General features: G+C 71.6%; 58 protein-coding genes and 1 pseudogene (2 of these 59 cut by a window edge). 24 read left to right on the plus strand and 35 right to left on the minus strand.

The window, feature by feature from the left end:
• Positions 1–140 carry the beginning of a response regulator transcription factor gene (locus AB0E90_RS31170; RefSeq protein ID WP_360413774.1) on the minus strand. Its footprint begins 529 nt before the window's first position, so only the first 140 of its 669 coding nucleotides appear in the window; the start codon lies at positions 138–140; its stop codon lies off the left edge, out of view.
• An 83-nt stretch (positions 141–223) separates the two neighbouring features.
• Between AB0E90_RS31170 and AB0E90_RS31175 the strand changes: the two genes are divergently transcribed.
• From AB0E90_RS31175 to AB0E90_RS31185, 3 genes and pseudogenes are all read left to right on the plus strand, one after another.
• Complete coding sequence (locus tag AB0E90_RS31175) at positions 224–1,264, plus strand: peptidoglycan-binding protein (RefSeq protein WP_360413777.1); 1,041 nt, start codon at positions 224–226, stop codon at positions 1,262–1,264.
• Positions 1,261–1,914: pseudogene (locus AB0E90_RS31180) on the plus strand (ABC transporter ATP-binding protein); the annotation flags it as partial. The gene AB0E90_RS31175 and the pseudogene AB0E90_RS31180, both read left to right, overlap by 4 nt.
• 233 nt (positions 1,915–2,147) lie before the next feature.
• The gene (locus tag AB0E90_RS31185; RefSeq protein ID WP_360413780.1) at positions 2,148–3,329 is read left to right on the plus strand and encodes an ABC transporter permease; all 1,182 of its coding nucleotides are present in this window, start codon (positions 2,148–2,150) and stop codon (positions 3,327–3,329) included.
• On the opposite strand, the gene AB0E90_RS31190 is transcribed toward AB0E90_RS31185, so the two are convergent.
• Both AB0E90_RS31190 and AB0E90_RS31195 read right to left on the minus strand, forming a co-directional pair.
• Positions 3,322–3,885: a hypothetical protein gene (locus AB0E90_RS31190; protein ID WP_360413782.1), complete on the minus strand. Its 564-nt coding sequence runs from the start codon at positions 3,883–3,885 to the stop codon at positions 3,322–3,324. The two genes, AB0E90_RS31185 and AB0E90_RS31190, sit on opposite strands and share 8 nt — an antisense overlap.
• Positions 3,886–3,931: 46 nt before the next feature.
• Positions 3,932–4,216, minus strand: a complete 285-nt coding sequence (locus tag AB0E90_RS31195) for a hypothetical protein (protein WP_360413785.1) — start codon at positions 4,214–4,216, stop codon at positions 3,932–3,934.
• A 196-nt stretch (positions 4,217–4,412) separates the two neighbouring features.
• Here AB0E90_RS31195 and AB0E90_RS31200 point away from each other — a divergent pair, with 196 nt between their 5' ends.
• From AB0E90_RS31200 to AB0E90_RS31210, 3 genes are read left to right on the plus strand one after another with little or no spacing between them, the layout of a single operon-like run.
• Positions 4,413–4,565 (plus strand): hypothetical protein, encoded by a 153-nt coding sequence (locus tag AB0E90_RS31200; protein ID WP_360413788.1) that lies wholly within the window; start codon positions 4,413–4,415, stop codon positions 4,563–4,565.
• On the plus strand, positions 4,565–5,227 hold the full coding sequence (locus tag AB0E90_RS31205) for a hypothetical protein (RefSeq protein WP_360413791.1): 663 nt from the start codon (positions 4,565–4,567) through the stop codon (positions 5,225–5,227). Before AB0E90_RS31200 ends, AB0E90_RS31205 begins: the two co-directional genes overlap by 1 nt.
• Entirely contained in the window at positions 5,220–5,666 is a 447-nt protein-coding gene (locus tag AB0E90_RS31210) for a protease inhibitor I42 family protein (RefSeq protein WP_360413794.1), read from the plus strand. The genes AB0E90_RS31205 and AB0E90_RS31210 overlap by 8 nt, the downstream gene beginning before the upstream one ends.
• On the opposite strand, the gene AB0E90_RS31215 is transcribed toward AB0E90_RS31210, so the two are convergent.
• The 4 genes from AB0E90_RS31215 to AB0E90_RS31230 form a co-directional block, all read right to left on the minus strand.
• A complete protein-coding gene (locus AB0E90_RS31215; protein WP_360413797.1) occupies positions 5,653–5,976 on the minus strand; it encodes a hypothetical protein in 324 nt (107 codons plus the stop codon). The genes AB0E90_RS31210 and AB0E90_RS31215 overlap by 14 nt on opposite strands.
• Positions 5,976–7,553 carry a hypothetical protein gene (locus AB0E90_RS31220; protein WP_360413800.1) on the minus strand — a complete coding sequence of 526 codons (1,578 nt, stop codon included), beginning with the start codon at positions 7,551–7,553 and terminating at the stop codon, positions 5,976–5,978. The genes AB0E90_RS31215 and AB0E90_RS31220 overlap by 1 nt, the downstream gene beginning before the upstream one ends.
• Positions 7,550–7,873: a type VII secretion target gene (locus AB0E90_RS31225; protein WP_360413803.1), complete on the minus strand. Its 324-nt coding sequence runs from the start codon at positions 7,871–7,873 to the stop codon at positions 7,550–7,552. Before AB0E90_RS31225 ends, AB0E90_RS31220 begins: the two co-directional genes overlap by 4 nt.
• A gap of 141 nt (positions 7,874–8,014) precedes the next feature.
• Positions 8,015–9,040 (minus strand): hypothetical protein, encoded by a 1,026-nt coding sequence (locus tag AB0E90_RS31230; protein ID WP_360413806.1) that lies wholly within the window; start codon positions 9,038–9,040, stop codon positions 8,015–8,017.
• Here AB0E90_RS31230 and AB0E90_RS31235 point away from each other — a divergent pair.
• The 3 genes from AB0E90_RS31235 to AB0E90_RS31245 all read left to right on the plus strand — a co-directional run bounded on the left by AB0E90_RS31235 (position 9,027) and on the right by AB0E90_RS31245 (position 12,452).
• On the plus strand, positions 9,027–9,257 hold the full coding sequence (locus AB0E90_RS31235; RefSeq protein ID WP_360413809.1) for a hypothetical protein: 231 nt from the start codon (positions 9,027–9,029) through the stop codon (positions 9,255–9,257). The genes AB0E90_RS31230 and AB0E90_RS31235 overlap by 14 nt on opposite strands.
• 285 nt (positions 9,258–9,542) lie before the next feature.
• Entirely contained in the window at positions 9,543–11,666 is a 2,124-nt protein-coding gene (locus AB0E90_RS31240) for an acyltransferase family protein (RefSeq protein ID WP_360413812.1), read from the plus strand.
• A 132-nt stretch (positions 11,667–11,798) separates the two neighbouring features.
• Entirely contained in the window at positions 11,799–12,452 is a 654-nt protein-coding gene (locus AB0E90_RS31245; protein ID WP_360413815.1) for a PilZ domain-containing protein, read from the plus strand.
• Between the two features lie 22 nt (positions 12,453–12,474).
• Here AB0E90_RS31245 and AB0E90_RS31250 read toward each other — a convergent pair whose 3' ends face one another.
• The 3 genes from AB0E90_RS31250 to AB0E90_RS31260 are packed head-to-tail and all read right to left on the minus strand — an operon-like array spanning position 12,475 to position 14,241.
• Positions 12,475–12,774, minus strand: coding sequence for a hypothetical protein (locus tag AB0E90_RS31250; protein ID WP_360413818.1), 300 nt, complete (start codon positions 12,772–12,774; stop codon positions 12,475–12,477).
• A gap of 7 nt (positions 12,775–12,781) precedes the next feature.
• The gene (locus tag AB0E90_RS31255) at positions 12,782–13,939 is read right to left on the minus strand and encodes a hypothetical protein (protein ID WP_360413821.1); all 1,158 of its coding nucleotides are present in this window, start codon (positions 13,937–13,939) and stop codon (positions 12,782–12,784) included.
• Positions 13,936–14,241: a type VII secretion target gene (locus AB0E90_RS31260; RefSeq protein ID WP_360413824.1), complete on the minus strand. Its 306-nt coding sequence runs from the start codon at positions 14,239–14,241 to the stop codon at positions 13,936–13,938. The genes AB0E90_RS31255 and AB0E90_RS31260 overlap by 4 nt, the downstream gene beginning before the upstream one ends.
• Positions 14,242–14,356: 115 nt before the next feature.
• On the opposite strand from AB0E90_RS31260, the gene AB0E90_RS31265 reads away from it, so the two are divergent.
• Complete coding sequence (locus AB0E90_RS31265; protein WP_360413827.1) at positions 14,357–15,406, plus strand: methyltransferase domain-containing protein; 1,050 nt, start codon at positions 14,357–14,359, stop codon at positions 15,404–15,406.
• Position 15,407: 1 nt separating this feature from the next.
• On the opposite strand, the gene AB0E90_RS31270 is transcribed toward AB0E90_RS31265, so the two are convergent.
• Together AB0E90_RS31270 and AB0E90_RS31275 are read right to left on the minus strand one after the other, a co-directional pair.
• The gene (locus AB0E90_RS31270; RefSeq protein ID WP_360413830.1) at positions 15,408–16,115 is read right to left on the minus strand and encodes an alpha/beta hydrolase; all 708 of its coding nucleotides are present in this window, start codon (positions 16,113–16,115) and stop codon (positions 15,408–15,410) included.
• A complete protein-coding gene (locus AB0E90_RS31275) occupies positions 16,112–16,576 on the minus strand; it encodes a GNAT family N-acetyltransferase (protein WP_360413833.1) in 465 nt (154 codons plus the stop codon). Before AB0E90_RS31275 ends, AB0E90_RS31270 begins: the two co-directional genes overlap by 4 nt.
• Before the next feature lie 154 nt (positions 16,577–16,730).
• Here AB0E90_RS31275 and AB0E90_RS31280 point away from each other — a divergent pair, with 154 nt between their 5' ends.
• Both AB0E90_RS31280 and AB0E90_RS31285 read left to right on the plus strand, forming a co-directional pair.
• Positions 16,731–17,225: a sigma-70 family RNA polymerase sigma factor gene (locus AB0E90_RS31280; protein WP_360413836.1), complete on the plus strand. Its 495-nt coding sequence runs from the start codon at positions 16,731–16,733 to the stop codon at positions 17,223–17,225.
• Entirely contained in the window at positions 17,222–18,031 is an 810-nt protein-coding gene (locus tag AB0E90_RS31285) for a hypothetical protein (RefSeq protein ID WP_360413839.1), read from the plus strand. Before AB0E90_RS31280 ends, AB0E90_RS31285 begins: the two co-directional genes overlap by 4 nt.
• 94 nt (positions 18,032–18,125) lie before the next feature.
• On the opposite strand, the gene AB0E90_RS31290 is transcribed toward AB0E90_RS31285, so the two are convergent.
• From AB0E90_RS31290 to AB0E90_RS31310, 5 genes are all read right to left on the minus strand, one after another.
• Positions 18,126–18,497 carry a VOC family protein gene (locus AB0E90_RS31290; protein ID WP_360413842.1) on the minus strand — a complete coding sequence of 124 codons (372 nt, stop codon included), beginning with the start codon at positions 18,495–18,497 and terminating at the stop codon, positions 18,126–18,128.
• Positions 18,498–18,707: 210 nt separating this feature from the next.
• Positions 18,708–19,433: a phosphatase PAP2 family protein gene (locus AB0E90_RS31295; protein ID WP_360413845.1), complete on the minus strand. Its 726-nt coding sequence runs from the start codon at positions 19,431–19,433 to the stop codon at positions 18,708–18,710.
• A gap of 32 nt (positions 19,434–19,465) precedes the next feature.
• Entirely contained in the window at positions 19,466–20,167 is a 702-nt protein-coding gene (locus AB0E90_RS31300; RefSeq protein ID WP_360413848.1) for a hypothetical protein, read from the minus strand.
• Positions 20,164–20,955 carry an ABC transporter permease gene (locus AB0E90_RS31305; protein WP_360413851.1) on the minus strand — a complete coding sequence of 264 codons (792 nt, stop codon included), beginning with the start codon at positions 20,953–20,955 and terminating at the stop codon, positions 20,164–20,166. The genes AB0E90_RS31300 and AB0E90_RS31305 overlap by 4 nt, the downstream gene beginning before the upstream one ends.
• A complete protein-coding gene (locus tag AB0E90_RS31310; protein ID WP_360413855.1) occupies positions 20,952–21,668 on the minus strand; it encodes an ATP-binding cassette domain-containing protein in 717 nt (238 codons plus the stop codon). The genes AB0E90_RS31305 and AB0E90_RS31310 overlap by 4 nt, the downstream gene beginning before the upstream one ends.
• 99 nt (positions 21,669–21,767) lie before the next feature.
• Between AB0E90_RS31310 and AB0E90_RS31315 the strand changes: the two genes are divergently transcribed.
• The 4 genes from AB0E90_RS31315 (at position 21,768) to AB0E90_RS31330 (ending at position 26,089) form a co-directional block, all read left to right on the plus strand.
• Complete coding sequence (locus AB0E90_RS31315; RefSeq protein WP_360413858.1) at positions 21,768–22,622, plus strand: histidine kinase; 855 nt, start codon at positions 21,768–21,770, stop codon at positions 22,620–22,622.
• A complete protein-coding gene (locus AB0E90_RS31320) occupies positions 22,619–23,314 on the plus strand; it encodes a response regulator transcription factor (RefSeq protein WP_360413861.1) in 696 nt (231 codons plus the stop codon). Before AB0E90_RS31315 ends, AB0E90_RS31320 begins: the two co-directional genes overlap by 4 nt.
• A 166-nt stretch (positions 23,315–23,480) precedes the next feature.
• Positions 23,481–25,649, plus strand: coding sequence for a TerD family protein (locus AB0E90_RS31325; RefSeq protein ID WP_360413864.1), 2,169 nt, complete (start codon positions 23,481–23,483; stop codon positions 25,647–25,649).
• 80 nt (positions 25,650–25,729) lie between these two features.
• Positions 25,730–26,089 (plus strand): VOC family protein, encoded by a 360-nt coding sequence (locus AB0E90_RS31330; RefSeq protein WP_360413867.1) that lies wholly within the window; start codon positions 25,730–25,732, stop codon positions 26,087–26,089.
• Positions 26,090–26,150: 61 nt separating this feature from the next.
• Here the strand turns inward: AB0E90_RS31330 and AB0E90_RS31335 are convergent, their stop codons facing one another.
• Both AB0E90_RS31335 and AB0E90_RS31340 read right to left on the minus strand, forming a co-directional pair.
• Positions 26,151–27,980, minus strand: coding sequence for a cellulose-binding protein (locus tag AB0E90_RS31335; RefSeq protein ID WP_360413870.1), 1,830 nt, complete (start codon positions 27,978–27,980; stop codon positions 26,151–26,153).
• A 187-nt stretch (positions 27,981–28,167) separates the two neighbouring features.
• Complete coding sequence (locus AB0E90_RS31340) at positions 28,168–29,346, minus strand: MFS transporter (RefSeq protein ID WP_360413873.1); 1,179 nt, start codon at positions 29,344–29,346, stop codon at positions 28,168–28,170.
• Positions 29,347–29,406: 60 nt separating this feature from the next.
• Here AB0E90_RS31340 and AB0E90_RS31345 point away from each other — a divergent pair, with 60 nt between their 5' ends.
• From AB0E90_RS31345 to AB0E90_RS31355, 3 genes are all read left to right on the plus strand, one after another.
• Positions 29,407–30,150, plus strand: coding sequence for a hypothetical protein (locus AB0E90_RS31345; protein WP_360413876.1), 744 nt, complete (start codon positions 29,407–29,409; stop codon positions 30,148–30,150).
• Positions 30,151–30,257: 107 nt separating this feature from the next.
• Positions 30,258–30,452, plus strand: a complete 195-nt coding sequence (locus tag AB0E90_RS31350) for a hypothetical protein (RefSeq protein ID WP_360413879.1) — start codon at positions 30,258–30,260, stop codon at positions 30,450–30,452.
• Positions 30,419–33,157 (plus strand): AAA family ATPase, encoded by a 2,739-nt coding sequence (locus AB0E90_RS31355; protein WP_360413882.1) that lies wholly within the window; start codon positions 30,419–30,421, stop codon positions 33,155–33,157. The genes AB0E90_RS31350 and AB0E90_RS31355 overlap by 34 nt, the downstream gene beginning before the upstream one ends.
• Here the strand turns inward: AB0E90_RS31355 and AB0E90_RS31360 are convergent.
• The 4 genes from AB0E90_RS31360 to AB0E90_RS31375 all read right to left on the minus strand — a co-directional run bounded on the left by AB0E90_RS31360 (position 33,154) and on the right by AB0E90_RS31375 (position 35,775).
• Positions 33,154–33,939 (minus strand): maleylpyruvate isomerase family mycothiol-dependent enzyme, encoded by a 786-nt coding sequence (locus tag AB0E90_RS31360; protein ID WP_360413885.1) that lies wholly within the window; start codon positions 33,937–33,939, stop codon positions 33,154–33,156. The two genes, AB0E90_RS31355 and AB0E90_RS31360, sit on opposite strands and share 4 nt — an antisense overlap.
• Before the next feature lie 2 nt (positions 33,940–33,941).
• Complete coding sequence (locus tag AB0E90_RS31365) at positions 33,942–34,352, minus strand: protealysin inhibitor emfourin (RefSeq protein ID WP_360413888.1); 411 nt, start codon at positions 34,350–34,352, stop codon at positions 33,942–33,944.
• 58 nt (positions 34,353–34,410) lie between these two features.
• A complete protein-coding gene (locus AB0E90_RS31370; RefSeq protein ID WP_360413891.1) occupies positions 34,411–34,785 on the minus strand; it encodes a DUF732 domain-containing protein in 375 nt (124 codons plus the stop codon).
• Between the two features lie 90 nt (positions 34,786–34,875).
• The gene (locus tag AB0E90_RS31375; protein WP_360413894.1) at positions 34,876–35,775 is read right to left on the minus strand and encodes a LysR substrate-binding domain-containing protein; all 900 of its coding nucleotides are present in this window, start codon (positions 35,773–35,775) and stop codon (positions 34,876–34,878) included.
• Positions 35,776–35,872: 97 nt separating this feature from the next.
• Here AB0E90_RS31375 and AB0E90_RS31380 point away from each other — a divergent pair, with 97 nt between their 5' ends.
• A complete protein-coding gene (locus AB0E90_RS31380) occupies positions 35,873–39,262 on the plus strand; it encodes a bifunctional proline dehydrogenase/L-glutamate gamma-semialdehyde dehydrogenase (protein WP_360413897.1) in 3,390 nt (1,129 codons plus the stop codon).
• Between the two features lie 49 nt (positions 39,263–39,311).
• On the opposite strand, the gene AB0E90_RS31385 is transcribed toward AB0E90_RS31380, so the two are convergent.
• The 7 genes from AB0E90_RS31385 to AB0E90_RS31415 form a co-directional block, all read right to left on the minus strand.
• Positions 39,312–39,917 carry a DUF3618 domain-containing protein gene (locus tag AB0E90_RS31385; RefSeq protein WP_360413900.1) on the minus strand — a complete coding sequence of 202 codons (606 nt, stop codon included), beginning with the start codon at positions 39,915–39,917 and terminating at the stop codon, positions 39,312–39,314.
• Positions 39,893–40,309 carry a phage holin family protein gene (locus AB0E90_RS31390; RefSeq protein WP_360413903.1) on the minus strand — a complete coding sequence of 139 codons (417 nt, stop codon included), beginning with the start codon at positions 40,307–40,309 and terminating at the stop codon, positions 39,893–39,895. Before AB0E90_RS31390 ends, AB0E90_RS31385 begins: the two co-directional genes overlap by 25 nt.
• Positions 40,310–40,394: 85 nt before the next feature.
• Positions 40,395–41,126, minus strand: coding sequence for a hypothetical protein (locus AB0E90_RS31395; RefSeq protein ID WP_360413906.1), 732 nt, complete (start codon positions 41,124–41,126; stop codon positions 40,395–40,397).
• Positions 41,127–41,283: 157 nt separating this feature from the next.
• Complete coding sequence (locus AB0E90_RS31400; RefSeq protein ID WP_360413908.1) at positions 41,284–42,228, minus strand: NAD(P)-dependent oxidoreductase; 945 nt, start codon at positions 42,226–42,228, stop codon at positions 41,284–41,286.
• A gap of 9 nt (positions 42,229–42,237) precedes the next feature.
• Positions 42,238–42,831, minus strand: a complete 594-nt coding sequence (locus AB0E90_RS31405) for a TetR/AcrR family transcriptional regulator (RefSeq protein ID WP_360413911.1) — start codon at positions 42,829–42,831, stop codon at positions 42,238–42,240.
• A 110-nt stretch (positions 42,832–42,941) separates the two neighbouring features.
• A complete protein-coding gene (locus AB0E90_RS31410; protein ID WP_360413914.1) occupies positions 42,942–43,448 on the minus strand; it encodes an LURP-one-related family protein in 507 nt (168 codons plus the stop codon).
• Between the two features lie 8 nt (positions 43,449–43,456).
• The gene (locus AB0E90_RS31415) at positions 43,457–44,044 is read right to left on the minus strand and encodes an RraA family protein (protein ID WP_360413917.1); all 588 of its coding nucleotides are present in this window, start codon (positions 44,042–44,044) and stop codon (positions 43,457–43,459) included.
• Between the two features lie 24 nt (positions 44,045–44,068).
• On the opposite strand from AB0E90_RS31415, the gene AB0E90_RS31420 reads away from it, so the two are divergent.
• Genes AB0E90_RS31420 through AB0E90_RS31435 form a run of 4 tightly spaced genes read left to right on the plus strand, consistent with a single transcriptional unit; the run spans position 44,069 to position 47,441 of the window.
• On the plus strand, positions 44,069–45,151 hold the full coding sequence (locus tag AB0E90_RS31420; protein WP_360413920.1) for a PLP-dependent aminotransferase family protein: 1,083 nt from the start codon (positions 44,069–44,071) through the stop codon (positions 45,149–45,151).
• 4 nt (positions 45,152–45,155) lie between these two features.
• Positions 45,156–46,169 carry an alpha/beta fold hydrolase gene (locus AB0E90_RS31425; protein WP_360413923.1) on the plus strand — a complete coding sequence of 338 codons (1,014 nt, stop codon included), beginning with the start codon at positions 45,156–45,158 and terminating at the stop codon, positions 46,167–46,169.
• Between the two features lie 48 nt (positions 46,170–46,217).
• The gene (locus AB0E90_RS31430; RefSeq protein WP_360413926.1) at positions 46,218–46,940 is read left to right on the plus strand and encodes an isoprenylcysteine carboxylmethyltransferase family protein; all 723 of its coding nucleotides are present in this window, start codon (positions 46,218–46,220) and stop codon (positions 46,938–46,940) included.
• Between the two features lie 57 nt (positions 46,941–46,997).
• The gene (locus AB0E90_RS31435; protein ID WP_360413929.1) at positions 46,998–47,441 is read left to right on the plus strand and encodes a GNAT family N-acetyltransferase; all 444 of its coding nucleotides are present in this window, start codon (positions 46,998–47,000) and stop codon (positions 47,439–47,441) included.
• Here AB0E90_RS31435 and AB0E90_RS31440 read toward each other — a convergent pair.
• The 5 genes from AB0E90_RS31440 to AB0E90_RS31460 form a co-directional block, all read right to left on the minus strand.
• Positions 47,438–48,559 carry a 5-methyltetrahydropteroyltriglutamate--homocysteine S-methyltransferase gene (locus AB0E90_RS31440; protein WP_360413932.1) on the minus strand — a complete coding sequence of 374 codons (1,122 nt, stop codon included), beginning with the start codon at positions 48,557–48,559 and terminating at the stop codon, positions 47,438–47,440. The two genes, AB0E90_RS31435 and AB0E90_RS31440, sit on opposite strands and share 4 nt — an antisense overlap.
• A 106-nt stretch (positions 48,560–48,665) precedes the next feature.
• Positions 48,666–49,619: a hypothetical protein gene (locus AB0E90_RS31445; RefSeq protein WP_360413935.1), complete on the minus strand. Its 954-nt coding sequence runs from the start codon at positions 49,617–49,619 to the stop codon at positions 48,666–48,668.
• A 62-nt stretch (positions 49,620–49,681) separates the two neighbouring features.
• On the minus strand, positions 49,682–50,284 hold the full coding sequence (locus AB0E90_RS31450; protein ID WP_360413938.1) for a hypothetical protein: 603 nt from the start codon (positions 50,282–50,284) through the stop codon (positions 49,682–49,684).
• Positions 50,285–50,387: 103 nt separating this feature from the next.
• Complete coding sequence (locus AB0E90_RS31455; protein WP_360413941.1) at positions 50,388–51,245, minus strand: PIN domain-containing protein; 858 nt, start codon at positions 51,243–51,245, stop codon at positions 50,388–50,390.
• Positions 51,245–54,376, minus strand: partial view of a HEAT repeat domain-containing protein gene (locus AB0E90_RS31460; protein WP_360413944.1) — the 3' portion only. The gene runs 651 nt beyond the window's last position; only the last 3,132 of its 3,783 coding nucleotides appear in the window; the start codon falls outside the window, past its right edge — the gene reads right to left on this strand; it ends in the stop codon at positions 51,245–51,247. The genes AB0E90_RS31455 and AB0E90_RS31460 overlap by 1 nt, the downstream gene beginning before the upstream one ends.

A 54,376-nucleotide genomic window follows, 5' to 3' on the forward strand; every position in this document is an offset into this window, starting at 1 on the left:
GGCCGCCGACGGCGGGCCTCAGCGAGCGCCTGCTGCCCGTCGTGCACGACGAGCAGGCGATGGCCTTCGGCACGCAGATACTCCCCGACGATCTCGGCCTGCCGATGGTTGTCCTCCGCGACGAGGATGTGGGCGCACACCAGCCGGACTATAGGTCGCCACCAGCACTTGCCGGCAAGTGTCCTCGACAGTTCGCCGACAATCTCCCGGCAGCCTTCCCGGCATGCGCCGAACCATCATCTGCGTCGCGGCGGCCCTGATCGTCCTGGCCGCGGCCGTCGGACTGACCCGATGGCCCGGCCGAGCCGCAGCCCCCGCCGCTGCCACCTCCCCGCCGGTGGCAACCGTCAAGATCATTAAAGCCGACATCTCGACGGTACGGATGTTGCCCGGCACCCTCGGCTACGGGCCGGCCCGCACCGTCACCGGCACCCGCACCGGCGTGGTCACCTGGTTGCCGGCCGCCGGCACAAAGATCAAACGCGGACAACGGGTGTACGCCGTGAACGACGCCGCCGTGCCGTTGTTCTACGGCACGATCCCGCTCTACCGCGACCTGGCGACACCGGGCACGACGGGCCGGGACGTCCGGATGGTGTCCGACAACCTGCGCGCCCTCGGCTACTCCGTCGGCTCGCAGAAGATCCGCGACGGGGAGGCCACCCTGACCGCGGCCCTGCTCGCGGCGATCGCCGCCTGGCAGGAGGATCTGGGCCTCCCGGCCGGCCCGTTGCCGGCGGGCGCCGTGCTGGTCCGGGCCGCGGCCGTCCGGATCAGCGCGCTGACCGCCCAGGTCGGCGACCCGGCCACCGGCGAACTGCTGTCCACCACGTCGACCAGCAAGGTGCTCACGGTGCAGGCCGACCAGAGCGAGGCCGCCGCGATCGACAACGGCGACCGCGCCACCGTCGCCCTGTCCGACGGGAGCACCACCCCGGCCAGGGTGACCGCGGTGAGCACGGCGCTGCAGACCCCGGAGGGCGGCGACACCCCGAAACTGGCCCTGACGCTCACTCTCGACCAGCCGGCGAAGCTGAAGAGCATCGACTCGGCCGACCTGCAGGTCTCCTTCGCGGCCCAGACGCACAAACAGGTCCTGACCGTGCCGACCGGCGCGCTGCTTGCCCTGCGCGAGGGCGGCTACGCGCTGCAGACCCCGGCCGGTGCCCTGATTGCGGTCAAGACCGGGATCTTCGTCAAGAGCCGGGTCGAGGTCAGCGGCGCCGGTGTCACCGACGGCCTGACCGTGGTGACGACCGGATGAGCGTCGTGCTGGCGGTCCGCCACGCCACCATGCGGTACGCCGGGCCGGTCACCGCGCTCGACGACGTGTCCCTCGACATCGAACAGGGCGAGATGCTGGCCATCGTCGGCCCGTCCGGCTCCGGCAAGTCGACCCTGCTCAACATCATGGGCACTCTCGACCGGCCCACCTCGGGCACGGTCGAGATCCTCGGCCAGGACGTCACCCGGTTGTCCGACCGGAGGCTGTCCGACCTGCGCGGCCGGTGGCTCGGCTTCGTCTTCCAGCAGTTCCACCTCACCGCCGGGCTGAGCGCGGCCGAGAACGTCAGCACCGGCCTGCTCTACGCCGGGGTGCCGCGCCGCCACCGCCGCCGGCTCGCCGAACAGGCCCTCGACCGGGTCGGGCTCGGCCACCGCATCACCCACCGCCCGCACGAGCTCTCCGGCGGCGAACGGCAGCGGGTGGCCATCGCCCGCGCCCTGGTGAACGGCCCGGCCGTGGTGCTGGCGGACGAGCCGACCGGCGCCCTGGACACCGCCAACGGCCAGGCCGTCCTCGACTTGCTGACCCAGCTGAATGCGGAGGGAACCACCATCGCGATCATCACCCACGACCGCGACATCGCGGCCCGCGCCCCGCGGCAGCTGCACATGCGCGACGGCCGCCTGACCGGCGACCTGCGACCCGCGAGCGCGGGCGGCGCCGGGCGGCCCGCGGACGCGTCCGGCTCTGTGCAGCGGGTGGCCGGCTCTGTGCAGCGGGTGGCCGGCTCTGTGCAGCGGGTGGCCGGCTCTGTGCAGCGGGTGGCCGGCTCTGTGCAGCGGGTGGCCGGCTCTGCGCAGCGGGTGGCCGGCTCCGCGCAGCAGGTGGCCGGCTCCGCGCAGCCCGCGGGCGGTTCGTGGTGAGCCGGCTCGGCCCGCGCGACCTGCTCGATGTCGGACTGGTCGGCATCCGCACGCGGAAGCTGCGCGCCGCGCTGTCGGCGCTCGGCATCTCGATCGGCATCGCCACCATGCTCGTGGTGACCGGGATTCCCGCCTCCAGCCAGGCCGACCTGCTGCGGACCCTGTCCGCGCTGGGCACCAACACGCTGCAGGCGATACCGGTCCCGGACCGTAATCCGCCGGTGACGCTGCCGGAGGACGCGCCGGCCATGGTGGCCCGGATCGGGCCGGTGCTGACCGCCAGCGCCGTGGCCAACACGCACAGCGTGATCCGCCGCAACGACCGGACCGATCCGGCCGACGGGCTCGGCCTGACCGTCCTGGCCGGAAAGGCGAACCTGCTCACGACGGTCAACGGCCGGGTGCGGACCGGCCGGTTCCTCGACGCCACCAGCGAGACCCTGCCGATGGTGGTGCTCGGTTCGGTGGCCGCGGCCCGGCTCGGCCTCGCCGGTCTGCCGGTCGGTGGCGCCGGGCCGCAGGTCCGGATCGGCGACCAGTGGTTCACGGTGATCGGCATCCTGGACAGCGTGCCGCTCTCGCCCGACCTCGACCGGGCCGCGCTGATCGGCTGGGACGCCGCCCGCCGGCTGGTGCGCTTCGACGGCCATCCCACGGTGATCTACCTGCAGGCGCGGGAGGACCAGATCGAGGCGGTCAGCGCGGTGCTGCCGGCGACTATCGATCCGCAGAAGCCGTCGAACGTGCAGGTCACCCGCCCGTCCGACGCGCTGGCCGCGAAGCGGGCCACCCAGACCAGCTTTTCCGCGCTGTTCCTCGCCCTGGCCGCGATGGCCCTGCTGGTCGGCGGCATCGGGGTGGCCAACACGATGGTGATCGCGGTCCTGGAGCGGCGATCCGAGATCGGGCTGCGCCGCGCGCTGGGCGCCCACCGCGGCCAGATCCGGGCCCAGTTCATCACCGAGTCGGTCGCCCTGTCCGCGATGGGCGGCATCGCCGGGACCCTGCTCGGCGTCGCCGCGACCACCGCGTACGCCTGGTGGCGGGCCTGGCCGTTGGTGATCCCGGTCGACGCGGCGCTGGCCGGCCTGGCCGGGGCGCTGCTGACCGGCGCGGTCGCCGGCGCCTACCCGGCGATGCGCGCCGCCCGGCTGATGCCGACCGAGGCCCTCAGTTGAGCGTCGAGTAGTAGCCGGCGAACGCCTGCTGCTCGCAGTCGTCCAGCCAGTGCCCGTCGCTCTGGCTGGGCAGACCGTTCACCAGCGCCGGCCCGTCGTTCTCGATGACCGCCTTGAGTCCGTGCTCGTTGAGGCACTTGACGTTGGCTTCGAGGTGATCGGCGTACTTCGGATCGAGCCGTTTCGCCCGCTGCAGCGGCAGCTCGGGCTCCTTGGGCCCGCACGCCGTCTTGATCTTGTCGAGCACCGCCGGAGCGAGGTCGAAGTCCTCGAGATCGCCGGGATAGCCGCCGTTGCGGCCCTTGAGCGCGCCCTGCTTGGGAAAGCCGTTCGCCCACAGGCAGTCGATGTAGACATCCTGCAGCCGCGTCTTCTCCTCCTCGGAGGCATCCAGCCGGATGAGCGGCCGTTCCGACGGCGCCGCGGCCGCCGAGGGCGCGGCCGCTGAGGGCCTGGCGATGCTGGCGACGCCGGGCGAGGCGTCCTGGTGGTCGCCGCAGCCTGCGAGGAAGCTCAGACCGGCCACGGTGGTGAGGACTGCTGCTCTGTTGAACATGGCCGGAATCCTCGCCAGTCAATGTCGGCAAACTGTCGAGCCGGTTTCAGCAGCGGACCGCCGGCATCCCGCTCGTGCCGCCCTCGGTGCGTCGCACGGCGAGGATCTGGTCGACGCCCATCCGGCCCTCCTCGAAGGTCAGCCCGCCGCCGGCCAGGTAGAGCCGCCAAACCCGGGCGGTCGGCTCACCGACCAGGGCGCCCCGCGACATCTGCTGGACGAGCAGCCGGCCCTCGGGCGCGAGCAGCCGGTGCAGAGTGGCCGCGAAGACCGGATAGTTGCCGGCGCCGGGCGTGCCGCCAGACCTGCCGGAGCCCGGCCGCGATGTCACCCTCGACGTCGATCTCCCCACTGATGTACGCCTGGGCCAGCCCAAGTTCGTTCGGGCTCCACAGCAGCCGGCGCAGCGCGACCCGGTCCCGGATCACGAGAACGGGTCCGCCCTCCGGGCCGCTCTCACTCCCGTCCCAGGCCCGGATCCGGACCGGCAGCGCCCGGCGATCCCGGCCGCGATCCCGGACAGCTCAGTGGCGATCATCCGGCGCTCGATGACGGCAGTTGATCTCATCGTCCGCGCTCCCCAAGGTCATGTGATCTTCGGGAGTGATTCGGAGCCGTCCGCCGGCCGGATCGGTGGCGATGTGCTGGCAATCCGGGCCGGGCTCGGCTACGAATCTTGATGGTGACGTCTTCGCAAGCCACGATCTCCGAGTTCGGCCGGCGCCGGAGCGCCCGTGCGGTGGTCCTGGTGCTGCACGGCGGCCAGGTGACCAGCACCGCCCGGGCCCGGCGCGGCCTCGCCTGGGCGCGGATGCTCCCGTTCGCCCGCGGTGTCGCCCGGGCCACCCGAGGCGACGCCGTGGCGGTCTGGCTGTTGCGCTACCGGGTGCGTGGATGGAACGGGCCGGCCGAGGACCCGCTGCCGGACGTCCGCTGGGCCCTGGACGAGGCCCGCCGCCGGCATCCCGGCGCGGCGATCGTGCTGGTCGGGCACTCGCTGGGCGGCCGCGCGGCGTTGCGCTTCGCCGCCGAGCCGGGGGTGGCCGGGATCTGCGCGCTGGCGCCGTGGCTGGAGCGCGACGACCCGCTCGTGCACGGGCGGGCGCCGGTGCTGATTGCGCACGGCGACCGCGACCGGGTGACCGACCCGGCGGCCTCGGCGGCCTACGCCGCCCGGATCGGGGCGACGTTCGTCCCGGTGGCCGGCGACATGCACGCCATGCTGCGCCGGCCGCTGTTCTGGCAGCGCCTGGTGACCGGCTTCGCCCGGCAATGCATCGGTCCGGACCCGGGCGGGCGGCGCGACCGGGACGGAACGGATATCGTGCCGAGCCGTGAGTAGATTCGCGCGCATCGTTCTGTGGGTCATCGTGATCGTGATCGTGCTGGCGGGGGCCGGCTGGGGCGGTGTTTCCCTTTACCGGCACCAGGTGTACGGCACGGTCTACAGCGAGTCGGAGCTGAGCGTCACCGTCGACAAGGGTGGCCGGTTCTCGCTGGCGGTGCCCGACCGCGGCGGCTCGGTGGGCGACGCGTGGACCGCGCAGGCCGACGCCGGCGGCCTGCTCAGCGCGCAGGGGCGGCGCACCCGGCCCGACGCGCTGGTCGAGCGGGTGCGCGACCCGCTGCTCGGCGGCGGCCAGGGCACGACGTTCTTCACCTACGAGGCGCCGAAGGCCGGCGCCACCTCGGTCGCGTTGTCCTACTGCTTCCAGAGCTGCGACAACCCGGCGACGCAGGACCAGCGGCGCACCGTGACCTGGCAGGTCACCGTCCGCTGAGCTGACGCGCCTCGATCAGCGCGGCGACCCCGTCGAGCCAGCGGGCGAGCCGCTCGCTGTCGGCCTCGAGCTGAAGCCAGGGCTGCACGAGCGCGGTCTGCTCGGGGGTGGGCAGCGGCTCGGGCAGCTGCGCCGCGTAGGCGACGCCGCCGCGGCGCACGATCTCGGCGAGGAAGGTGAGCGACCGCGGGTCGACGCCGCGCTGGTCGGCCTGCAGGGCGGCCGGCACCAGCGCGTCGGCGAACTGGCCCGCGGCCAGCAGCGCGGCCACGTCGTCGCGGACGGCTTCGAGGTCGGTACGGATACGCATCACTTCGCTCCCTGGGGCAGTCGCACCGAAACCGGCTCGCCGGGCAGGCCATTTTCGCCGTTGCTGATGTCGCCGCTGGTGAAGGCGTCCTCGCTGACCCAGTAGGTGTAACCCCACGGGTTGTAGATCTGCAGCTGGTCGCCCTGGTGCCCGACGATCATCATCTGGTGGCCGCCCGCGTCGCCGGTGGTGGAGATCGGCACCGGGTAGCCCTCGTCGACCGCCTGCTCGATCTGCGGCAGCTTGTCGTAGCGGCCGTCCGAGCCCTTCATGTCGACATTCTCGTACGTCGAGCCGGTGTGCGGGGCGATCTGTTCGTTGGCGATCGAGGCCGACTCGTCGTTGGTCATGCCGTCGGAGCCGATGACCGGCAACTTCTGCAGGAAGCCACGCCCGTCGTCGTAGACCTGGGACTGCTGGTCACGCAGCCGGTCGGCGAAGGCCTGGGGGTTGTCGAAGGCCGGGTCGCCCGGATGCCCGCCGGTGGTCAGCTGCAGCGCGTAGAGCGGGTCGACCGCGGCCCGCGCGGCCACCGTCGACGAGGCCACGCAGGTCGGGTACTGGCCCTGGGTCCACTGCGCCCCGTCGAACGTGTTCCACACCTTGCCGTCCATGCCGGGATGCGCGTCGGCGTCCATCGTGAACGGGGTCAGGTGCTCGGCCAGCCACTGCGGGTCGTTGCCGTGCGCGGCGATCAGGCCGTTGAACGTGGACACGTCGTCGATCGAGTAACCGGCCGCCAGCATCTTCATCAGGTAGGCGCGCTGCTCCGGCGACTGTGACGAGCCCAGCAGCTCCATCATCTTCTGCCGGTCGGCGTCGTTCATCGCGTTCATCGCCGCGGCCGCCCGGTCCTCCTGGGAGAGGGTGAGGATGCCGTTGCCCTGGAAGAGCAGGTTGTTGCCGGCCTCGGCCAGGACGATCTCGTCGAGCGCGCTCATCGGCGAACCCTTCAGGCGCCGCCCGCGGGCCTGGCCGGCCGCATCGCGCAGCGTCGAGGAGAGGTCGCGCCCGGTGTCGCGCACGTCCTCGTGCGTGGTGACCCGCGCGTCGGCGGCCTGGGCGCCGCGGAAGTGCAGCATCTCCATCTTCTCGCCGTCGTAGTCCGACAGGTCGGGCAGGAACCCCAGCGCGGTCATCTTCGAGGCCTGGTCGGCGACGTCGATCAGCTCGTCGACGGCGTGGTTGTCGGCGGGGGTCTGCTGCTCCAGCGTCAAGGCGTACTGCCGGACGCGGTCGGGCAGGTTGCGCATCGCGTCGACGAGGCTGTCGATGTCGGCCATCAGGGCATCCGCCGCCTGCTGCGCGGCGACGTGGGCGTCGCCGACCCAGCTGTCGCCGATGCCGCCGCTGCTGTAGCGGACGGCGCGCATGCTCTCCCACGCCTTGCCGGCGATCTCGTGCGTCTTGGCGATGTTCGCGGCGATGTCGTAGACGGTGCCCGAGTCGCCGCCGAAACCGGGGATCGACGCCGCCGCCGCGCAGCCGTTGGCCAGCTCGTCGGTGCCCCACACGCCGGTCGCGTCGCGGATGTTGCCCTGCTCGTGCTTGAGCTTGCCGATGTTCTCCTCGTTCACTTCACACCGCCGACCCGCTGCGCCGACTCGACCCGCACCGACGACTGCTGATCGGCGCGGTCATAGTCGGCGGCGGTCTGCTCGAGCGCGTCGGCCAGCTGCCGGCACGCCTCCTCGATCATGCGGAACTCTTCCTCCATCGCGGTCGCGTACTCGCGGTAGGCGGCGGCGGTCGTATAGGTGTCGAAGGCGGCCTCGACCCCGTACGACTTCTCGGGCACCTCGAGCTGCGCCGCGGCCTTGCGCAGCTGCTCGGCGGTCTCCTCGCGCAGCTTGCGGGCGGCGACCCGCAGATGGTCAGAACTGACTTGCACCGTCATCGATGTCCCCCGAGTCGACGTAGTGACAGGCATCGTAGCGTCGCCCTACCGGCCCACGGGGCCCGCCATCGGCGTACACAATCCGGGGGAAAGCGATCGGCCCGGCCCGCGTAGGTCGCGGGCCGGGCCGATGCCGAACGCTCAGCGGGTGATCTTGAAGGTCTTCCAGGCGCCGTCGGCGGCCGCGTTCGTGGCGTCGGCGATGAACGACGCACGCATCCGGTAGGGCCGCTTCTTGACGATCGGGCCGATCGGGGTGCCGGTGGCCCGGCTGTTGCCGTCGAGCTTGACGGTGCGCGTGCCGACCGTGCGCCACGCGCCGTGGACCAGGGCCTGCTCGGTGAAGCGCACCTTCGCGCCGGGCCGGTACGGCTGGACGACCACCTCGAGCCGCCCGTGACCGGTCATCCGCTCCTGGACCTGCGCGGACGTGCGGACCTTGATCGTCATCGAGGCCGGCGCGTAGGTGGCGTTGCCGGCGAACGACGCGGTCAGGGTGGTGTTCTGCACCAGGTCGTAGGTCAGGTGCGCGACGCCGCTCTGGTCGGTCTCGGTGCAGATGGACTGGCCGAGGTTGCTGGCCAGGCACACCGTGCCGGAGGTGTGGCCGACCCAGATCGTCACCTTCGCGGTGGCGCCGTAGGCGTAGTGCGGCCGGTCGGTCTCCACCCACACCCCGCTGTTCCGGCGGTCGACCGTGACGGTGGCGTTCGCCCGGGCCGGGCCCCACGTGCCGTCGCCGGCGAAGGACACCGCGTAGACGTTGTCGCCGCCGGTCGGCTGATCGGTGACGGTGAACGCGCCGCCGGCGCCGGTGGTGACCGCCGCGAGGTCGTGCGTGCCGGTGACGTCGGTGCGGGTGACCGCGAGCTGCTTGCCGGCGCCGCCGCCGAACGTGCCGGTCAGCGTGACCGGCTTGCCGGGCGCAGCGGTCGCCGGGCCGGTCAGCGTCAGCGCCGGGGTCTGTGCCTCACTGGTGAAGACGTGCAGCTTGTAGGCGTGCGAGAGATGAGAGACGGCGTACGCGGTGGCGCCGTCGGCGCTCAGCGCCACGCCCCGGTAGTCGATCGTCTCGCCGGCCGCCAGCGGGTAGTTGCGCAACGCGGAGCCGTCGGCCGCGTCGACCCAGACGGTCGGCGCGTAGTTCGTGGTGGTGGCCACAGCCACGGTCGAGCCGTCGGCGCTGCCCGCGATCCCGACCGGCGGCTGGCTGTTCGAGCCGAACGTGCCGGTCACGCTCAGGTCGACCGGGGAGAGCGCGACGCCTGCGTTCGGCGACTGGCAGGCGGCGAGGATGCGGCCCGCGTCGAACGCCAGGGTGCCGGGCGAGGTGCACGGCGCGGCCGAGGTGAGCAGGGCCGGCGTGGCGCCGCTGACGTCGTAGAGGCCGATGCCGTCGTTGGTCGCGGTGACCAGCTTGCCGCCGGCGGCCGAGACCGGCCGGGCGCCTGCCGTCGCCGCACTGAATTTGCCTCCCCCGTGGCCGGGCCCGCGCCCGGCGGCCTCCGATGCTCATCCGCTGTGATCACCGCGTCTATGGGCCGTCCGGGTGGTCGGCGGGGGCCGTCAGTCGGAGTCGAGACCGTGGCAGGCGGGCGGGGTCGACCTGTGGCCGGCCCATGTATATCTTGTGCGGCGACTGTGAATCGTGACTTGGAGTTGCCACCCCATGGTGTCCACCACCATCGAAGCCCGGGAAGCCCCGGCCGCCCCACCGGCCGGCGCCGGGGGAGCGCACCTCGGCTTCCGGCCGGACATCGAGGGCCTGCGCGCCATCGCTGTGACGCTCGTCGTGCTCAGCCACGCCGGCCTCAGCACGTTCGCCGGCGGGTACGTCGGGGTGGACGTCTTCTTCGTCATCTCCGGCTTCCTCATCACCACGCTGCTGGTGAAGGAGTTGTCCCGGAACGGGACGATCTCGCTGCCCGGCTTCTACGCCCGCCGGGCGATCCGCCTGCTGCCGGTCTCCACCGTCGTCGTGGTCGCCACGATCGCCGCTGCCTGGCTGTTCGTGCCGGTCACCCGGTTCAAGTCGATCACGCTGGACGCGCTGTTCAGCACGTTCTACGGGATCAACTGGCGGCTGGCGTTCGAGGGGACCGACTACCTCAACGCCACCGCCGCGCCCTCGCCGCTGCAGCATCTGTGGTCGCTCGCCGTCGAGGAGCAGTTCTACCTGGTCTGGCCGTTGCTGCTGCTCGCCGTCTGGGCCGGGCGCCGGGCCCGCCGCCGGGCCGCGATCGCGCTGAGCGTCGTCGTCGCGGCGTCGCTGCTGGTCAGCGTGCAGCAGACGGCGAATGCCGCGCCGTGGGCCTATTTCGGCTCGCACACCCGGGCGTGGGAGCTCGGCATCGGCGCGCTGGTCGCGGTGGCGGCCGGCCGGCTGCGCCGTACTCCGCAGGCTCTTGCCGCCGTGCTCACCTGGGGTGGCCTCGCCGCCGTCCTGGTCGCCGCCGTGCGCTTCGACGAGTCGACCGCCTTCCCCGGATACGTCGCCCTGCTCCCGGTGCTCGGCACCGCCGCGGTGATCGCCGGCGGCGTCTCCGCCGAGGGCTGGGGCGCCGGCCGGCTGATCGGCACCGCGCCGTTCCGGTTCGTCGGCAAGCTGTCCTACGGCTGGTACCTGTGGCACTGGCCGGTCCTGATGATCTGGCCGGCGGTGCTCCTGCGCGACCCGAGCATCAAGGCGAACCTGGTGTTCGCGGCGGGCGCGCTCGGCCTCGCGTTCCTCACGTACCACCTGGTCGAGAACCCGGTCCGGATGCGGCCGTGGCTGCGCGCGCGGGCCCGCCGCGGCCTGGCGCTCGGCCTGATCCTCTCGGCCTCGACGGCCGCGCTCGCGCTGATCGCCGGCCAGTTCACCCCGCCGATCCCGACCGGCCCGGCCACCGTCGACACCGCGGCGGAGATCCAGGCGGCGGCCGACCCGCAGGCTCGCCTCACCGAGCTGATCAGCGCCTCGTCGCACGGCTCCCGGCTGCCGGCCAACCTCACCCCGGCTCTCACCGACGCCCGCAAGATCAACCCGCGGACGTACGCCGACGGCTGCACGCTCAGCTACTGGGTCGACAAGACCGACAACCCTTGTGTGTACGGCGATCCGACCGGAACCCGCACCATGTTCCTGATCGGCGACTCGCACGCCGCCGCCTGGTTCCCGGCGATCGACGAGGTCGCGCGCAACCACGGCTGGAAGCTGGTCGCGCTCACCAAGGTGGCCTGCCAGGTGCCGTCGGTGCTGACCTTCAACACCGTCCTGAACAAGCCGGACACCGGCTGCGTCCAGTTCCGCGAGCAGGTCCTCGCCCGGATCGCCGCGGCGAAGCCGGACATGGTCGTGATGTCGTCCAACGACACCGACAACGGCGGCATGTACGACGCGCACAACCAGCTCGTCGAGCGGGCCGGCCAGCAGGACAACCAGGCCTGGATCGACGCCTGGCAGAAGACCTGGACCCGCCTGAAGCCGGTGCCCCGCCGGGTGCTGATCCAGGACATCCCGTACCCCCTGGGCGTCGCGCCGGAATGCGCGGCGACGAACGCGCGGCAGCTCCAGAAGTGCCGCCGCCCGCTGGACCGCGCGGTGATGGAGCCCCGGCGGCGCGCGATGATCGCCGACGGCGCGGTCAGGAACGGCATCCGGGTGGTCGACCCGACGCCGTGGTTCTGCGCGGACAACAGGTGCCCGATCGTGGTCGGCAACACCCTGGTCTACAAGGACAACCACCACCTGACGCCGGCCTACTCGCTGGCGCTGGTCCCGCTGCTGGACCGGGCGCTGTTCGCCTCCTGACGCCTCGCGTCCCGTTTTCCGTTCCGTTGCGACCCGGATCACCACCGATCGGGACCACAACGCTCACGTGGCGGCGCCACCGGCCGAATAAAGCACTCGACCGGATCCCCTCATTCGCGAGGTGTCTTACCCATGATCGTCGCGGCCCCCGCCACCACCGAGCTGCCCGCCCTCGGCACGTCGATGTTCCTCGTCCTCGGCGAGGGAGTGAACTTCCGGTCCCGCCTGGAGTCGATCGACGGCGACACGTTCACGGTCGCCGCCCCGCTCGAGACGGCCAACCCCGCGGTGCTCGTGCCCGGCCACCAGTTCGACGTCTTCTGGGCCCCGCCGCGTACCCGCATCGTGCTCCCCACCCGTCTGGTCGCCATCTCCGACGAGGCCCCGTTCCGCTGGACCCTGGCCCCGACCGAGGCCCCGCGCCAGAGCAACCGCCGCGAGTTCGTCCGAGGCGGCGGCGGCGCCGCCGTCCGCATGACAACCGAGGACGACCGCCGGCTCGACGGCGCGCTGCTGGACATCAGCGAGGGCGGCCTGCGCTGCTGGATCGACGAGCCGGTGAAGCTGACCCCCGGCGACCACCTGCGCGCCACCGTCCAGCTGGGCGACTCGGGCGAGGCCGAGATGAGCGGCACCATCCTGACCGTCCGCGAGGCCCCGCACGGCGACCCGGGCCAGCACATCGTGCTCACCTTCAACACCGAGGAGAGCCTGGCCCAGATGATCCGCCTCTACGTGATGACCTGGGAGATCAACGAACGCCGCATGAGCCAGGACGCCGCCTGACGGAGTCGTCGTCCGGCGTGTGCTACGCCTCCGGGATCAGCTCGATCTCCGGCATTCCGTCGGGACTGCTGTCGAACGGATGCACCTGAGCACCCGCCGGAATGCCGACCCGGCCCAGCCAGATGCCGTGATGGCACCGGTCGCACCACACGGTGACCGACCCCGTACGGCTGCCGGGGTAGCCGTAGTAGGTGAGGTGGATGCGACCGTCGTCCGCCTCGGGGCAGGGCACGTCGGCCGGCTGGGGAAAGGTCTCGAGCACCTTGAGGAAGGCCTGATACCACGACTCCCAGCGACGTTCCGCCTCCGTCATCTCCGGCATCGCGCTATCATTCCCCCTCGAGCAGGTGCCTGTGTTCCTGCCACCAGCGTTCCTCATAGGCGTACGCCCTCGCCTCGTAGGCCTTGCGGGCCTCCTCGGTCCAGGGGAACGGCAGGCCGTTACGGAGTTCGTCGAGGTGGAACCGCTCGTGCGCCAGCGTACGGGCCAGCTGCTCCTCGTCCATGAAGGCATCCCGAGCCAGCTTGATCTCGCCGTCCGGCATCGTCACGCCGTAGAACTCCTTGCCCGGCCCGCCGCCGCGCCGGAGTTTGTCGATGGTGAGGTTCACGCCCTCCATGTCGATCCCGTATCTCTTTGCCAGCGCCAGCACATTGTCGCGGCCCATCAGGATCTTCTTGCCGTTGCGGGCGATGCCGTCGCCCTCGCGGAAGAGACCCTTCTCCAGCCCGCGCGACCCGCGCAGTTTGGCGATCAGGTCCTGGATGATCTCGCTGAGCTTGCGCATCGCCGAGCCGAGGTTGCGCAGGCTGGAGATCAGGTCCTTCAACCAGTGGGCGATCTTGGCGGCCCACGAGGCGCACAACGTGGACACCTGCTCGACCACCAACGGCGTCGCCGTGCCCAGCGAGGCGATCAGCTCTCCCGCGTACACGATCAGTCGCGAGACAACCGTCGCGACCGCGTCCCGCACCATCAGTCGCACGGTGGCGATCAACAAACCGGCGCCCTCGGTGATCAACGCCATCGTGTCGGATGCCTTCGCCAGTGCCTGCAGCGATTGGTCGCGCTGTTCGGCCCATGCCCGGTACGCATCGGACGCCGCGCCCTGCCACTCGGTCAGGTCGAACCGCACCGCCCGGACCAACTCGTCCGACTCGACCTGGACCTTCTCGGCCACGTTGCGCCACGTCTGCGCGTGGCCGGCGATCGCGCCCGGGTCGCCGGCCAGCCAGTCCAGAGCTTCGGACAGCGGTTTCACGTGTTCGATGAGCCACGCGATGCCGTACTGCAAGAGCGCGCCGACCGGATCGGACACCAGAGCCAGCGCGTCGAGGCCGGCGCCGACTGCCCCAAGCGTGCCTTCCACCCAGCTCTTGTTCTGCACACCCTGGGCGATGAGTTCGATGTCCTCGGCCAGCCAGACCCCGGCCCAGGCCGATTTCGGCTGCGCGACGGGCCCGGCGACCAGCGGGTTGTCGGTCATGAGGTGTTCCTGAACGAATCCGCGCTGAATGTGTCGGAGGCGTCGTACTCGCCGGCCGTGGTGCGCAGCTTGGCACCGGTGTCGCGCAGCGCTTCGGCACACTCCTCCAGACCATCCACCAGGATGTCGTGCAGGAGGTTCAGCATCGGCGGGACCATCACGCAGAGCTGCCCGTACGCCCCGTTGTCGGCGCGCACCGCACGACCCGCCCCGGCCGCGGTCGCTATCTGGTCGCCGATCGCCTCGACGTGGCCGGCGTGCGTGACCAGGTCGGCTTGCCTCACGCTCAGCCGATCAGACATAGCGACACCTCCCGCCTAACGCACGCTAGCGATGCTCGTCAATGTCGCGGACGGATCGAGAGCCCGCCTGACCTAGGGTGCTTGCGTGGAGAGCGCGAGCGTACGTCTGTTCAAAGTGAAGCGTCCCAGTGGAGTCTTCACGTTCGATCTCCGATTGCTCGCCGAGGACCGGGACGGAACGTGGCTGTGGGGGCCGGTGGGATCGCCGTGGCATGCCCCGCATGACAGCGGCAGCCTGCCGGTTCCCGTGGTGATCTGGCTCGCGGCGGGCCGGCCGTGGGCGGCCTGGTGGGTCGGCGATCCGGCCGACCGGCGGCTGGAGATCGACATCTGCCTTCCGCCGGAGCCGGTCGAGGGCGGCTGGCGCTACGTCGATCTGGAGCTGGACCCGGTGCTGCACGTGGATGACGGCCGGGTCGAGATCGAGGACTGGGACGAGTGGGAGGAATCGCGCCGCGACGGCTGGATGAGCGCGGCCGACGCCGAGCTTGCCCGGGTCACGGCCGAACGTTGTGCGGAGGTGCTCCGGCGTCGCGACGAGCCCTGGCTGGAGCGCGGCTGGCAGCTGCTGCGCGCCGCCTACTGGGATACGGCCGGCGCGACGAAGACCTTCACCCACCCGCTCGATCCCGCCTGGCTGGCCGGCGTCGACCGGAGCGCGCGCATCCTCGACTACGGCTGCGGTTACGGCCGGCTGATGGCGCAGCTCAGCGATCTGGGCTTCACCGACATCGTGGGCGTCGACGTCTCACCGGCGCTGATCGCACGCGGCCGCCAGGCCCGGCCCGACCTCGACTTCGCCGTCCTCGAGTCACCGCCCGTCTTGAACCGGCCGGCGGCGAGCTTCGACGTCATCCTCCTGTTCGCCGTGCTGACCTGCGTCCCCGACGACGACGCCCAGCGCGCGCTCGTCGCCGAACTCCACCGCCTGCTGGCCCCCGGCGGCCTGGTCTACGTCAGCGACCTCGTTCTGCAGCCGGACAAGCGTTACTCCGAGGCCGGCGTCTTCACCACGACCGACGGCGCGGTCTGCCGGCATCACGAGCCGGGATATCTGCGCAGCCTCTTCGCGGACTTCGAACTGGCCGGCGAACGCCACATCGAGGTGGAGACGATGAACGGAAACCGGGCGGCCGGCCTGCAGATGCTGGTGCGACGCCGCTGAATCAGAGCCATCCCCGGGTCATGGCGCTGATGCGGTCGGTCACCGATCCGGGGTCGACGAGCTGGTGCAGATGGCCACCAGGACACCGGCTGACGTGCCAACCCCGGTCCCGCGCCTCCCGCGCCATCGCCTCGTACGGCCCACCGAACAGCAGGTATCCGCACGACCGGTCGTCCCATCCCGCAGGCACCGGAATGCGCTGTTCGTAGTAACTCAACGGCACCCGGGGCTGCTCGGCCGAGACCGCCGCTCTCGTCAGTGAATCGGGAAACAACGAGGCCACCTCGGCCTCGTCCCACCAGGACGTCCATTCCGGCAAACGACCTTCAATGACTTGTGTACGCAAGTGAGCGAACCGCTCGGGCGAAGCAGCCGGCGTCGAACCGTCACGGGCGGGCAGGCTGGCATCGACGAACAGACACCCGGCGACCGTACGCCCGGCCGCGTCCACGATGACCGGAACCAGCAGACCGGCATTGCTGTGCGCCACCACCACGACGGATCGATCCGTCGGCAGGCGCCGGATGGCATCCCCGACCCGGTCGGCAACACGTGGCCAGAACGGCGGATCGTCGGCGCCGGTCACGTCGACCAGTGACGGAACCACGGTCGTCACGCCGAGGCCGGTCAGCCTGGCAGCCACCGGCGCCCAGCTCAGCGGCCCCAGCAACAGGCTGTGCACCAGCACGAACGCAGGGCCCGCCGTCATCGGCCGCGTTCGATGGTCCACCGGAACGCCGAAGCCGCTTGCGTCGCTCCCGCACGCAGGTAGAAGCGGTGTGCCGCGGTCCGGGCCACGCCGGACTCCAGGAAGACGTAGTCAGCGCCGTGGTCGTGCGCCCAGGCCCGGGCGGCGGCCAGCAGACTCGCGCCGACACCCCGGGAACGCCACTCGGGATGCACGGCAAGATCTTCGATCGAAGCCCGGCGACCGAAGCGTACTGAGAGGATGTCCAGATAAACGCTGGCCACCCCGACCAGTTGGTCATGATCCGAGCGGGCTTCGAACAGCGCGGCGTTCCCGCCGGCGAGCACCCGCGCGGTCCGTTCGGCGGCGCGCCCGCGATCCCAGTCCGGCGGCCGACTGCCCGGCGGTTCGAAGAGCCACTCCAGCCCGGTGACGAACGCCGCCTCGGCACCCGGCTGGAACTGGCGAACGTGGATGCTCACCGTCGCATTCTCCCTCAAAGCTCCGGACCCGATCTTCTAGCGGGTCCAGTTGATCAGCCCAGCTTGCTGAAACCCTGAGCTAACGACGGCTGGAGTGCAGCGCGGGGCGGCGGCCGATGCGTCGTTCTGGTGAGGAGCACTGACGGGAGCGGGCGTGTCGTTCGAGGATTTCGTGGCGGGGTACGGCCGGTCGCTGGTGCGCCTGGCGTTGGTCCTGAGCGGCGACCGGCAGGTCGCGGAGGACCTGGCCCAGACCGTCCTGGCCGACGTTTACCGGCACTGGAGGCGGGTGCGCGCAGCGGCAAACCCCGAGGCTTATGTACGCCGCATGCTGGTGAACGCCCACCTGAGCTGGCGTCGCCGCCGCTGGACGACGGAGCGGCCCGCCGACCTGCGCCAGGAGTCCGGCGCCACGGTGGCCGACCCGGCCGACGCGGTCGCCGCCCGGGACCAGATGCGGGTGATGTTGAGCAGCCTCGCCCCGCGCGCCCGCACCGTGCTGGTCCTGCGGTACTACGCCGACCTGGAGGACGCCGCGATCGCCGCGGCCATGGGGGTCAGCGAGAGCTCGGTGCGGGCCACCGCCTCGCGTGCCCTGGCGAGCCTGCGCGGGCCCGCGGCCGTCGACGCAGAGAGGGAGACCCGATGAACCAGTCGACCGAGCGAGAGCTGCGCGAGCTGTTCGCCGCCGACGCCGCCGAAGCCCCCGACGAGCTGGTCATGGCCGCCGCGGCGGTGCGCCGTGTCCACCGCAGGCGCCGCACCCTGACGGTGGCGGTGGCCACGACCACGCTGCTCATCGCGGCGGGCGTGTACGGCGTCCACCGGCCGGCCGCGACCCCGCAGGCACAGCCACCGGCAACCTCCTCGTCCGCACCGGTCTCGTCGGCACCGGTCTCGTCCGCACCGGTCTCGTCGGCACCGGTCTCGTCGGCACCGGTCTCGTCGGCACCGGTCTCGTCGGCACCGGTCTCGTCGGCACCGGTCTCGTCGGCACCGGTCTCGTCGACGCCGGCGGCCGATCTGCCGGCCGGGGTCAAGCCGGGCGATCCGCTCGCCTTCGGCGCGGCGCAGTGCGTCAAGGAGTATTCACCGGAGACGCTCGCCGAGAACGCCTTCGCCTTCGACGGCACCGTGACCCGCATCGGCCCGGCACGAACCGAGCGCAGCCCGCGTCCCGACCCCCTGGACCTGCGATCGGTCACCTTCCAGGTGCACACCTGGTTCAAGGGCGGCGCCGCGGGCACCGCCGTGGTGGACATGGATTCGCCCGCCGCGGGGGGCACGACGGGCGAGGAGGGTGTTCCTGCCTATCAGATCGGCACCCGGTTGCTCGTGTCCGGCATGCCCCGCTGGGGTGGCGCGCCGCTCACCGACGCGATCGCGTGGGGCTGCGGTTTTACCCGGTACTACAGCCCCTCGACGGCGGCCACATGGGCCACCGCGACGAATTGAACGCCCTGCGGGAGAAGGCGCGGGGCGCAGATAACCGATGCCGCTAATCGGGCGGCACCTGATCATCCTCGACTCAGAGGTCGTGTTAGGAGCTTTAGGCGGTCAGGGTCGATTTCGGGCGCAGGACGCAGAACTCGTTGCCCTCCGGGTCGGCGAGCACGGTCCAGGTCTCGGTGCCGGTCTGACCGATGTCGACGCGTCGCCCGCCGAGCGCGAGGATCCGGTCGATCTCGGCCTGCCGGTCGTCGGCGCCGGGGTTGAGGTCGAGGTGCAGCCGGTTCTTGACGACCTTACGATCGGTCACCGGCATGAAGCAGATCCCCACCGGCGCGTTCTCGTCGGGCCCGATGACGACTTCGCGCTCCCGCTCGGACAGGACTCGCCACTGCAGAACCCCGGCCCAGAACCGAGCCAATGCCGGCAGATCGTGCGCGTCGATGACGATGTGATGCAAGGACACGGTCATTCCCGCAGTCTGCTACCACGCGAGCCGACGCGGGCGGTCGTACGACACCGGCGCACAGGTAGGCGAAGCCGGCGAGAGCGCCGCCGGTCGGGGAATAGCCGGTCTCAGCCGATTCGCGTTGCCACTGTTCACGGCTTGCTCGCCCGAAGCCAGGACTGGGTGCCGCGGGTCGTGAAAGTGCCGGTCTCAGCCGTTTCGCGTTGCCGCCGTTCAGGGGCTGTCCGCTCGAAGGCGGCGCTGGGCGGCGAGCCGGCCGGTGAGGGCCGCGACGGCGATGGCGGTCGCCAGCAGCGCGGCGCTGCCGGCGACGTCGAGCACGTAGTGGTTGCCGGTGGTGAGCACGACGGCCGTCATGACGAGCGGGAATCCCCCTGCCAGTAACGCCAGGCGGGGATGTGTGGCGCGCAGCGCGGCCCACACCGCGTAGGCGCACCAGGCCGACCAGGCCACGTGCATGCTCGGCATGGCCGTGAAGTTCTGCCCGGCGCCGATGTCCCGCGAGGCGGTGCTGCCGAAGAGGTCGTGCTCGGCGATGACGTCGACGATGCCGGGCAGAGCGAACCGCGGCGGCGACATCGGCCACGCCCACCAGACCGGCAGGACCAGTAACGCCAGCCCGAGCAGGGTTCGGCGGACCTGCCGGTAGACCTCGGGATGCCGGACGTACACCCAGATCAGCACGCCGAACAGCACCGCGTAGTAGAGGCGGTAGCAGTACACCGCCGGTGGGATCAGCACCGGATGCTCGACGAGCCACCGGTTCGCGGCCAGCTCGACGTTCAGGTGCAGGGTCCGCTCCACCGACTGCAGGTGCCGCGCGTTGCCGGTAGCGGCGGATCGGTTCGTGCCGACGACCGCGTGCAGGCGCGAGAAGAGCAGGAATCCGAGCGCCAGCATGGCCACTTCGGCAAATATGGCGGGCCGCCGTCGGCTCATCGCGACACCGTAGCGCGCATGCGGTGGGTCTCTCACGCGTCACGTCGCAGAAAGGTGGCGATCGCTGCCGATGCCGTCAGGGCGATCCAGGCGACCAGGACGACGGTGCCGAGCGTCGGGTCGGCGTCCGGACGGTACAGCAGACTCCCGGCCCGATCGGGGAGCCATCGGGCGTGCTCGGTGTAGCCGGACAGCAGCGGCGAGACGATCAGCACGAGAGCCAGCATGATCACCAGCGGTGGGACCAGCGATCGGAGAACGGTGGCCAGCCCGAGCGAGAGCAACCCGATGAGAATGAGGTAGACCGCGGCACCGGCGATCGGCCGCACCGCTACTGCCCGGACCGGGATGGTGAGCGACGCGGCCGCGAGCCCGGCGCCGAGCGTGGCGACGTTGATGATAGTGGCCGCGACCAGGTAGGCGACTGACTTGCCAGCCAGGAGCCGGAGCCGGTCCGGTGTCGCGGCCAGCGTGGTGGCGATCTGGCGGCCGGCGTACTCGCTGGCGACGATGAGGACGCCGAGGAGAATGGGACCGATTTGGAGGAACGGGACCGCCCGGATCACGGCGTCCGTGGCGGTCGACGTGGGCGCAGCGCTCGGGGCGGATGACGCGAGAGCGGCTGTCAGGACCACGCCGATGACGACTGTGCCGAGCGCGGTGGCGACTGCGGCGGGAAGGCTGCGGAGTTTGATCAGCTCGGCGGCGGCTGTGCGGGTGAGGATCGCGGTCATGCGTCACGCCGGATGAAGACGACGGCGGAGAACGCGAGGAACCCGAGCGCCCAGGCGGCCATGACGAGTGCGCCGGTGAGTGGGTCCAATGCCTCCTCGAACATGCCCAGCTGGTCGTCGGCGATCAGGCGCATGCCGGCGAGGTCGGGCAGGTAGTAGGCCAGCGAGGTCACGTGCGTCAGCAGGACCGAAGCGGAGACCAGCGAGCTGTTCACGATGCCGACGATCAGCGGGATGATGCCGCTGCGGGTCAGGACCGTGATCGCCAGGGCGACGAGGCCGGTCAGCGTCCAGTAGAGGGCCGCGCCCGCGGCGCGGGCGACCGTGCTTCCGAGGGCGTCGGCGGCGAACGGAGTGCCGATGACGAGGTGCGCCACGGTGAGGCAGGCCGGGATGGTGATCGCGGCCGTGACGAGAATGTGGACGGTGAGGGCGGCAACCTTCGCGGCGATCACGGTGAGCCGGTGCGGTGTCGCCGCCAGGGTCGTGGTGATCTGCCGGCTGCCTCCGGCGTCCGGGCTGTTCGCGGTGTATTCGCTGCTGATCACGATGACGCCGAGGATGACCGCGCCGACGGTGATGAGGGGGACGGCGGAGAACACCGCCTCGGCCGGCGAGGTGTAGGCGACGCGGTCCGGTTGCCCGGCCCGGAGCGCGCCGCGGACGCTGAGCGCGTTGATGATCGTGATGCCGAGCGTGCCGAGCACCGCGACCGCGGCTGCGCCGAAGCTCCCCGGCAGGGTGGCGGTCTTACGCAGCTCGGCGGCGACCGTGCGCCGGAGGGTCATCGCCGCTGCTCCGCCCCGGCCGCGCCGGTGAGGGCGAAGAAGGCCTCCTCGAGACTGGCGTGCCCGGCGATCACCTGGTCGAGCGGGCCGGTGGCCACGATGCGCCCGCCGGCGATGATCACGAGGTCGTCGGTGATCTCCGCGACCTCGGTCATCAGGTGACTGGACAGCAGGACGGTGCCGCCCGCGTCGGCGTGCCCGCGCAACAGGCCACGTATCCATCGGATGCCTTCGGGGTCGAGACCGTTGACCGGCTCGTCCAGCACCAGCGCCGCCGGCTCGCCCAGCAGCGCGGCGGCGAGACCGAGTCGCTGCCCCATGCCGAGCGAGAAGCGGCCGACCCGGGTGCGCCCGGCGCCGGCGAGGCCCACCTGGTCGAGCACCTCGTTGACCCGGCGCCGGGGGATGCCGCCCGCCCGGGCGATCCAGGCGAGGTGGTTGCGGGCGGTGCGGGAGCGGTGTGCGCCGGAGCCCTCCACCATGGACCCGACCGTGCGCAGCGGATCGCGCAGCTCCCGGTATGGCCGGCCGTCGACGAGCGCCGTGCCCGACGTCGGCCGGTCCATCCCCAGCAGGATGCGCAGCGTCGAGGACTTGCCCGCCCCGTTAGGCCCGAGGAACCCGGTCACGCGACCGGGCAGCGCCTGAAACGTCACGTCGGTGAGCACGGTGCGAGAACCGTGCCGCTTGCTGAGGCCGCTGATCGAGAACATGCCGCTATGCCACCAGGCGGCCGCGGAAAGGTCATCGGTCCCGGGTCCCTCCGACCCAGGGCGGATCCCGCACCGACGCGCGAAACCTAAACTCGGGCCATGGAAACCGACCGGCCGGCCTGGCGATCACGAGCGTGGCTCGTCGCTGTTGCCGTGCTGGTCGTTCTGGCGTTCGTGCTCACCACGGCCGGGTTCGCCAGTCCGGTCTCGGCGTGGGCGACACTCGTGGCCGCCGCCGGGTTCACCGTCGCGATGATCGGCTGGGCGCTCATCCGCACCAACGCGCAGCGCCGCCATTATGAGGATGAGCTCGCGGCCTGGGCGGCGGAGCGGGCAACGCAGGGCGAGCGGCTGCGCATCGCCCGCGAGCTGCACGACCTCGCCTCGCACGGCCTCGGCCTGATCACCGTCCGCGCCGGCGCCGCCCGCAGCGTGACCGGGCCGTCGGGCGAGGCCGAGCGGGCCGACGCGCTGGCCGACATCGAGCGCATCAGCCGGCAAGCCACCACCGAGCTGCGGCGCATGCTCGCCGTCCTGCGCACCCCCGGCCCCGCGCCGTTGCGGCCCGGCGACACGCTGGCGGATCTTCCCGTGATCGTCAGCACCGCGATCGACGCCGGGATGACCGCCGCGCTCGGCATCGGCGAGTTGGGCGACGTGTCGCCCGGCGTGCAACTCACCGCCTGCGCTGTGGTGCGCGAAGCCCTCAACAACACCCTGCGGCACGCCGGCCCCGCCCACGCGCGCGTCGAGGTCCACCGCGACCAGGACACCATCGTGGTGACCGTGCAGGACGACGGCCCCCACCCCGGCTGGCAGCCACAACCCGGCGCCGGCCACGGCTTGCGCGGCGTGCGCGAGCGCGTGACGACCCTAGCCGGCACCCTGGAGGCCGGCGCCAAAGCAGACGGCTGGCTGCTGACCGCCCGCATCCCCGACCGAGCAAAGACATGACCCCCGACAACGCGCCTCCCGCGGCTGACAACGCGCCGGTCGTGATCCGGGTGCTCATCGTGGATGACCTGCCGCTCCTGCGGCATAGCCTGGCCATCCTGGTGAAGGGGGCGGCCGATCTCGCCGCGGTCGGCGAGGCTGCCACCGGGGGCGAGGCGGTGGAGCTCGCCCGTGCGCTGGTGCCGGACGTGATTCTGATGGACATCCGCATGCCCGGCGGGGACGGGATCGACGCGACGCGCACCATCACCGCCGACCCCGCGCTGGGCGGCTGCCGGGTTCTGGTGCTGAGCATGTTCGAGCTGGACGAATACGTTTATGGCGCGCTGCGTGCGGGCGCCTCCGGCTTCCTTCTCAAGGATGCCCGCCCCGATCAGCTTCTCGACGCGATCCGGCGGACGCATGCCGGTGAATCCCTGTTCGCGCCGGTGATCCTGACGCGGCTCGTCGAGCACTACGTGAAGCGCCCCGCCGTCGCACCCACCCGCGGGCCGGAGGTCCTCACCGAGCGGGAGACCGAGGTGCTCACGCTCGTCGGGCGAGGTATGTCGAACGAGGAGATCGCCACCGCGCTGCTCATCTCGATTCGGACCGTCAAGACGTATATCGGCAATCTCCTGGCCAAGTTGCATGCCCGTGATCGGGTCCAGCTGGTGATCGCGGCATACGAGTACGGGCTGGCCCAGACATGAGCACAGTAATTGGTGTGCCCCATCGGGATGGGGGCCGTAGGCTCCTTTTCAGAGGCCTAGCCCGGGCATACTTCGACAACTTTCTTCAGGTGAACTCGCCCGGGCACTTTCCTCGTTTCGGCGCCGCTCAGCGGCGCCGATCCCATTTGTCGAGCGGGGGGTGCATGTGGACACGCTGGAGCGCATCGGATTCGATCGGCTGGGGCTGGTGATGGCGCCGGGGAGTTATGCCACTCCCGCCGTGTCCGCGCCGCTGATCGCCGAGTTCGCGCATGTCGGTGTGCGGTTCGTCAACCCGGGGGAGATCACCGACGGGCTGGCGGGGCCGCACCGTGACCTGATCGCGCACGTGCGGGCCAAGCGGGGCGAGACGGGGACGTATGCGCCGCTGTTCCGCGATTTTCCGAACAAGCTGCCGCGGTTCGACGACGCCCTGTTCCGGTTCGTCATCGCGCGCGTGCGGATGGTCGGCTGCGCGCACACCCCGGAGGCCTGGCAGGAGGCGCTCGACTTCAGCCGGATCGGCTGGTGGCCGGCGTCGTCGATCCCGCAGGACGCGGCGCGGGCGGAGGCCGACCGGCGTGCGCAGGAGATGCTGCCGGGCGACAGCCGGGTCGAGTGGATCACCGTGCGGCTGGTCGATCGCGACGGGCTGGAGCTGCGGCTGCGGGAGTGGCTGCGGGACTGCTTCGCGAGCGCCGCGTCGCTGCGTGAGGACGTGCAGAGTGACCTCGGTGTGCTGGTGGAGCGTCTCGGTGTGGACGGCATCGAGATCGCCGAGGTTCGTTTCCGGGAGAACCGCACGCTGCTGTTCGAGCTGATCTGGGCGCTGGACCGGCAGCGCCTGCCGTTCACCGGGGCCACCCCCGACGACCTGCTGCGCCTGTTCGCCAAGCTGACCGGCGGCGACATCAGCCTCGCCGCGCCGGTCGGCTATCCGCGGCTGTCGCGTGCCGACCGGCGCATCGTGGTCGACACCCTCGAGGTGAGCGACCGCCTCGGCGACGTCTTCCGTCGTCGTGGGCTGTGGCTGGCGATCGACCGCGGCCTGCACTCCGGTGAGTTCCGCGCGCCCGCGGTGCACAAGACGTTCGCGCGGCTGCGTAACAGCCGCCACGACCGGGCCTCGTTCCCGTCGCGGTTCGAGCGGCTGCTCGCCGACGGCAAGACCGCTGGTGCCGCGCGGGTGGCGGCGGCCGAGGCGCCCGGGGTGCTGGCGCGGAGCCTGCGCCGGCTTGCTGCGCTGGCCACCGGGCCGACGGAGCGGGCCGCGCTGGTCGGCGCGCTCACCGGCACGGCGGAGCGGATCCCGCTGCGGGTGCTGCTCGCCGCCGGGGCGCAGATCGCCGACAACGGTCACACGTACCCTCGCGTGGTTTTCGGGAAGGACGGCTCGTCGCTGCCGATCGTGCGCCGGCCCGGCCACCTCGCCGTGCCGGCGGATTTCCGCGCGGAGCTGCTCGGCGCGATCGACGCGGCGGTGGACGAGAAGATCAAGACCAAGGGGGAGTGGTACGGCGAGACCGTGCACGTCGAGCCCGGCCTGGACCGGATGCTGCTGCCCGACCAGCTCCGGGCCACCGCTCAGGGCCTGGTGCAGGTGGAGCGGGGCAGCCGGCTGCCGCTCGGCGAGGCCGAGGTGGTGCGCCTGTTCGTGCATTGGCGCCAGGACGGGGAGCGGAGTGACCTCGACCTGTCGTGCCTGGCGCTGGACGCGTCGTTCCGGGTGGTCAGCCAGGTGTCCTGGACCAATCTCGCCAACGGCGTGATGACCCACTCCGGTGACCTCACGTCCGCGCCGGACGGCGCCGAGGAGTTCCTCGACATCGACATGGCGCGGGTGGCGACGATCGGGCGCAAGCGGAAGTGGCGCTATCTGGTGCCGGCGGTGTTCCGCTTCGCCGGGCCGACGTTTGACGAGCTGCCCGAGGCGACCGTGGGCTGGATGCTGCGGGACGCCGCGACCAGCGCGAACCGGGTGTTCGACCCGGCCGCGGTGGCGAACGCGTTCGCCCTGACCGGCCGCAAGCGGTATGCCGTGCCGATGCTGCTCGACCTGGAGACCCACGAGATCCTGTACGTGGACGTCTACCTGCACGGGGCGCCGGGGGCGCGGGCCGAGCGGGCCGGCCACGACATCGCAACCCTGGTGTCGGCGGTGGTGGGCCGCCGCAACACCAAGGTCAGCATCGCGGAGCTGGCGAACCGGCACGCCCGGGTCCGCGGCGCGGCGCTGGTCGACGACCCGGCGAAGGCCACCATCACGTTCGGGACGAGCGCGGACTGCACGTACGACGTGCTGCGCCCGGAGAAGCTCCTCGCGGAGTTGCTCTGAAAGGCGGAGTTGCTCTAGAAAGCGAGAAAGCAGAGGAAACCGGACGCCGATCGTCCGGAACCCCTCCTAGCCTGACAGCTATGGCTATCGCGAGATTCCCCAGCTTCGTCCTCGACTGTCCGGACCCGGCGGCGCTGGCCAACTTCTACGGCGCGCTGCTGGGCTGGAAGGCCGACATCTCCGCCGACTGGGCCGACATCCGCCCGGACGACCGGAGCAACTGCATCTCCTTCCAGCAGGTGGCGGATTACACCCCGCCGGACTGGCCGACCCAGGCGCCGCCCCAGCAGGTGCACCTCGACGTGATCGTCGACGACCTCGACGCCGGCGAGGCCGCGGTGCTGGAGCTCGGCGCCACCAAGCACGAGCACCAGCCGGGCACCACGTTCCGCGTCTTCCTCGACCCGGCCGGCCACCCGTTCTGTCTGTGCGCGGCCTGAACAGCGACCTGAAGCGAAACCGGGCCGGGACATCATTGTCCCGGCCCGGCCGCGTGGGTGGTTACGGGGCGGCGACCACGCCGCCGAACTTCACGACGAGCTTGCCGGTCGAGTCGAACGACCAGGTCAGCGCGCCGGTGTAGGCCGAGCAGCGGGAGCCGTTGGTGCCGGTCCAGAACTGGTTCGTGCTGTCCACGGTGCCGACGGTCTTGTCGTTGGAGCCGCTCGACGACGTACGGCATGAGGTGTTGCTGGTGAATTTGGACGTGCCGGCGTCGAAGCTGAAGTTGCGCTCCGCGTTGTCGACGGCCACGTTGTTGGCGATGGTCATCGAGCCGGGGTTGCTGTTGTAGGTGAAGCCGTGGTGCCCGTTGTTTACCGCGATGCTGCGGCGCACCACGTGGTTGACCGCGATGTCGTCGCCGCCCAGCTTGAAGCCGTTGCGGTCGCCGGCGCCGGCCTGCGAGCCGTCGGTCAGCGTGCCGTTGTTGTAGGACAGTGAGTCCTCGATGGTGACCACGCCGATCGCGCCGGTGTCGGTCTTGGTGTAGAGGTCCCAGCCGTCGTCGATGTTGTTGTGCGACACGTCGTACCGGAAGACGTTGCCGCTGCCCACCGTGAGTTTCGCGGCGAAGCCGTCGGCGTCCTCACCGTCGGAGTCGGCGTTGTCGTGCGATTCGGCCGACAGCACCAGGTTGTTGGCCGGCCACTGGCTGTTCGGGGTGTCCGAGGCGATCCGGGACAGCTGCAGGCCGGTGTCGCGGTTGAAACGGGTGACCGTGCGCTCGATGACGTTGTTGCTGCCGCCGACGAAGATGCCGTTGTCGCCGGCCCGCTCGACCACCAGGCCGTACAGATGCCAGTAGTTGCCGTTGAGCGCGAGCCCACGATTCGTCGAGTCCTCGGTCTGGGCCGAGAAATTCAAGACCGGAGTTTCGCCGGGGTACGCCGAAAGAGTCTTGAGAGCGCTGGACGTCCCGTTGTTCCCGGCCGCAATGGTCTGGGTGGCCGAATACGAATAGGTGCCGCCGCGCATGTAGATCGTCCCGCCGGCCGCGATCCGGGTGACCGCGGAAGCGAGCGTGGTGGGCGCCGCCTGGGTGCCGGCCGCCGAGTCGGTGCCGCCCGGCGCGACATAGAGGGAGCCGGTGGTCGGCGAGGTTGTCGGCGAGACGGTGGGCGACACGGTGGGCGACACGGTGGGCGAAGCCGTGGGTGACGACGTCGGCGACGTGGGTGACGTGGTCGGCGTCGAGCCACCCCCGTCATCGACCACGATGTCGTCGAAACGCCCGGCCGCGTGCTCGGTCAGCAGGCCGATACGCCCGGAGCTGATCGTGCTGTCGGTGGCGCTCCCGACGCTCGTGCCGTTGACCGTGCCGCTGATCGTCGTGCCGCTGACCGACAGCTTCAGCGTGTAGAACGTGCTGGTCGAGATCGTCTGGCTCAGGCTGCCGAGAACCGTGACGGCGCTGCCGTTCATGGTCTCCAGCTGCACCTTGTTGGCCGCGGTGAGCGACAGCCGGTACATCTTGGTGGCGCCGGCGGCCCGGGCGGTCACCGACACGACGCCGGCGGTGGTCGCGAACGACGTCGCCTTCACGCGGGCCTGCACCGAGTAGTTCGTCCAGCTGGTCGTGCCGGCGAAGTCTCGGGCGCGCTCGGAGCTCGTGTCGGACTGCTGGAGGACCTGCGAGCCGTCGGTCACGATCGACCAGGTGCCGCCCGATTTCGACCAGCCGCTGGTGCTGCCGTTCTCGAAGTCGGCGCTGAAGACGGTGGCGGCCTCGGCGTTCGTGACGGTGACGAACAGGCCCGCCGTGATCAGCGTGACCAGACCGCCGACACCGGCCAGCCGGCGGATCCGGCGGGCGCGTGGGTGTGGTGCCATGCGCTATTTCTCCTTGTCGCAATTGGATACCGCCGGAGAGGTCGCGCATGGGGCCTTTGCAAAAGATGGCCCTCTATTTGCATTCGCATTTTCGCAGCTTGCAGCGCGTCCTCGGGAGGGGTGGGGACCGGCGGTTCCGGGGGACGGTTATTCCGAATTGGAATCTCCCACCGTCGATATCCGGGAGTCAATAAATCTGATTTGCAGGTTTGTTGCATTTCTTTTCGACGGATCGGCCGCCGGCGGCGAGCAGCGCGAGCGCGGCCAGGGCCAGCAGGCCGCCGGCCAGGGCGAGCGGGCGCGGGCCGTACGGCGGCAGCAGCGCCCCGCCGATCAGTGAGCCGGCCGCGATGCCGATGTTGAACGACGTGCTCAGCGCGGCCGAGGCGAGGTCGGTGCTGCCCGGGGCGACCTGCAGCATCCGGTTCTGCAGCGAGGTGGCGAACGCGGCGTACGCGAGCCCGGTCCCGCCCAGCAGCACCACCGTGACCGGCTTCAGCTCGCCGAGGGCGTAGAGCCCGAGCAGCGAGAGCACGCCGATGGCCAGCGGCACGACCATCGAGGCGACCGGCCGGGCGTCGAGGGTGCGGGCGACCGCGATGGTGCCGAGCGTGCCGGCCGCCCCCGACACGAACAGCAACGGCGCCAGGGCGCCGCCGCCGAAACCGGAGACGTCGAGCAGGAACGGGGTGACGTACGTCGTCAAGGTCAGGAACCCGGCGATGCCGACCGCGGTCACCACCACGACGTTCCGGAAGGTGCGCCGGTCCGGCGCGGTGCCGCGGGCGGCCGCGCCGTCGGCCGGCGAATAGGACGGGATCAGCGCGGCCACCACCGCCGCGACCACCATCCCGGACGCCGCCATCAGCGCGAACGCGGTGCGCCACCCGGTCTGCTGGCCGAGCCAGGTGCAGAGCGGCACGCCGAGCACCGGCGCCAGCGCCGGCCCGACACCGAAGAGGGCGATCATCCGGCCGCGTTTCTCGACCGGGAAGAGCCCGCTGACGACGGGCGCGGCCACCGACCAGAAGAGCGCCTGGGTGAGCGCGGTGATCAGCCGGGCGCCGGCCAGGACGGGGTACGTCGTGGCCAGCGCGCCGACCCCGTTCGCGGCCGCGAACAGCAGCATCGTCACGGTGAGCAGTTGCCGCCGCGGCACCCGCTGGGTGAGCAGGGTCAGCGGCACCGAGGCGAGGACGACGACGATCGCGTAGCCGCTGACCAGCCACCCCACCTGGGAGCGTGACCGGTTCAGATCAGGGGCGATCACGGTGAGCAGCCCGATCGGCAGCAGCTCGGTGGTGACGAACGCGAACGCCGCCAGCGACAACACGACAAGGGCGGCCCAGGCCCGGCGCATCGTCATGCCGCCATCATGCGGGATATTCGGTGGCCGCCGCTGACGTCGGTCGCGCAGACTCCGCGCATGCGCACACGGGAGGCGGTCGAGGCCGCGCGCTGGCTCGCAGCTCACGGCGTCGAGTGGCAGGCGCCGGGACGGTGGCGCGACGGTGGCCGGGAGATCAGCGACAACGATCTCGCCCAGGAGTGGTCGCGAGACCTGCTGGTCGACGGTGGCCTGCGGCTCGGGTTCGGGCTGCTCGACCTGCTCGACGAATACTGGGTGACCCTGGAGATCGGCTGGTTCGCCGAGGAGCGGGACGAACCGGCGATCTATTCGGCTTTATGGTCGGGCTACCGGCGGCGGCTCGAGGGTTTCTCGCGGTGCGAGGCGGTGCTCTATTCGCTGTGGGTCGACTGGTTCGAAAATCGCGACACCGTCGACGCGGCATTCGGGGCGGTGCTTTCCGACGACGTACACCATCTGCGGTCTCGGCGCCGCCTGCGTGAGCTGGCCGCCGGGCCGGTGCACCGCCGGGCCGCCCGGGTCCTGGCCAACTCCGGGCCGGTGCGCTGGTCGATCAAGCACGACGTCTACGAGGCGGCCGTCGCCGCCGTCCCGGAGCTGCACCACGCCGTCTTCCGCGGCCTGCTGATGAGTTACCACGACCTCTACGGCGACATCTCGCCGACGGCCGCGCTGGCCCTGCTCGACGGCCTGCACCTGGCGCCGGACACCGAGCACCTGGCGGCGTTGCGCGCGGTGCTGCGGACCGGCGCGCACAACCACTACCGCAATCCGGAGCTGTGGGAGCAGATGATCGCCTAGGTATACCTAGGGCCGCCCTGACCAGCGAAGATAGGTAACAGCTCCCGATGTGACAGCTCCCTGACCGGCCGACGATAGACACATCGACGGACGACAGGGAGAACATCATGTTGCTTCACCCGGATCTGATGCTGGCCATGGCGAACAACCGGCACCGCGAGCTGGTCGCCGAGGCGCAGCGCGGTCACCTTCTCAACAGCGCCCGTGAGGCGCGCCGCACTCGGAAAGCACCGGCCGTTCGCGGCAAGCCGGCCGGTAACCTGGCGTCGTGCGACCCATCCGCGGCGGTGCCAGTCCGGTGATGATCGGGCGAGAGAGCGAGCTGCGCCGGTTGGCGCAGCTCGCTTCGGCTCGTCAACCCTCGGTCGCGCTGATCGCGGGGGAGCCGGGCATCGGGAAGACCCGCCTCGTGCACGAGCTGCTGGCCACCGTTCCGGCCGGCACGGTGGTGCTGGTCGGGCAGGCCGAGCCGGGTTCGCTGTCCCGGCCGTACGAGGTGCTGCTCGACGCCATCGACGGCCGCCCCGGGGTCGACGAGCAGCAGCTGGCCGCCCTGGCCGACGCGCGGCGCAGCCCGGTCGAGCGCCTGCACACCGGCCTCGCGATCCTCGCCGACCTGATCGGCGACGCGGCCGCCGTCATCGTCTTCGAGGACCTGCACTGGGCCGACTCGGAGAGCGCGGCGCTGTTCGAGCGGATCGCCGACCAGCGCGGCCCGCGGCTGCTCATCGGCACCTACCGGCCCGACGAGGTGACCCGCCGCCAGCCGGTGGCCGGCCTGCTCGCCCGGATGGAGCGGCGGCACGCCGTCACCCATGTGCGCCTGGATCGCCTGACCCCGGTGCAGACGGCGGCGCTGCTGGCGGCGGCGACCGGCGCGCCGGCCCCGCTGCGCGCCGCGACGGCCCTGCACCATCGCACCGGCGGCAACCCCTTCTTCCTGGAAGAACTACTAAGAGCCCTGCCCGGGTACGACGTGGAAGCGCTCGTCGAGCAGCCACTTCCGTGGAGCCTCGCCGACGTGCTCCGCCGCCAGGTCGACGACCTCGACCCGGTCAGCCACCGCATCGTCGAGGCGGCCACCGTGCTCGGCCACCGCATCCCGTTCGACCTGCTCGCCGAGGTCACCGGCGCGGGCGAGGACGAGCTGATCGCGGTGCTGCGCGACCTGGTCACCCGGGGCGTGCTGGTCGAGTCGGGGGAGGACGATTTCGCGTTCCGGCACGCGCTGGTGCGCGAGGCGATCACCGACCAGATGCTCGGCCGGCAGCGCCGCCGGCTGCACGAGGCGGCGCTGGACGCGCTGCTGCGCACCGGAGCGTCCGATCCGGCCATGGTGGCGCACCACGCCCGCGGCGCCGGCCGCTATGCCGACATGATCGCCGCCGCCCGCAGCGGCGCCGCGCTCTATCTGTCGATCGGCTCCGCCTACCAGGCGCTGCAGCTGGCCGAGATGGGCCTCGACGAGGAACCCGACGACGCCGACCTGCTCGGCGCGGCGGCGCGGGCGGCGTGGCTGGCCGGCCTGCTCGACGACGCGTTGCGTTACGCCCGGCGCTGGCGGGAGCTGGCCGGCTCGGCCACCGACCGGGCCGAGTCGCTCTATCTGCTGGTCCGCATCGCCTGGGAGTCCCGCGAGACCGACGTGATGCGCGCTCTCACGCATGACATCGAGACCCTGATCGCCGAGCTCCCGCCGGGCGCCGGCCAGGCGCGGGCGATGACCGCGATCGCGCAGTCGTCCTACCTGCGCGACGAGCTCGACACCGCACTGCTCTGGTCCGACCGGGCGCTGGACCTGGCCGGCGAGTTCGACCTGCCGGACGTCCGCCTGCACGCCCTGCTGGAGAAGGGTGGGACGTTCACCGAGCGCCCGCACACCGCCGCCGCGGGCCGCGACATCCTGTCCGCCCTGGTCGACGAGGCCGAGAAGGCGGGGGAGTGGGTCATCGCCGCCCGCGCCCTGCAAATGCTGGTCTCCGGCGAGCCGCCCAGCTCGCACGACGAGCACGCCGAGATCCTGGAACGGATGCGGATCGACGCCGAACGGGCCGGCTTCGAATCGCTCGCGGTGGCCAGCTACTTCCAGGGCCGGGCCCGGCTGGCGCTGCGGGCGGGAAACCTGCGGGACGCGATCGCGGCCCTGGAGGAGGGCCGTGGACAGGACCGGAGCTACCAGCGCCGCGGCCGCTGGGCCGACTACCACGGGGTGTTCCTCGCCGGGCTCTATCTGGAGGCGGGCGAGCTGGACCGGGTCGACGAGCTGATCGCCGACCTGGCGGGCCTGCCCGACAACCCGCCGGCCGTCATCCCCGGCCTGGCCTTCCATCTCGCCTGCCGCCGGTCCGACCTGGCCCGCGCCGAGTCGCTGATGGACGAACTCGTCGCCGCCGTCACCACCCAGATGTGGCGCAGCGGCGAGCAGGCCCACGACCTGGTCTCCGCCGCCCGGGAGCTCGGCCTGCCCGCGCCCCGGCTCGACCAGCTGGCGTTTGCGCTGCTGGACGCCAACGTGTGGGACGCCTACCGCGTCCTCGTCGACGCCCAGCTCGACGAGGCGCACGGCCGGACCGCCGAGGCGCTGGCCGGATATCTGTCCATCGTCGACGCCCACGTCCTCAGCCCGGCCAACCGCGGCTCCGCCCACGTCGGCGCGGCCCGCTGCCTGCTCGCCGCCGACCGGCGCGCCGAGGCGGCCGCCGAGGCCGAGGCGGCGGCGCCCCTGCTGGCCGAGTGGGGCGGCTGGCGGGTGGCCCAGCTCGCCCAGGTCCGCGCCCGGTTGGGCATGGCCCCGGTCGACGCGCCGCCCGCCATCACCGGCCCGGCCTCGCTGACCCCGCGCGAGCGCGAGGTGGCGATGCTGATCAGCGACGGCCTGACCAACACCGAGCTGGCCCGCCGCCTCTACATCTCACCGAAGACCGCCGCCGTGCACGTCTCGAACATCCTGCGCAAGCTGGGCGTCTCGTCGCGTACCGAGGTGGCCGACTTGATTTCCCCGGCTTAGAAGCCCGGGAAGACCGTGCGCAGCTGGTCGAGGGTGACGTTGCCGGTCACCTCGACGTCGGCCGGGGTGTGCTCCGGGCGCAGCCGGCCGTAGATGAGGCGGATCGCGGCCTCGAGCGGCCCGTTGAAGGTCGCGGTTGCCGGCACCGGCTCGGTGGTGAGCAGGGCCTTGTCGGCGAGGACGATGCGGTAGGGCGTGCCGCTGATCTCGACCACGGCGTCCACCCCGGCCTCGGCCGGCTTGCCGACGAACCCGAGCAGGAAGCCGATGCCACCGGTGAGGTTTTCGGCGAGCAGCTGAGCCGACTCGTCGGCGACGGCCGCCTTCGGGTCGATGCCGGCACGCACGTCCCAGCTGTGGTTGGCCACCTCGCTCAGGCGCAGAGCGGCGTACGACGCGTACGGCAGGGGGTCGGGCATGAAGCTCTTGACCTTGAGGACGTCGTGCTGGTCCTCCGGCACGCTCTCGAGCGCCGAGACCAGCTTCTCGTCCGACTCGACCGAGCCGGAGGCTTGCTCCTGCGGAGAGGCGGCGTTCCACCGGTCCCAGACGCCCTGGTTGAAGCCGTCGCCGGGGGCCTCGGCGTCGCCGGTGGCCGACCGGAAACCGGCGAGCGTGATCTCCGCGCCGCTGCCCACGTGCGACAGGGTATCGGCGATGGTCCATTCCGAGGCGCCGGACGGGCCGGTGAGCTGCTCGGCGGTGAGCGTGGGGACCGTGCTCGCGAGGGTGTCGTGCTCGGAGCGCAGGGCCGCGATCGTGCGGCCGGCAAGGGTCGTCATGCTCAAAGCCTAGATCCGGCGGTTTCCACCTCGGCGATGACGTCCCACAGAATGCGAGGCGCGTCGGTTCCCTGCACGGCGGCGACCCGCTGATGGCGCCCACCGCGGTAGGTGACGTCGATCCGGTAGGCGAAGCGGTCGCAGCAGGCGTTGGCCGGTTGATAGGAGCCCCGCAGCTGCCGGAACGCCGGGCTGGCGACCATCCGCAGCGACCGCCGGCCGCCGTAGGTGGTGCGGTCGACGACGAACGAGTCGTGCCGTCCCGCGAAACCGCCCGAGCGCTCCAGCACGATCATGGTGGCCGCAGGCGGCGCGGGGATCGCCGGGGCGGGGATCGCCAGCGCGGCCATCGCCGGAGTGGCCGGAGCGAGCGCGGCGATCGAGCAGACGGCGGCCAGAATCGTGCGTGACATCCTCCGAGAACACCACGCCTGACCGCCGAACACCCGCATTCCGGGCAAAACGCGCCGGTTACTTCGCTGGGCAGAGGGATTTCTTCGTGGCGGCCACAACCTTGACCGCGACGGCCTGGTCGACGTCGAGCCGGGCGGCGGCGCTCTTCGCGATGTCGGCATCGGTCTTGCCCTGCTCGACGTCGAGGCAGATCTTCTTGCCGTTGTCGACCGCGACGTCCTTGTCCGCGGCCAGCTTCGCGTCGACTGCCTTGAGCGCCGCCACGTACGAATCGACGTCGTCGGCCGCGGCGGCCCGCTGTGCGGCGGCGACCGACGCCTCGGCCGCGGCCTGCGGCGCCTGTGTCGGCGCGGCGGCGCTGTCCCCGGTGGTGCTGCACCCGCCCAGCGCGACCAGTACCGCCCCGACCACCACGAACTGCCGTGCGTTCACCGTTACCTCATTCTCCGACGTGAATGTCCGGGAGGAGGTTACTTGCTCGTTGAAGCCGGCGGCACATCCCAGGTAGAAGCTGCTCCGACGCTATGACCGGGCGGCCGCCGCGGCTTCCAGGGTCTCGCGGAAGGCTCGGGCGGCCGGGGACGCCGAGCCGGCCAGGCGCTGGGCGGTGAAGATGGTGCGGCGGGGGAGGTCAGGCAGGTCGAGGAGGCGGCAGGACGGGGAGCGGCCCGCCCACACCAGGTCGGGGATCAGGGCCACCGCGTTGCCCGACTCAACCAGGCGCATGTGGGCCTGCAGGTCGGCGGTCTCGTAGCGGACGTCCGGCTCGAAGCCGGTGCTGCGGCACAACTGCTCGGCGAAGTGCCGGGAGGCGGCGCCGCGGGGCTCCATCACCCACGGCATGACCCGGGACTCGGTCAGCGAGTCGACCGGGTGCAGGGCGGTCGCGGCGGACGGCAGGGCCAGGCGGATCGCGTCGGTGGTCAGGGCTCGGCGGTCGAGGCCGGGGTGGTGGGGCGCGGCGTGCGCCGGGTACTGCTCGGCGATCACCATGTCGAAGTCGCGGGCCCACGTCTCGCGCAACGCCTCCTCGGGCTCACGTTGCACCATCTCCACCCGTACATCCGGATATTGCGTGGCCATCGCGCGCAGCGTGGCCGGCATGAGTGCGAGCGCGGCCGATTGGAAGACCGCGACGCGCACCTTGCCGCTGACCCGGGTCAGCGAGGCCTGCAGCGCGGCCTCGGCGCGTTCGAGCGTGTCGAGCACGTCGCCGGCCGACTGCACCAGCACCTCGGCCTGCGGGGTCAGCTGCACGCGGCGGCCGGCCTTGCGCAGCAGGGTCATGCCGGTTTCCTTCTCCAGCAGGCTGAGCTGCTGCGACACTGCCGATGGGGAGAAGTTGAGCGCTTCGGCGACGGCCGCCAGGGTGCCGCGGACGGCGAGTTCGCGCAGCAGAACCAGGCGCCGGATCTCGAGCATGCATTCCCCATCAGCGGGTAATAGGTAAGGGCAGCTGAAGAGTATCCGTCAAGAACCATCGCTTTTCCTGAACTGAGGGACGGAAGACACTGGCGCCATGACCGATCTCGCTCTGCCCGCCGACACCGACCTCGCCAACGAGGCGATCGCTCTGGTTCGCCGCTGGCTGCACGAGGCCTCCGCGGTCAAGGTGAGCGGCTCGGCCGCGCAACTCGCCGGTCTGCTGCGCGACCCGGCCGGGCTGGAGTTCGCGGTCGGCTTCGTCGACGGCGTCGTGCGGCCGGAAGACCTGCGGGTCAGCGCCCGTGCCCTGCAGGAGATCGCGCCGGCAGTGCCGCAGTTCCTGCCGGGCTATCTCAAAGCAGCGGCACGACTCGGCGGCCGCCTCGCCCCCGTGCTGCCGGGCGTCGTCGTGCCGGTCGCGCGCCGCGTGCTGCGCCACCTGGTCGGCCACCTCATCGTCGACGCGACCGACGCGAAACTCGGCAAGGCGATCGCCCGGATCCGCCGCCGTGACGTGCGCCTCAACGTCAACCTGCTCGGCGAGGCCGTGCTCGGCCGCGGCGAGGCGTCCCGCCGGCTGCGCGAGACCGAGCGCCTGCTGTCGCGGGACGACGTCGACTACGTGTCGATCAAGGTGTCCGCCGCCGTCGAGCCGCACAACCCGTGGGCCTTCGACGAGGCGGTCGACGACATCGTCACCCGGCTCACCCCGCTCTTCCAGAAGGCGGCTTCCTTCGATAAGAAGAAGTTCGTCAACCTCGACATGGAGGAGTACAAGGACCTCGATCTGACCATCGAGGTCTTCACCCGCATCCTCGACCGGCCCGACCTGGAAGACCTCGAGGCCGGCATCGTGCTTCAGGCGTACCTCCCGGATGCCGTCGCCGCGATGGTCCGCCTGCAGGAATGGGCGGCCGCGCGGCGCGCCCGCGGCGGCGCCGGCATCAAGGTCCGCCTGGTCAAGGGGGCCAACCTGCCGATGGAGCGGGTCGAGTCCACGGTGCACGGCTGGCCGCTGGCCACCTGGGAGTCCAAGCAGGCCACCGACACCAACTACAAGCGGGTCCTCGACTACGCCTTGCGGCCGGGGCACATCAGCAACGTCCGGCTCGGCGTCGCCGGCCACAACCTCTTCGACATCGCGTACGCCTGGCTGCTGGCCGGCCGCCGCGATGTGCGCGACGGCATCGAGTTCGAGATGCTGCTCGGCATGGCCGAAGGCCAGGCCGAGGTGGTCCGGCGCGAGGTCGGCGGTCTGTTGCTCTACACCCCGGTCGTACGGCCCGAGCAGTTCGACGTGGCCATCGCCTACCTGATCCGCCGTCTCGAGGAGGGCGCGAGCCAGGACAACTTCATGTCGGCCGTCTTCGAGCTGGACTCGGACGCCGGCCTGTTCGCCCGGGAGAAGGACCGCTTCCTGGCCTCCCTCGCCGAGCTGACCGACGACGTCCCCGCCGCCCGCCGGGTCGCCGAACGCTACGCCGGCGCCTCGCAGCCGAAGCCGGGACACTTCGAGAACACGCCGGACACCGACCCCGCCGTCGCCGGCAACCGGGAATGGATGCGCGACGTGCTGGCCCGGTCGCCGCGCTCGGCGCTCGGCGTGGCAGACATCGACGCCGCCCGGGTCGACGACGCGGCGCGGCTCGACAGCGTCCTGGGCCGGGCGGTCGCGGCCGCCGACTCCTGGCACGCGATGAGCGGCGCCGAGCGCGGCGCGGTCCTGCACCGGATCGGCGACGCGATCGAGGCCCGCCGGGCCGAGCTGATCGAGGTGATGGCGGCCGAGGCCGGCAAGACCGCCGACCAGGCCGACCCCGAGGTCTCCGAGGCCATCGACTTCGCCCACTACTACGGCGAGCTCGCGGCGGAGTTCGACAAGATCGACGGAGCAACCCCGGTTCCGGTACGCCTGACCCTGGTCACGCCGCCGTGGAACTTCCCGGTCGCCATCCCGGCCGGATCACTGCTCGCCTCGCTGGCCGCCGGCTCGGCCGTCGCGATCAAGCCGGCCGGCCCGGCCGAGCGCTGCGGCGCCGTGCTCGCCGACATCGTGCGCTCGGTCCTGCCCGACCCCGACCTGCTCACCCTCGTGCAGGTCGAGGAGCAGCAGCTCGGCCGCGACCTGATCGCCCACCCGCTGGTCGACCGGGTGGTGCTGACCGGCGCCTACGAGACCGCGGAACTGTTCCGCTCGTTCCGCCCCGACCTGCCGCTGCTCGCCGAGACCAGCGGCAAGAACGCCGTCATCGTCACCCCCAGCGCCGACCTCGACCTGGCCGTCAAGGACGTGGTCGCGTCGGCGTTCGGGCACGCCGGCCAGAAGTGCTCGGCCGCCTCGCTCGTGGTTCTGGTCGGCTCGGTGGCCCGGTCGGCGCGCTTCCGCAACCAGCTGCTCGACGCCGCCTCGTCGCTGACCGTCGGCTACCCGGCCGACCCGCGCACCCAGGTCGGCCCGGTCATCGAACCGGCCACCGGCAAGCTGCTCGACGGGCTGACCAAGCTGGGCCCGGGGGAGAAGTGGCTGCTCGCGCCCGAGCGCTTGGACGCCGACGGCAAGCTCTGGTCGCCCGGCATCCGCGACGGCGTGCGCCGCGGCTCGGCATACCACCGCACCGAATACTTCGGCCCGATCCTCGGCGTCATGACCGCGGACACCCTCGACGAGGCGATCGACCTGGTCAACGAGGTCGACTACGGCCTGACCTCGGGCCTCCACTCGCTGGACCCGGCCGAGGTGCAGACCTGGCTGGAGCGGATCCAGGCCGGCAACCTCTACGTCAACCGTGGCATCACCGGCGCGATCGTCCGCCGCCAGCCGTTCGGCGGCTGGAAGCGCTCGGCCGTCGGCCCCGGCACCAAGGCCGGCGGCCCGAACTACCTGGTGGGGCTCACCGCCTGGGAGTCCGGCGAAGCCGGCGCGGACGGGAAGATCACGGACGCCGGCGTGCGGGCTCTGCTGGACGCGGCCCGGCCGGCTCTGTCCGAGGCCGAGGCGGCCTTCGTCGGGCGTTCCCTCGCGACCGACGCCACCGCCTGGGCCGGACATTTCCGCCAGTACGACGTCTCCGGCCTATGGGCCGAGCGCAACGTGCTGCGCTACCGCCCCGCGCCGGTGACGGTGCGGCTCGCCACCGGCGCGCCGGTCGCAGACCTGGTCCGGGTCGTCGCGGCCGGCGTCCTCGCCGGGGCGCCCCTGCGGGTCTCGGTGGGCACGCCGCTGCCGGAGTCGATCGTCGCGGCCATCCCGGCCGAGCTACGTGTCGAGGACGACGCCACCTGGGGCTCAAGCCTGACCGCCGGCCGGGTCCGGCTCATCGGCGGGTCGAAGTCCCTGCCGTCGACGCCCGACCTGGCCGTCTGGTCGGGCCCGGTCACCGAGGCCGGCCGGATCGAGCTGCTGCCGTTCCTGCACGAGCAGGCGATCAGCATCACCGCCCACCGCTTCGGCAACCCCGACCGCCTCGCCTCCGAGGTTCTCTGACACGTCGAAGCTGCCGGCCCGGACGGGCCGGCAGCTCACGGACGCTAGATCAGGACGCGGCCTGCTTCGTCTGGTCCTTGGCGTCCTGCGCGGACGACTGAGCCTGCTCCTTGGTGGTCTGCACCGCGTCCTGCGCGGTGTTCCGGACCTGCCCGGCCGCCTCCTGCACGGTTCCGGTCAGATCGTCCTTCATCTCGGTGGCGATGTCCTTGACCCGGTCGGTCAGGTCACCGCTGTTGTCCTTCAGCTGCTGACCGGTGCGGCGCTCCGCGTCGGTCACCGGGATCAGGGTGGCGGCGAGCAGGCCGGCGCCGAACGCGATGATCCCGGCGGCCAGCGGATTGCCCTGGGTCCGGGCCGCGACCGCCCGCGGGGCCTGGCGGGCCGCGTCGGCGGCGGCGTGCGCCTTGTCGCCGGCGGCGTCGCTGAATTCCGACGCCTTTTCCTGCACGGTGCCGACCGCGGACGACGTCGCGTCGCCGGCGGCGTGCCGTGCGTCGTGGGTGCTGCCCATGACTTTCTCCCTCACTGCGGTCCAGCGGCGTTGTGCGGCCTTGGCCGGGCTGGTCTTCTCGCTCAGCAGGTCCACGTCACGGGTCAGGGAGGCCCGCGTCCGTTCGATGTCCTGCCTCAGCCGGTCGGGTTCTTCAGCCATTGCGCGTCCTCCTTCAAGGTGTCGACGGTGCGCCGTGGCATCGGGTCCACGGTCTTGAGCCGGTTGCGGCCGGAGACGTAGAGGACGGCACCGACGGCCGCCCACACGACGGCCACGATGAGTGCCGCCCAGCCCGCGTCCATGACGTTGGCCAGGCCGAACACCGCGGCGAAGCTGAGCAGGACCACGGCCAGGTAACCGGCGAAACTCGCCCCGCCGAGGAACCCGGCGGCCTTGCCCGCCTTGGCCGCCTCCTGCTTCAGTTCCGCCTTGGCCAGTTCGACCTCCTGGCGGAACAGCTGCGACAGATCGTTGCTGATGTTGCCGATCAGCTCGCCGATCGAGGTGTCCGCGACCTCGTCGGCGTGGTGGGGCGAGCGGGGTGCGGTCATGGCTGTGCCACCTTTGCCATGCCCTTCTGGCCCTCGCCTGCGACGCCGTCCGCAGGTCCGGCTGGGTGCCGCTCGGTGCAGGCGGTCATGGCCGACGCTCCGGGTCGCCGAGCCCGTACTCCTCGGTGACGACGACCGGTGTGCCGGTCCCGGTGGAGGCGTAATCCGTCGACGCCGGGTAGGGGTCGTTGAGCGCCGGGTCGGCATAAGCCGGGTCGGCAAAACCGCCCGGGGCGCCGTAATCGGGGGCCGGGGTGTAGCCGGCGCCGGTCGACGTGAACGTGTCGCCGGCGGGCTTGCCGGCGCCCGCGTCCGGATCGGCCTTGGCAACGCCCTTGCCGAGCCGGCCGACCACGAAACCGGCGACCAGAGCGGTCGCCAGGAACGCGCCGGGGCGGCGGCGGGCGAAGTCCTGCACCTCCTGCAGAACCCCTTCGGGCCCGTTGCGGTCGAGGTAGTCGGCCAGCTGGCGGCCGCCGTCGGCGACCCGGGACACCACGGCCGCGGCCGGGGTGTCGCTGTGCTGTGCGCGCATCTCGTCGAGGTGGTCGGCGGTCTGCCGAATGCTGCCGACGAGCTTGTCGTTCTGCGTGCGGGCCTGCTCACCGACGCGATCGCGGACGTCGGAAACCACGTTGCGGGCCTGGGCCCTGGTCTCCTGCCCGACGCGCTGTGCCTGCTCCGCCGCGGTGTCCTTGACGTCCGCGACCGCCTGCCCGGCGGCCGCCTTGGCCTCCCCGGCAACCTGCTGCGTCCGGGACGAGCCATCATCCGAGGGGTACGCCGACGCATAGGCGCCGGTCGGTGGGTTACTCACGTTGCCTCCTACATGGCCGGTGCTTCGGCCACGGAGTCCCCCTCCGGAATATCGATAACCTCCCGCCTCTCGGTTTATTTCCAGGAGCGCAACAATTGCCCTGCTTCAAGCATTTCGAATGCTGCTCCTACCTGCGTAAACACACTCGTTTGACGGCTCAGTCCGGGGGAAGGCGCTCGACCGGATTGCGGAGCGGGCGACCCGCGCGGAACGCCGCCAGGTTCTCCCGGATGAGGTCCTCGGCGCCGAGCGGGCGGCCGCCCGCTCCGTGCGGGGAGACGATCACGTTCGGCTCGTCCCACAGGCCGGAGGCGACGGGCAGCGGCTCGGTCTCGAAGACGTCGAGGGCCGCGCCGCCGAGGTCGCCGGCGCGGATCGCGGCGAGCAGGGCCGCCTCGTCGACGGTGCTGCCGCGGCCCACGTCGACCAGCCAGGCGTGCCGGGGGAGCAGGGCCAGCACGTCCGCGTCGAGGGCGTGCCGGGTCTGCGGGGTGTCCGGCAGGATCATGACCAGCACGTCAGCGGTCGGCAGCAGCTGCGGGAAGTCGTCGGCGGTGACGACCGGGAACCCGTGCCGCTCACCCGGCTTGCGGGCCACCCCGGTGACCCGGGCGCCCAGCGCGACCAGGTGCGGCGCGAGCGCGGCGGCAATGCCCCCGAACCCCCAGATGACGACGTGCGCGTCCCGGAGCGTACGAAAATTGGCCGTCTCTTTTCGGGGTTGATTGCCGCCCCATTCGCTCGCCCAGCGCCGCCCGATCTGGGCCCGGACCAGCAGGTTGACCCGCCGGGCCGCGGCTAGAATCAGCGCGAGGGCGTGCTCGGCGACGGTGTAGTCGTGCAGCCCGGCGCCGTTGGTGACCAGCACGTCGGGGCCGAACCCGGCCTTCAGCACCGCATCCGGCCCGGCGGCGAGGGTCTGCACCCAGCGCAGGCGAGGCAGCCGGCGGGCGGCGTCGGCGAGCTGATCGCCCGGGTTGTTCCAGACCACCAGCACCTCGGCGTCGGTGTGCTCCTCGGGGATCGGCGTGCCGACGGCATAGGTGACCGCCTCCGGCAGCGGCAGATCGAGATCGGTGCTGTCCGGCAGGAGAACCTTCATGCTGCGAGCCTAATCGCGCAGATATTCGGTGAGCGCCATGCGGTCGAGCAGTCCCAGGACCGCGTCGATCGGGTAGTCGTCGCCGGCCAGGGCGCGGCGCAGCTCGATGCCGTCGACCGCGGCCAGGATCAGCTCGGCCAGCGCGTCCGGCCCGGCGCCGATCACCTCGCGGAACCCGCGCGCGGTCTTTACGTTGAGCCGGCCCAGCCGGGCGCGCAGCTCCGGGTCGCGCAGGGCGAGCACGGCCAGGTCGAAGTACGCCTCGGTGGCCTCCTGGTCGCCGTGCATGCGGCGGACCTGCTTGAGGTAGGCGCGCCAGCGCTCCTCGACCGCCGGCAGGGAGGCGGTGTCGGCGGCGAGGCCGGCTGCGGGCGATGCGTACAGCCGGTCCATCAGCGCCTCGATCAGCCCCTGCCGGGAGCCGAAGTGGCCGAGCACGGTGCTGACGTCGACGCGGGCCTCCCGGGCCACCGCGTCCAGTTTCAGCCCCTTCGCCCCGGTGTGCAGCAGCACCTGGTGGGCGGCGTCCAGGATCGTCCCCCGGTCAGCCGGGGGAGTGTCCAGCCGCGCCGTCTCGCGTGGTCGCCCCTCGCTCTTTCCCATGGTTGATTCTGTTCCCATCGGAGGCGGTTCGCGAACCCACCGAAGGGGCCTCGGGCATCGTTCTTCCGCCCGACGGCTGCGGATCAATCCGGCGACCTGCTATTTCGAGATCAGTCGTCGTCGTCCTTCTTCTCGTGCTCCTTCTCCCGGTCGAGGGCCAGGTCGAGGGCGAGCACGCTGCAGATGATCAGGAGCGGGTCGACGTCGGCGGCGATCTGCACGGCGTACGTGTCGCGGATGGTCAGCCAGCGCTTGGAGACCGCGGCGACCTCGCGGCCGTCGAGCTCGATCACGTATTCGTGGTCGAGCAGGTCGCCCTTCATGGTCAGGTCGTCCGGGCCGGGCACGTCGATGGTGAACTTCTCGCGGAACGGCGTGAACAGCTTCTTGCGGACCTCCGCTGCCTTTTCGCCGCCGATCCGGATCTCGTAGGTGGCGCGCAGCGCGATCAGCTGCCGGTGCACCGAGGCCAGCTCCTGGCCGGACTGGTCCTCGATCACCAGCTTCCCGCGGACGCTGAACACCTTGCCGTCGACCCGGAAAACCTTGTTGCCGTGCTCGTCGAGCACGTCGAAGTCGTCGCCGATGGCGAAGAACCGTTCCCTGATCACATACATGGGCCCGATTATCCCAGCAGCTCGGCGATCCGCGCCCGGTGGCTGCGCTCCCACTCGTCGAGGGTCTGGGCCGCCTCCTTGGCCTGCTTGGCCGCGCCGGTCTCCAGCGTCTCGTCGCGCAGCGCCGCCGGCACCACCACGATGCCCTCCTCGTCCGCCACCACCCAGTCGCCGGCCTGCACCGGGACGCCGCCGCAGCGGATCGGCACGTTCAGCGGCAGCGCGGCGGCCTTGCCCGCCGGCACCGGCAGCACGCCGCGCCCGAACACCGGGAAGCCCAGCTGGCGCACCTCAGCGATGTCCCGGATGACGCCGTCCAGCACGAACCCGGCGACCCCGTTGCGCTGCGCCACCGCGCACACGTTGCCGCCGGCCAGGGCGTGCGTGACGTCGCCGGACTCGACGACGATGACCGAGCCGGGCGGCGCCTGGTAGATGGCGGCGTGCAGCATGAGATGGTCGCCGGGCGGGCAGCGCACGGTGAACGCGGGCCCGGCGATCCGCGGGATCGGCGCCCACAGCGGGCGGATGCCGAGGTCCATCACCTGCTGCGGGCCCAGGATCTCGGCCAGGATAGTGGGGGAGAGGTCAGCCATCGATCCAACCTAAAGGACGCGCGCGTGATCCAGTTCGAGGCCCGGCCCGGAATCCTCGACCTCGGCTGGGGTCACCCCCGCCCGGAACTGCTGCCCACGGCCGAGTGGGGGGTTGCGGCAGGCGAGGCGCTGCGGGTTTTCGGCTGGCAGGCACTGACTTATGGGTACGCGGCGGGGCCGCGGCCCCTGACGGAATGGCTCGCGGCCCGCCTCGCGCGCATCGAGGGCGGCGACCCGGATCCGGATGCGCTCTTCATCACGGCCGGGGCCTCGCACGCCCTGGCGTTGCTGGCGTCGGTGCTGGCCGAACCGGACGACGTCGTCTTGGTCGACTCGCCGACCTATCACCTGGCATTTCAGATCCTCGCCGACGCCCGCGTCGAACTGCGCGAGGCCGGCGACGACCTGGCCGCGACGATCCGGGACCTGCGGGCGCAGAACCGGCGGATCGCCTTCCTCTACCTGGTCCCCACGTTTGCCAACCCGACCGGCCGCAGCCTCCCGCCGGACCGCCGCCGCGCCCTCGTCGAGAGGGAAGACCTGACGATCGTCGAGGACGACACCTACCGCGAGCTGGTCTACGACGAGGCGGTGGCGCCGCCGTCGCTGTGGCGGATGGCGGGCGGCCGCAACGTCATCCGGATCGGGTCGTTCGCCAAGACGGTGGCCCCCGGCCTGCGCCTGGGCTGGATCAGCGCCACCCCCGCCCTGGTCGGCCGCCTGGCCGGCCTCGGCTACGTGCACAGCGGCGGCGGCGTCAACCACACCACCGCGGTGACGATGGCGGCGTTCGGCGCGAGCGGCGCCTACGACCGGCACCTGACCCGGCTGCGCGAGAGCTACCGGGACCAGCGGGACGCGCTGGCCACGGCGCTGTCGGTGGAGCCACCGCCGGGCGGCTGGTTCCTGTGGCTGCCCGTGCCGCCCGGCCGCACCGCCACCGGCCTGCTGACGGCGGCCGAGCAGCACGGCGTCTCGTTCGTGCCCGGCCCGCACTTCTACCTCGACCGCCGGGGTGGCGAGGACCGCATCCGCCTCAGCTTCTCCCTGCTGCCACCCGGAGAGCTGACCGAAGCGGCCCGGCGGCTGCGACTCGCCCTAAACTGACGCGATGGGTCAGCGGATCGCGACGACGACCTCGCCGGCCGGGGCGACGATCGCCTATTCGGTGACCGGGTCGGGGCCGCCGCTGGTCTACGTGTCGGGGTGGCTCGGGCACCTCGAGCTGAGCTGGGCGCTGCCCGCCGAACGCGCCTTCTACGAGGCGTTCGCCGACGGCCGCACGCTGATCCGCTACGACAAACCGGGCTCCGGGCTGTCCGAGCCCGCCTACGACCCGTACACGATGGAGCACGAGCTCGACGCCCTGCGCGCAGTGATCGCCGCGACCGGGGTGACCCGCTTCGACCTGATCGGCGTGTCGGCCGGGGCGGCGGTCGCGGCGGCCTGGGCGGCCCTGCAGCCGGCCATGGTGTCCCGGCTGGTGCTCTACGGCGGCTGGGCGGCCGGCGCCGACATCGCCGCGCCGGAGATCCAGCGGCACGTGCTCGGCCTGGTCCGGCAGCACTGGGGGCTCGCGTCCGACCTGCTCACCGACGTGTTCGCGCCGGACGCCGACGCCGGGACCCGGGCCGCCTTCACCCGCTACCAGCGCGACTCGGCCAGCGCGGAGACCGCCGCGGCGATGCTGGCCATGGCGTACACCATCAATGTCGTTGATCTTCTGCCGCGCATCGCCGCCCCGGCCCTGGTGGTGCACCGCGACCGCGACCGGGCGGTGCCGCTGGAGCAGGGGCGCCGGCTGGCCGAGGGCATCGCGCAGGCGCGGCTCGAGGTGCTGCCGGGGCGCTCGCACCTGCCCTACATCGGCGACGCCCGGCCGCTGACCCGCACGATCCGGCAGTTCCTCGGCCTGAGCGCCCGGCATCGCGGCGCCGCGCCGACGCTGACCGCCCGGCAGCGCGAGGTGGCCGCGCTGATCGCCGACGGCCGTACCAACCGGGAGATCGGCGAGCGCCTCGGCATCACCGAACGATCCGCCGAGGCCCACGTGGAACGGATCCGCTACCGGATGGACTTCCGCTCGCGCTCGCAGATCGCCGCCTGGTACGTCGCCACGAACTGAGGTATTTCCCCGCCTGTCCTGAGCGCCCGGCCTCGCGACGATGGACGCATGCTCATCCTCGGCTACTCCGTTGTCGCGTACGCGTGTTTCCTGGCCAGCTCGGTCTGGGCGGTCTTCTTCCTGGCCGGCGGCGTCGACCACGGCGCCACCGTCCCGGCGTGGCAGGCGCTCGCGATCGACGGGGCGCTGCTGCTCGCGTTCGCCGCCCAGCACTCGGTGATGGCCCGGCCCGCGGTCAAACGCCACCTCACCCGCCTGATCCCGCCGGCCGCCGAGCGCAGCACGTACGTGCTGATCGCGAGCCTGCTGTTGTTCGCCCAGTTCGCCTTCTGGCAGCCCCTGCCGGCGGTGATCTGGGACGTGGACCGGCCGTGGTCGCCCGCGATCTGGGTGGTCTACGCGGCCGGCTGGCTGCTGGTCGTCTGGTCGACCTACATGGTCGACCACGCCGACTTCCTCGGCCTGCGCCAGGCCTGGACCCACCTGCGCCGCCTCTCCTATGCCGCCCCGACATTCACCGAGCGTTACCTGTACGCGTGGTTGCGCCACCCGATGATGCTGGGCCTGCTGATCGCGTTCTGGGCCACCCCGCACCTGTCGGCCGGCCATCTGTTCTTCGCGATCGCGGCATCCGGCTACATCGCGGTCGGCATCCGCTTCGAGGAACGGGACCTGCGCGCGAGCCTCGGCCCCGATTACGCCGCGTACGCGGAGCGGGTCCCCGCGCTGGTCCCGCGGCACCGCCGCCGGGCCGGCGCGCCGGCCCGGTAGGGAACCACTCGGCTCGGCCGTCGAGGGGGCGTCCGAGCCGAGTGGTTACCATCCGGCATGGAACTTCGACCGGCGGCGGCCGACGATGCCGCGCCCATCCAGGAGCTGGTCCGGGAGGCCTTCGTCGGCTACGTGCCGCGGATCGGCCGCGAGCCGGCGCCGATGGCGGTCGACTACCGTGTCCCGGTGGCGGAGGGGCGCTGCTGGGTCGCCGAGGACGACGGCCGGGTCGTGGGCGTGATCCAGTGCGCGGTGCAGGCCGGGCATCTCGAGGTGGAGACGATCGCGGTCGCGCCGCAGGCACACGGCCGTGGTGTCGGCAGCCGGCTGCTGACGTTCGCCGAGGAGCGGGCCCGCGCGCTGGGCCTGCCCGAGGTCCGGCTGTGCACCAACGAGGCCATGACGGAGAACCTCGCCTACTACCCGCGCCGCGGCTTCACCGAGGTCGCCCGGGCCACCGAGCACGGCTACTGCCGGGTCTACTTCTCGAAGGCTGTCTAGCCCCACACCTCCTGGGCGACCTCGGCGATCAGCCGCAGCTTGGCGACCTCCTCGTCGTAGGTCAGCACATTGCCCTCGACCGTCGACGAGAAGCCGCACTGCGGTGACAGGCAGAGCTGGTCGAGCGGAACGTAGCGGGCGGCCTCGTCGATGCGCCGCTTCAGCGTGTCCTTCGATTCGAGCGCGCCACGCTTGGTGGTGACCAGACCGAGAACGACCATCTTGCCGGGCGGCACGAAACGCAGCGGGGAGAAGCCGCCGGAGCGATCATCGTCGTACTCCAGGAAGAAGCCGTCGACAGCGAGCTCGCTGAACAGGGCCTCGGCGACGAAGTCGTATCCGCCCTCGGCCGCCCACGACGACCGGAAGTTGCCGCGGCACATGTGCGTGGTGACCGCGAGGCTCGCGGGGCGCTTTTCGATCGCCGCGTTGATCTGCCGGATGTAGCGCAGATGCTGGTGCTCGGCGTCGTCCCCGCGCTCGTTGATCATTTCGCGCTGGGCCGGATCGTTGAGGTACGCCAGACTCGTGTCGTCGAGCTGCAGATAACGGCAGCCCAGCTCCGCGACCCGCTCGACCTGCGAGGCGTAGGCGGCGGAGAGGTCGGCCCAGAACTGTTCCTCGTCCGGATAGACCGACTTGTCGATCGCCGCGCGCCCGCCCCGGTAGTGCACCATGCTCGGCGACGGGATGGTGAGCTTAGCGGTGACCTCCGGCCCGACGGTCTCCGACAGGAACCGGAAGTCATCCCCGAAGATCGTGTCGGTCAGCCGCACCGGCTCGTCGATGACCAGCGCCGCCGACTCGAAATCCAGCTCGCCGCCGGCGTTGCGGAAGTGCACCTGGATCTTGTCGTCGGTGCGGTGGATGCCGCCGAGCTGATAGATGAAGTCCATGTGCCACGAGGTGCGGCGGAACTCGCCGTCGGTGGCCGACCGCAGGCCGACGTCGCGCTGCATGCGCACGACGTCGCGGATAGCGTCGTCCTCGATCGCGCGCAGCTCGTCGGCGTCGATCTCGCCGGTGGCGCGTTTCTCCCGGGCCTCGAGCAGATGGGGTGGCCGCAGCAGGCTGCCGACATGATCGGCGCGGAACGGCGGGGTGTCACGGAGGGTCATCGGAGCCGCCTCCTTCGCTTCGTCGCGTTGATCCGACCCTACGCCTTCCGGGCCGCGCACGGCGCGCCTCCGGGCCTCGCATGGCGTGGCGAATCGAGGAGTGGCCTTACGCCTCCCGGGCCTCGCGCACCGCGTGGCGGATCGCGGCGAGGCCGCTCAGTTGCGGTGTGCGGACGGCGCCGGGAACGGTCGCCGACCAGGACGCGAGGGCGGACGCGGACAACCGGCCGAGGCCCGCGTCGGGCAGCCGGAGCAGAGCCACCAGCGACGCCACCGCCTGGGCCGGCGCAAGATCACGGCGGCGCAGCAGGGCGGTCAGGCTCAGCGCCTGATCGGGCACGGCGAAGTCGGCCGCGAGGACACGCCCGGCCGCCGCCGTGCTCTCCGGCGTGATCGGCGCCCAGTCACCCCACTGATGCCCGGCGACAAGCTTGCTGCCATGCACCACCACCAGCCCCGCCTCCCGCGCCGACCACCACAGCGCCACCGCCGGATTGCGCCCGGCCAGCACATACGCCGCGCTCGTGCCCGGCGCCGCCCGCCCGGCCCCGTCCCACACCTGCATGCTCCACTGTGGAGTCAGCGGGACGGTCCACGACGACTGCCGGGTCAGCACCGCATCCGCCGCCGCGGCGGCCAGATCAAGACCGACCAGAACCACGGCCGTGCGGGGTGCGGGAATCGGCAGGCGTCGCGGCGGGCGATCCACCAGCAGCTCCGGGGGTACGCCGAGGGCACGGCACACATCGGCGAGCCGGGCCGCGGGCGTGTATCGGGGCTCGTCGTGCGCCAGCACCTGCCGCAGCAGCGCCGCCCCACCGGCCATCGTGGCCGCGCCCGGCCCCTCGGCGACCGAACCGTCCGGGTGATAGCCGGTGATCCGCACGCCTGATTGGTGGATCAGCGCATAGGCGGCCGACCGGGTGACCGCCCCGATCTCCCGGGGATCCCGGCGCAGCCGCGACCAGCCGTCGTGCTCGGCGATCACCCCGGTGGCCGCCTCCGGCCCGGCGAGCGTCGCGATCCGGTGCGCGGTGGCGCGCACCGCGAAGAGCTCCACGCCAAGGCCCGCCCTCAGGTCCACGCTCAGGCCCGGCCTCAGGTCCACGCTCAGGCCCGCCCTCAGGTCCGGGCGAACAGCCGCTGCCAGCGGCGGTTCGGCGGTTCGGCCTCGACTCGGCGGGCGTCGTACAGGCCCGGCTCGTCGCCGTCCAGCAGCGACCGGCCGACCGCGTTGTCGGGCAGGCCGAGGATCGCGCAGACCCGGCGCAGCAGGTCGGACAGGGCGGTGCGTTCCTCGCCGGGCACCGGGTCGTTGCGCACCATCGCGAGGGCGGGGCCGAGCTCCGGCCGCTCGTAGAGCTCGGCGACCTCGGCGCAGTAGGAGTCCCACTCCTGCCGGTCGGCCAGATAGCGGGCCGGTTCGGCCGGCGGGTCCCAGTCGGCGACCCACTGCAGGGATAGCTCGCCGCCCGGGCTCAGCACCAGGGCCTCGGCCATGATCTCGTCGCTGATCAGCAGCACGGCGGGTGTCCGGGTGCGCTCGACGACCCCGCGCGCGGGCCGGGCGAGCCGGTCGGTCGACGAATAGGCCCGCCCCGGCGGGTCGAACAGCACGATCGTGCCGAGCGGGTCGGCGACGACGAACCCACCCGTCTTGCCGGCCTGCACCGCATCGGCGACGGCCTCGGCCGCAGCGTTCGTGACCAGCGCGTATGTGGACATGACTCCGCTACTTCCGCCCAGCGAATCCAGCGGCGCGAGTCTAGCCAACCATTTATGATCTTCAGCGCGCGGCTTGACTTCTTCACCGACGAAATGGCCGCGATCAACGCCGGGGCTCGGGGATGGCGAATTCCTGATGCACGTCCGCCTGGCCCAGCTTGACGACCGGTAATCCGTTCTGCCGGGCGGTGAAGGCCATGCCGGTGTCGAACGTGATGAGCGCGACGGGCCGGCCCGACCAGCTCTGGACGGTGAGCGCCTGGCTGATGATCTCGTCGTCGGCGCGGTCGAGCGGCCGATGGTCGAGCGCGCCGATGATGACGCGCAGGCGAGCGGATCCGGCGCCGGCCAACTCGGGGCGTTCGGTTTCGATGAGCTTTCCGTCGAACAGCGTGTCGATCCTGCTCAGCGAATAGCCGGCCCGGAAGCGCTTCTGCTTGTGCCCGGCGGTCTTCTGCCGGTCCAGCTCGCGCAGGATGATGATCGGCACGACGACCGTGACCGGGCCGTCGGTGTTCAGGAGCGCGGGCCACGCGATCTCGTCGAATTTCTCGCGGTGGTGCAGGAAGACGTTGGTGTCCGGCAGGACGAGCGTGCCGGCCGCTGACCAGCTGTCGTGCTCGCGGCGCAGCTCGGCCGCCGCGAGCGACAGCTCGGCGTGCCGCTCCTCGATCTCCGCCGACGTGAGCAGGCGCAGATGTGGCGCTTCCGGTTCGCCGCGCAGGCCGGCCCCGATGGTCTGCAGCATCGCGTGCCGTGGGGTGAGGATCAGGTCGGCGAGGTGTGGTGTCGCGACCATCGATCGCAGGGCCCTCGCCTGCTCGACCGCCCACCGGCTGTAATCGAGGAAGAAGTCCGCGTCGGTGCCGTGGGCCCGGATCGCGGACAGGGCCCGGTCGGCCTCGGCCAGGGCCCGGCCGGCTGCTTCCGCCTCGGCGCCGGTGGTGAGTCGCACTGCCATCAGGTCGCCGGCTGCCAGGCCGCGATGGCGTTGGTGAGCCCTTCGCGGACGTGCAGCCGCTCGCCCTCGGACAGTTGGTGGTAGTGCCGGGTGGCCAGCACACCTGCGATCCGGATCAGGTCGTGGAGCATCTCCGGTGGCAGGCCGTCCAGGCAGTCGACGAGCGTCACCAGATCTTCGGGGTACGGACGATCGAGCAGCGTGTTGTAGGCCGCGATCCGGGTCTTCCGTGCTCCCTCCCGGCGCATTCTCACCAGGAAATCGACGGTGCCCGGCGCGCGGCACCGCCGCAGCGCCGACACCACCTCCCGTCCTCGGTAGCCGTCGTGCATCTCGGCCCCGGCCGCGAGTTCGGCGAGTACGGCTTCCGGCTCGTCCTCGCCGAGGACGCGTGCTGCGGCAACATGGATCGGCGGCCCGAAATGGACGAAGAGGCGGTCGGGTCGGGTGTCGTCCGGCTCGGCCGCCGGCTCCGTGCGGCTTCGCAGACACGCGAGCAGAGCGTCCCGGACACCCGGTTCATCCCGGCCTCGCAGCGCCATGATGGCCGGCACAGCCACACCTGGCTGGTCCCGTGGCTCTCGAATACGCTCGAGGAGCCCGGCGACGAGCCGCACGTCGCCCCGCCCGGCACAGGCATCGGCGGACAGCCGCCGCACCTGAGGGCTCGCGTCCCGTAAACCCGAGATCAGGACGTCATGCAGGTTTGCCGGCTCCCGTTCGATGACCACCTCGATGGCTGCCGCGCGAATATCATCGTCCGAGTGGGCCAGCAGCTCGGTGACCTTGCTCAGCAGGCCGTCGTCCCGCCGGCCGTGGGCGGCTTCCAGCGCCGCGAGGACTGTTTCCCGGTCGCCGGAGTCAAGGAGCCGGGTCAGCTCCTCGCCGATTCCGTCGGGTCGCATCGCGCGCAGAGCCCGGGACGCCTTCCACCGCGGCGAGTGATCCGGATTCGCCAGGCGCAGGAGCAACTCCCGGATCAGGGTGCCGGTCGGCGCCGCCGGCCCGGAGGGGTCGCCGTAGTGGTTGAAGCCGTCATTCCGGTCGATGACCTGCCGAAGGTATGCCGCGGTGAATCCGGGGGCTTGCGACCCGGCCCGGTCCAGGGCGGCGCGCGCTGCCTGCGCGTCGGTGTCCCCGCGACGCCCGTGGGGTCCGTTCCAGATGATCATGTCGGCGCCCGCTGCGGACTTGTCCATGTAGGCGCTCAGCCGCTGGAGAAGGGTGGCCTCGGTGTGCTGATCCAACGGGCCGTCCAGGGACTCCGCCGCGGCGGCGAATATGTCCGGGTCCTGGTCCGCCAGCCCGGTGCGGATAAGCGGCGAGGCAGCGGCTCCAGCGCCCTTGAGAACGGGAAATGCGGCGATGCGGATGGCTGTGGGCTGATCCGCGGTCAGATAAGGGGTGACCGCCTCGATCCGCCGGGCCTCCGGCAGTGCGACGAGCGCGTCGACGCAGGCCCGGCTCACCAGATGGCGGTCGGTGCAGATCTCGGCCAGCAGCGCGTCCACGACAGCGATGGCAGGCCTGCCCGCCAGCGCCTTGGCGGCCTCCTCCGCAACCTGGTCTTCCTCGTCGTGAAGGCGAGCGATCAGGTGTGCGCTGGGGTCGGGCCAGTCGACGCCCGCAAGGCTCCGGACGGCGGCGAGACGCACCGAGGCGTCGTCTGCCTCGGTCAGGGGCAACAACACCCGCACGGCAGCAGGCGCCGGCACCGGCACGGAACGCAGCGCGGCGACGGCGTACCACCGCAGATCGGGATGCCGCAGCGTCGCGGCCAGGGTGTGCTGAAACGCCTGTCGTGCGTCCGGGGTGAGCAGGTCGTCGGATCCGGGGTGCTCGGAGATCACCCGCATCGCCATCAGCCAGGCCTGCCGGAAGGCATCGGCGCCGACGTCGCTGAGCTGGGCCACCAGCCGGCGGGCCGGGCCGGTCTCGAGGCGGCCACCGAGCATCGAGATCACCTGGAGCCACTCCGGGTCGAACCAGAGATGGCTTTCGACGACCGCCCAGCGGCGCTGCTCGCTGAGATCGGCCAGATGGCGGGCGACGAGGTACTCGGCGAAGGTGCGGTGCACGAACAGGTAACGCGCCTTCCGGCCTCCGGACCAGTCACCTTCCGGGACGATCAGACCGAGGTCCCCCGAGAGCTGCTCGATCAGCTGATCGGCGCTGCCTGCCAGATGCTGGAACGTCGGCTGGCCCGCGACGGCCCGGGCCAGCGCGTCGCGGGGCATCAGATCGACCCAGCCGGTGTCCCGGTGCGCGAAGTGAAAGGCGACCCCGGCGATCAGTTCCAGCAAGGCGACGTTGTCGCGGCCGGATCGGTCGGAGCCGCGGTGCGGCCGTTCGAGGAACCACAGAAGCATTCGTTCGTACGTGGCGGCACGTGTCCGTGGAATTTCCTCCCCGCTGCCGGCCAGTGCGCAGAGCAGGGCGAGCAGCAGCGGAATTCTGGCCATGCCCGACACCGCCGGGTCGGCGAGAGCGGTCCGCAGCCGGCCTTCGGCGGGAGCTTCCAGTCCCCAGGCGCTCACATATGCGCCGACCTGGCTCTCGGTGAGTGAGAGGAGCTCGATCTCGGTGACATCGCCCGAATCGATGCCGGTGTACCCCGCGATTCTGCTGGTCACCAGCCACCGCCGAGCACCCGCCCGCCGGGACCAGTCGGCCAGGGCGGCGCGGACGGTGCGGCGCGCGTCGTTGTCGGGCACCTCGTCGAGTCCGTCGACCAGCAGATGGACTCCGCCGGCGTCCACCTGTTCGGCGAACCGCGCCCGGGACCGTTCGGCGAACTGGTCCTTGCCGGTGAAGTACCGGGCCACGACGTCCCCGATGGAGCGACCGGACGCCTCTGCCAGCCGGTCGGCCCGGATGGGCACCGGGACGATCACCTCCCGGTCCTCTCGGAGGGCGTCGAGAGCCTCGCGGGCCAGACGGATGGTCTCGTTCCGTACCAGCCACGATTTGCCCAGCCCGGGGTCGGAGAGCACGACGACCCGGCGGGCGGATCTGCGCAACTCCGTCCACGACTGCTCCGGCGGCGGATCGGCCGCGGCCAGGCCGGCGAACTCCACCGGCGGCAGATAAGCGCGGTCGCCCTGCTGGTCGGAGCTCCGGTCGGAGACGCG

Origin of the sequence: Actinoplanes sp. NPDC026619 (genome assembly GCF_040638295.1) — a bacterium.
In the GTDB taxonomy this organism is placed as follows: domain Bacteria; phylum Actinomycetota; class Actinomycetes; order Mycobacteriales; family Micromonosporaceae; genus Actinoplanes.

What these genes read in the sequence shown, in the direction of transcription:
- AB0E90_RS31175 (WP_360413777.1), top strand. Translation starts at nt 224, where the DNA reads ATGCGCCGAACCATCATCTGCGTCGCGGCGGCCCTGATCGTCCTGGCC.
- AB0E90_RS31190 (WP_360413782.1), bottom strand. Translation starts at nt 3,885, where the DNA reads ATGTTCAACAGAGCAGCAGTCCTCACCACCGTGGCCGGTCTGAGCTTC.
- AB0E90_RS31205 (WP_360413791.1), top strand. Translation starts at nt 4,565, where the DNA reads ATGGTGACGTCTTCGCAAGCCACGATCTCCGAGTTCGGCCGGCGCCGG.
- AB0E90_RS31215 (WP_360413797.1), bottom strand. Translation starts at nt 5,976, where the DNA reads ATGCGTATCCGTACCGACCTCGAAGCCGTCCGCGACGACGTGGCCGCG.
- AB0E90_RS31225 (WP_360413803.1), bottom strand. Translation starts at nt 7,873, where the DNA reads ATGACGGTGCAAGTCAGTTCTGACCATCTGCGGGTCGCCGCCCGCAAG.
- AB0E90_RS31240 (WP_360413812.1), top strand. Translation starts at nt 9,543, where the DNA reads ATGGTGTCCACCACCATCGAAGCCCGGGAAGCCCCGGCCGCCCCACCG.
- AB0E90_RS31245 (WP_360413815.1), top strand. Translation starts at nt 11,799, where the DNA reads ATGATCGTCGCGGCCCCCGCCACCACCGAGCTGCCCGCCCTCGGCACG.
- AB0E90_RS31250 (WP_360413818.1), bottom strand. Translation starts at nt 12,774, where the DNA reads ATGCCGGAGATGACGGAGGCGGAACGTCGCTGGGAGTCGTGGTATCAG.
- AB0E90_RS31255 (WP_360413821.1), bottom strand. Translation starts at nt 13,939, where the DNA reads ATGACCGACAACCCGCTGGTCGCCGGGCCCGTCGCGCAGCCGAAATCG.
- AB0E90_RS31260 (WP_360413824.1), bottom strand. Translation starts at nt 14,241, where the DNA reads ATGTCTGATCGGCTGAGCGTGAGGCAAGCCGACCTGGTCACGCACGCC.
- AB0E90_RS31270 (WP_360413830.1), bottom strand. Translation starts at nt 16,115, where the DNA reads ATGACGGCGGGCCCTGCGTTCGTGCTGGTGCACAGCCTGTTGCTGGGG.
- AB0E90_RS31285 (WP_360413839.1), top strand. Translation starts at nt 17,222, where the DNA reads ATGAACCAGTCGACCGAGCGAGAGCTGCGCGAGCTGTTCGCCGCCGAC.
- AB0E90_RS31290 (WP_360413842.1), bottom strand. Translation starts at nt 18,497, where the DNA reads ATGACCGTGTCCTTGCATCACATCGTCATCGACGCGCACGATCTGCCG.
- AB0E90_RS31295 (WP_360413845.1), bottom strand. Translation starts at nt 19,433, where the DNA reads ATGAGCCGACGGCGGCCCGCCATATTTGCCGAAGTGGCCATGCTGGCG.
- AB0E90_RS31300 (WP_360413848.1), bottom strand. Translation starts at nt 20,167, where the DNA reads ATGACCGCGATCCTCACCCGCACAGCCGCCGCCGAGCTGATCAAACTC.
- AB0E90_RS31305 (WP_360413851.1), bottom strand. Translation starts at nt 20,955, where the DNA reads ATGACCCTCCGGCGCACGGTCGCCGCCGAGCTGCGTAAGACCGCCACC.
- AB0E90_RS31310 (WP_360413855.1), bottom strand. Translation starts at nt 21,668, where the DNA reads ATGTTCTCGATCAGCGGCCTCAGCAAGCGGCACGGTTCTCGCACCGTG.
- AB0E90_RS31315 (WP_360413858.1), top strand. Translation starts at nt 21,768, where the DNA reads ATGGAAACCGACCGGCCGGCCTGGCGATCACGAGCGTGGCTCGTCGCT.
- AB0E90_RS31320 (WP_360413861.1), top strand. Translation starts at nt 22,619, where the DNA reads ATGACCCCCGACAACGCGCCTCCCGCGGCTGACAACGCGCCGGTCGTG.
- AB0E90_RS31330 (WP_360413867.1), top strand. Translation starts at nt 25,730, where the DNA reads ATGGCTATCGCGAGATTCCCCAGCTTCGTCCTCGACTGTCCGGACCCG.
- AB0E90_RS31335 (WP_360413870.1), bottom strand. Translation starts at nt 27,980, where the DNA reads ATGGCACCACACCCACGCGCCCGCCGGATCCGCCGGCTGGCCGGTGTC.
- AB0E90_RS31340 (WP_360413873.1), bottom strand. Translation starts at nt 29,346, where the DNA reads ATGACGATGCGCCGGGCCTGGGCCGCCCTTGTCGTGTTGTCGCTGGCG.
- AB0E90_RS31345 (WP_360413876.1), top strand. Translation starts at nt 29,407, where the DNA reads ATGCGCACACGGGAGGCGGTCGAGGCCGCGCGCTGGCTCGCAGCTCAC.
- AB0E90_RS31350 (WP_360413879.1), top strand. Translation starts at nt 30,258, where the DNA reads ATGTTGCTTCACCCGGATCTGATGCTGGCCATGGCGAACAACCGGCAC.
- AB0E90_RS31360 (WP_360413885.1), bottom strand. Translation starts at nt 33,939, where the DNA reads ATGACGACCCTTGCCGGCCGCACGATCGCGGCCCTGCGCTCCGAGCAC.
- AB0E90_RS31365 (WP_360413888.1), bottom strand. Translation starts at nt 34,352, where the DNA reads ATGTCACGCACGATTCTGGCCGCCGTCTGCTCGATCGCCGCGCTCGCT.
- AB0E90_RS31375 (WP_360413894.1), bottom strand. Translation starts at nt 35,775, where the DNA reads ATGCTCGAGATCCGGCGCCTGGTTCTGCTGCGCGAACTCGCCGTCCGC.
- AB0E90_RS31380 (WP_360413897.1), top strand. Translation starts at nt 35,873, where the DNA reads ATGACCGATCTCGCTCTGCCCGCCGACACCGACCTCGCCAACGAGGCG.
- AB0E90_RS31385 (WP_360413900.1), bottom strand. Translation starts at nt 39,917, where the DNA reads ATGGCTGAAGAACCCGACCGGCTGAGGCAGGACATCGAACGGACGCGG.
- AB0E90_RS31390 (WP_360413903.1), bottom strand. Translation starts at nt 40,309, where the DNA reads ATGACCGCACCCCGCTCGCCCCACCACGCCGACGAGGTCGCGGACACC.
- AB0E90_RS31400 (WP_360413908.1), bottom strand. Translation starts at nt 42,228, where the DNA reads ATGAAGGTTCTCCTGCCGGACAGCACCGATCTCGATCTGCCGCTGCCG.
- AB0E90_RS31405 (WP_360413911.1), bottom strand. Translation starts at nt 42,831, where the DNA reads ATGGGAAAGAGCGAGGGGCGACCACGCGAGACGGCGCGGCTGGACACT.
- AB0E90_RS31410 (WP_360413914.1), bottom strand. Translation starts at nt 43,448, where the DNA reads ATGTATGTGATCAGGGAACGGTTCTTCGCCATCGGCGACGACTTCGAC.
- AB0E90_RS31415 (WP_360413917.1), bottom strand. Translation starts at nt 44,044, where the DNA reads ATGGCTGACCTCTCCCCCACTATCCTGGCCGAGATCCTGGGCCCGCAG.
- AB0E90_RS31425 (WP_360413923.1), top strand. Translation starts at nt 45,156, where the DNA reads ATGGGTCAGCGGATCGCGACGACGACCTCGCCGGCCGGGGCGACGATC.
- AB0E90_RS31430 (WP_360413926.1), top strand. Translation starts at nt 46,218, where the DNA reads ATGCTCATCCTCGGCTACTCCGTTGTCGCGTACGCGTGTTTCCTGGCC.
- AB0E90_RS31435 (WP_360413929.1), top strand. Translation starts at nt 46,998, where the DNA reads ATGGAACTTCGACCGGCGGCGGCCGACGATGCCGCGCCCATCCAGGAG.
- AB0E90_RS31440 (WP_360413932.1), bottom strand. Translation starts at nt 48,559, where the DNA reads ATGACCCTCCGTGACACCCCGCCGTTCCGCGCCGATCATGTCGGCAGC.
- AB0E90_RS31450 (WP_360413938.1), bottom strand. Translation starts at nt 50,284, where the DNA reads ATGTCCACATACGCGCTGGTCACGAACGCTGCGGCCGAGGCCGTCGCC.
- AB0E90_RS31455 (WP_360413941.1), bottom strand. Translation starts at nt 51,245, where the DNA reads ATGGCAGTGCGACTCACCACCGGCGCCGAGGCGGAAGCAGCCGGCCGG.